Origin of the sequence: Pseudomarimonas arenosa (assembly GCF_014841215.1) — a bacterium.
Taxonomy (GTDB): domain Bacteria; phylum Pseudomonadota; class Gammaproteobacteria; order Xanthomonadales; family Xanthomonadaceae; genus Pseudomarimonas; species Pseudomarimonas arenosa.
Map to the genome: position 1 here is coordinate 1 of NZ_JACYTR010000007.1, position 56,590 is coordinate 56,590.

52 protein-coding genes and 1 rRNA gene (1 of these 53 cut by a window edge) are annotated in these 56,590 nt (G+C 62.8%); 20 read left to right on the forward strand and 33 right to left on the reverse strand.

Annotated features, from left to right (window positions below; translation table 11 throughout):
- Positions 1–120 (reverse strand): 16S ribosomal RNA (locus IFO71_RS05025); the annotation flags it as partial.
- 468 nt (positions 121–588) lie between these two features.
- On the opposite strand from IFO71_RS05025, the gene IFO71_RS05030 reads away from it, so the two are divergent.
- Both IFO71_RS05030 and IFO71_RS05035 read left to right on the forward strand, forming a co-directional pair.
- A complete protein-coding gene (locus IFO71_RS05030; RefSeq protein WP_192028451.1) occupies positions 589–1,074 on the forward strand; it encodes a DUF192 domain-containing protein in 486 nt (161 codons plus the stop codon).
- A 51-nt stretch (positions 1,075–1,125) separates the two neighbouring features.
- A complete protein-coding gene (locus tag IFO71_RS05035; RefSeq protein WP_225444403.1) occupies positions 1,126–1,935 on the forward strand; it encodes a SirB1 family protein in 810 nt (269 codons plus the stop codon).
- Positions 1,936–1,947: 12 nt separating this feature from the next.
- On the opposite strand, the gene IFO71_RS05040 is transcribed toward IFO71_RS05035, so the two are convergent.
- A complete protein-coding gene (locus IFO71_RS05040; RefSeq protein ID WP_192028453.1) occupies positions 1,948–2,142 on the reverse strand; it encodes a rubredoxin in 195 nt (64 codons plus the stop codon).
- A gap of 61 nt (positions 2,143–2,203) precedes the next feature.
- On the opposite strand from IFO71_RS05040, the gene thiE reads away from it, so the two are divergent.
- Genes thiE through IFO71_RS05055 form a run of 3 tightly spaced genes read left to right on the forward strand, consistent with a single transcriptional unit; the run spans position 2,204 to position 5,001 of the window.
- Positions 2,204–2,842 (forward strand): thiamine phosphate synthase, encoded by a 639-nt coding sequence (thiE, locus tag IFO71_RS05045; protein ID WP_192028454.1) that lies wholly within the window; start codon positions 2,204–2,206, stop codon positions 2,840–2,842.
- A 33-nt stretch (positions 2,843–2,875) separates the two neighbouring features.
- Positions 2,876–4,159, forward strand: coding sequence for a glutamate-1-semialdehyde 2,1-aminomutase (hemL, locus tag IFO71_RS05050; RefSeq protein WP_192028455.1), 1,284 nt, complete (start codon positions 2,876–2,878; stop codon positions 4,157–4,159).
- Positions 4,159–5,001, forward strand: a complete 843-nt coding sequence (locus IFO71_RS05055; RefSeq protein ID WP_192028456.1) for an ion transporter — start codon at positions 4,159–4,161, stop codon at positions 4,999–5,001. Before hemL ends, IFO71_RS05055 begins: the two co-directional genes overlap by 1 nt.
- 6 nt (positions 5,002–5,007) lie before the next feature.
- Here the strand turns inward: IFO71_RS05055 and IFO71_RS05060 are convergent, their stop codons facing one another.
- Both IFO71_RS05060 and IFO71_RS05065 read right to left on the reverse strand, forming a co-directional pair.
- On the reverse strand, positions 5,008–5,427 hold the full coding sequence (locus IFO71_RS05060; RefSeq protein ID WP_192028457.1) for a VOC family protein: 420 nt from the start codon (positions 5,425–5,427) through the stop codon (positions 5,008–5,010).
- A complete protein-coding gene (locus IFO71_RS05065; RefSeq protein WP_192028458.1) occupies positions 5,424–6,257 on the reverse strand; it encodes an SDR family oxidoreductase in 834 nt (277 codons plus the stop codon). The genes IFO71_RS05060 and IFO71_RS05065 overlap by 4 nt, the downstream gene beginning before the upstream one ends.
- A 135-nt stretch (positions 6,258–6,392) precedes the next feature.
- On the opposite strand from IFO71_RS05065, the gene IFO71_RS05070 reads away from it, so the two are divergent.
- Entirely contained in the window at positions 6,393–8,318 is a 1,926-nt protein-coding gene (locus tag IFO71_RS05070; protein WP_192028459.1) for a DedA family protein, read from the forward strand.
- On the opposite strand, the gene IFO71_RS05075 is transcribed toward IFO71_RS05070, so the two are convergent.
- Positions 8,305–8,886, reverse strand: a complete 582-nt coding sequence (locus IFO71_RS05075; RefSeq protein ID WP_192028460.1) for an LON peptidase substrate-binding domain-containing protein — start codon at positions 8,884–8,886, stop codon at positions 8,305–8,307. The genes IFO71_RS05070 and IFO71_RS05075 overlap by 14 nt on opposite strands.
- Positions 8,887–9,036: 150 nt before the next feature.
- On the opposite strand from IFO71_RS05075, the gene IFO71_RS05080 reads away from it, so the two are divergent.
- The gene (locus IFO71_RS05080) at positions 9,037–9,462 is read left to right on the forward strand and encodes a hypothetical protein (protein WP_192028461.1); all 426 of its coding nucleotides are present in this window, start codon (positions 9,037–9,039) and stop codon (positions 9,460–9,462) included.
- A 5-nt stretch (positions 9,463–9,467) separates the two neighbouring features.
- Here the strand turns inward: IFO71_RS05080 and mpl are convergent, their stop codons facing one another.
- From mpl to IFO71_RS05095, 3 genes are read right to left on the reverse strand one after another with little or no spacing between them, the layout of a single operon-like run.
- Positions 9,468–10,835, reverse strand: a complete 1,368-nt coding sequence (gene mpl / locus IFO71_RS05085; RefSeq protein ID WP_192028462.1) for a UDP-N-acetylmuramate:L-alanyl-gamma-D-glutamyl-meso-diaminopimelate ligase — start codon at positions 10,833–10,835, stop codon at positions 9,468–9,470.
- A complete protein-coding gene (locus tag IFO71_RS05090) occupies positions 10,832–11,368 on the reverse strand; it encodes a hypothetical protein (protein WP_192028463.1) in 537 nt (178 codons plus the stop codon). Before IFO71_RS05090 ends, mpl begins: the two co-directional genes overlap by 4 nt.
- A gap of 36 nt (positions 11,369–11,404) precedes the next feature.
- Entirely contained in the window at positions 11,405–11,980 is a 576-nt protein-coding gene (locus tag IFO71_RS05095; protein WP_192028464.1) for an adenylate kinase, read from the reverse strand.
- A gap of 156 nt (positions 11,981–12,136) precedes the next feature.
- Here IFO71_RS05095 and IFO71_RS05100 point away from each other — a divergent pair, with 156 nt between their 5' ends.
- Positions 12,137–13,390: a 6-phosphofructokinase gene (locus IFO71_RS05100; protein WP_192028465.1), complete on the forward strand. Its 1,254-nt coding sequence runs from the start codon at positions 12,137–12,139 to the stop codon at positions 13,388–13,390.
- Here IFO71_RS05100 and IFO71_RS05105 read toward each other — a convergent pair.
- Positions 13,362–14,504 carry an acyltransferase family protein gene (locus tag IFO71_RS05105; protein ID WP_192028466.1) on the reverse strand — a complete coding sequence of 381 codons (1,143 nt, stop codon included), beginning with the start codon at positions 14,502–14,504 and terminating at the stop codon, positions 13,362–13,364. The genes IFO71_RS05100 and IFO71_RS05105 overlap by 29 nt on opposite strands.
- Positions 14,505–14,669: 165 nt before the next feature.
- Between IFO71_RS05105 and IFO71_RS05110 the strand changes: the two genes are divergently transcribed.
- From IFO71_RS05110 to IFO71_RS05120, 3 genes are all read left to right on the forward strand, one after another.
- Entirely contained in the window at positions 14,670–16,682 is a 2,013-nt protein-coding gene (locus tag IFO71_RS05110) for a sodium-translocating pyrophosphatase (RefSeq protein WP_192028467.1), read from the forward strand.
- Positions 16,683–16,856: 174 nt separating this feature from the next.
- On the forward strand, positions 16,857–17,405 hold the full coding sequence (gene ppa, locus IFO71_RS05115; protein WP_192028468.1) for an inorganic diphosphatase: 549 nt from the start codon (positions 16,857–16,859) through the stop codon (positions 17,403–17,405).
- Between the two features lie 255 nt (positions 17,406–17,660).
- Positions 17,661–18,761 (forward strand): HDOD domain-containing protein, encoded by a 1,101-nt coding sequence (locus IFO71_RS05120; RefSeq protein ID WP_332309318.1) that lies wholly within the window; start codon positions 17,661–17,663, stop codon positions 18,759–18,761.
- A gap of 135 nt (positions 18,762–18,896) precedes the next feature.
- Here IFO71_RS05120 and trpE read toward each other — a convergent pair whose 3' ends face one another.
- The 7 genes from trpE to IFO71_RS05155 all read right to left on the reverse strand — a co-directional run bounded on the left by trpE (position 18,897) and on the right by IFO71_RS05155 (position 27,357).
- Positions 18,897–20,369, reverse strand: coding sequence for an anthranilate synthase component I (gene trpE / locus IFO71_RS05125; protein ID WP_192028470.1), 1,473 nt, complete (start codon positions 20,367–20,369; stop codon positions 18,897–18,899).
- A gap of 73 nt (positions 20,370–20,442) precedes the next feature.
- Positions 20,443–21,183: a proteasome-type protease gene (locus tag IFO71_RS05130; protein ID WP_192028471.1), complete on the reverse strand. Its 741-nt coding sequence runs from the start codon at positions 21,181–21,183 to the stop codon at positions 20,443–20,445.
- A gap of 162 nt (positions 21,184–21,345) precedes the next feature.
- Positions 21,346–22,185 (reverse strand): transglutaminase family protein, encoded by an 840-nt coding sequence (locus tag IFO71_RS05135; RefSeq protein ID WP_192028472.1) that lies wholly within the window; start codon positions 22,183–22,185, stop codon positions 21,346–21,348.
- Between the two features lie 5 nt (positions 22,186–22,190).
- Positions 22,191–23,132 (reverse strand): alpha-E domain-containing protein, encoded by a 942-nt coding sequence (locus IFO71_RS05140; protein ID WP_192028473.1) that lies wholly within the window; start codon positions 23,130–23,132, stop codon positions 22,191–22,193.
- 2 nt (positions 23,133–23,134) lie between these two features.
- A complete protein-coding gene (locus IFO71_RS05145) occupies positions 23,135–24,538 on the reverse strand; it encodes a circularly permuted type 2 ATP-grasp protein (protein ID WP_225444404.1) in 1,404 nt (467 codons plus the stop codon).
- A gap of 80 nt (positions 24,539–24,618) precedes the next feature.
- Positions 24,619–26,172: a cryptochrome/photolyase family protein gene (locus tag IFO71_RS05150; protein ID WP_332309319.1), complete on the reverse strand. Its 1,554-nt coding sequence runs from the start codon at positions 26,170–26,172 to the stop codon at positions 24,619–24,621.
- A 75-nt stretch (positions 26,173–26,247) separates the two neighbouring features.
- Complete coding sequence (locus IFO71_RS05155) at positions 26,248–27,357, reverse strand: TPM domain-containing protein (protein WP_192028474.1); 1,110 nt, start codon at positions 27,355–27,357, stop codon at positions 26,248–26,250.
- Positions 27,358–27,447: 90 nt separating this feature from the next.
- Between IFO71_RS05155 and IFO71_RS05160 the strand changes: the two genes are divergently transcribed.
- Positions 27,448–28,251, forward strand: a complete 804-nt coding sequence (locus IFO71_RS05160; protein WP_192028475.1) for a fructosamine kinase family protein — start codon at positions 27,448–27,450, stop codon at positions 28,249–28,251.
- A 51-nt stretch (positions 28,252–28,302) separates the two neighbouring features.
- Here IFO71_RS05160 and IFO71_RS05165 read toward each other — a convergent pair whose 3' ends face one another.
- The 4 genes from IFO71_RS05165 to IFO71_RS05180 form a co-directional block, all read right to left on the reverse strand.
- Positions 28,303–28,842, reverse strand: a complete 540-nt coding sequence (locus IFO71_RS05165) for a hypothetical protein (protein ID WP_192028476.1) — start codon at positions 28,840–28,842, stop codon at positions 28,303–28,305.
- 102 nt (positions 28,843–28,944) lie between these two features.
- A complete protein-coding gene (locus IFO71_RS05170) occupies positions 28,945–30,966 on the reverse strand; it encodes an ATP-binding protein (RefSeq protein ID WP_192028477.1) in 2,022 nt (673 codons plus the stop codon).
- A gap of 21 nt (positions 30,967–30,987) precedes the next feature.
- Complete coding sequence (pdsR, locus tag IFO71_RS05175; protein WP_192028478.1) at positions 30,988–31,677, reverse strand: proteobacterial dedicated sortase system response regulator; 690 nt, start codon at positions 31,675–31,677, stop codon at positions 30,988–30,990.
- A 58-nt stretch (positions 31,678–31,735) separates the two neighbouring features.
- Entirely contained in the window at positions 31,736–32,038 is a 303-nt protein-coding gene (locus tag IFO71_RS05180; RefSeq protein ID WP_192028479.1) for a flagellar basal body protein, read from the reverse strand.
- Between the two features lie 179 nt (positions 32,039–32,217).
- On the opposite strand from IFO71_RS05180, the gene IFO71_RS05185 reads away from it, so the two are divergent.
- From IFO71_RS05185 to IFO71_RS05195, 3 genes are all read left to right on the forward strand, one after another.
- Positions 32,218–34,293 carry a marine proteobacterial sortase target protein gene (locus IFO71_RS05185; RefSeq protein ID WP_192028480.1) on the forward strand — a complete coding sequence of 692 codons (2,076 nt, stop codon included), beginning with the start codon at positions 32,218–32,220 and terminating at the stop codon, positions 34,291–34,293.
- Positions 34,294–34,394: 101 nt separating this feature from the next.
- A complete protein-coding gene (locus tag IFO71_RS05190; protein WP_192028481.1) occupies positions 34,395–34,604 on the forward strand; it encodes a hypothetical protein in 210 nt (69 codons plus the stop codon).
- Entirely contained in the window at positions 34,601–35,251 is a 651-nt protein-coding gene (locus IFO71_RS05195) for a class GN sortase (protein WP_192028482.1), read from the forward strand. The genes IFO71_RS05190 and IFO71_RS05195 overlap by 4 nt, the downstream gene beginning before the upstream one ends.
- Here the strand turns inward: IFO71_RS05195 and rpe are convergent.
- From rpe to IFO71_RS05210, 3 genes are read right to left on the reverse strand one after another with little or no spacing between them, the layout of a single operon-like run.
- Positions 35,194–35,871 carry a ribulose-phosphate 3-epimerase gene (rpe, locus tag IFO71_RS05200; RefSeq protein ID WP_192028483.1) on the reverse strand — a complete coding sequence of 226 codons (678 nt, stop codon included), beginning with the start codon at positions 35,869–35,871 and terminating at the stop codon, positions 35,194–35,196. The two genes, IFO71_RS05195 and rpe, sit on opposite strands and share 58 nt — an antisense overlap.
- A 47-nt stretch (positions 35,872–35,918) precedes the next feature.
- Positions 35,919–36,269 carry a J domain-containing protein gene (locus IFO71_RS05205; protein WP_192028484.1) on the reverse strand — a complete coding sequence of 117 codons (351 nt, stop codon included), beginning with the start codon at positions 36,267–36,269 and terminating at the stop codon, positions 35,919–35,921.
- Positions 36,266–36,604 carry a c-type cytochrome gene (locus IFO71_RS05210; RefSeq protein ID WP_192028485.1) on the reverse strand — a complete coding sequence of 113 codons (339 nt, stop codon included), beginning with the start codon at positions 36,602–36,604 and terminating at the stop codon, positions 36,266–36,268. Before IFO71_RS05210 ends, IFO71_RS05205 begins: the two co-directional genes overlap by 4 nt.
- 152 nt (positions 36,605–36,756) lie before the next feature.
- Here IFO71_RS05210 and IFO71_RS05215 point away from each other — a divergent pair, with 152 nt between their 5' ends.
- Positions 36,757–37,653 (forward strand): phosphoribosylaminoimidazolesuccinocarboxamide synthase, encoded by an 897-nt coding sequence (locus IFO71_RS05215; protein ID WP_192028601.1) that lies wholly within the window; start codon positions 36,757–36,759, stop codon positions 37,651–37,653.
- 175 nt (positions 37,654–37,828) lie between these two features.
- The gene (locus IFO71_RS05220) at positions 37,829–38,698 is read left to right on the forward strand and encodes a DMT family transporter (RefSeq protein WP_192028486.1); all 870 of its coding nucleotides are present in this window, start codon (positions 37,829–37,831) and stop codon (positions 38,696–38,698) included.
- 171 nt (positions 38,699–38,869) lie between these two features.
- Here IFO71_RS05220 and IFO71_RS05225 read toward each other — a convergent pair whose 3' ends face one another.
- The 6 genes from IFO71_RS05225 to IFO71_RS05250 form a co-directional block, all read right to left on the reverse strand.
- Entirely contained in the window at positions 38,870–41,437 is a 2,568-nt protein-coding gene (locus IFO71_RS05225) for an efflux RND transporter permease subunit (RefSeq protein WP_192028487.1), read from the reverse strand.
- 65 nt (positions 41,438–41,502) lie between these two features.
- The gene (locus IFO71_RS05230; RefSeq protein WP_192028488.1) at positions 41,503–42,624 is read right to left on the reverse strand and encodes a WD40/YVTN/BNR-like repeat-containing protein; all 1,122 of its coding nucleotides are present in this window, start codon (positions 42,622–42,624) and stop codon (positions 41,503–41,505) included.
- A gap of 136 nt (positions 42,625–42,760) precedes the next feature.
- Entirely contained in the window at positions 42,761–44,119 is a 1,359-nt protein-coding gene (locus IFO71_RS05235) for a DUF1329 domain-containing protein (protein ID WP_225444405.1), read from the reverse strand.
- 79 nt (positions 44,120–44,198) lie between these two features.
- Positions 44,199–45,560: a DUF1329 domain-containing protein gene (locus tag IFO71_RS05240; protein WP_225444406.1), complete on the reverse strand. Its 1,362-nt coding sequence runs from the start codon at positions 45,558–45,560 to the stop codon at positions 44,199–44,201.
- A 38-nt stretch (positions 45,561–45,598) separates the two neighbouring features.
- Positions 45,599–47,557 (reverse strand): DUF1302 domain-containing protein, encoded by a 1,959-nt coding sequence (locus IFO71_RS05245; protein WP_192028490.1) that lies wholly within the window; start codon positions 47,555–47,557, stop codon positions 45,599–45,601.
- A 14-nt stretch (positions 47,558–47,571) separates the two neighbouring features.
- A complete protein-coding gene (locus IFO71_RS05250) occupies positions 47,572–49,782 on the reverse strand; it encodes an Ig-like domain-containing protein (protein ID WP_192028491.1) in 2,211 nt (736 codons plus the stop codon).
- Positions 49,783–50,046: 264 nt separating this feature from the next.
- On the opposite strand from IFO71_RS05250, the gene IFO71_RS05255 reads away from it, so the two are divergent.
- The 3 genes from IFO71_RS05255 to IFO71_RS05265 are packed head-to-tail and all read left to right on the forward strand — an operon-like array spanning position 50,047 to position 53,766.
- Positions 50,047–51,087, forward strand: a complete 1,041-nt coding sequence (locus IFO71_RS05255; RefSeq protein ID WP_225444407.1) for a phosphotransferase family protein — start codon at positions 50,047–50,049, stop codon at positions 51,085–51,087.
- Positions 51,088–51,120: 33 nt separating this feature from the next.
- Positions 51,121–52,347 (forward strand): acyl-CoA dehydrogenase family protein, encoded by a 1,227-nt coding sequence (locus IFO71_RS05260; protein ID WP_192028493.1) that lies wholly within the window; start codon positions 51,121–51,123, stop codon positions 52,345–52,347.
- 24 nt (positions 52,348–52,371) lie between these two features.
- Positions 52,372–53,766 carry an SLC13 family permease gene (locus IFO71_RS05265; protein WP_192028494.1) on the forward strand — a complete coding sequence of 465 codons (1,395 nt, stop codon included), beginning with the start codon at positions 52,372–52,374 and terminating at the stop codon, positions 53,764–53,766.
- A 110-nt stretch (positions 53,767–53,876) separates the two neighbouring features.
- On the opposite strand, the gene IFO71_RS05270 is transcribed toward IFO71_RS05265, so the two are convergent.
- The 4 genes in view from IFO71_RS05270 to IFO71_RS05285 are tightly spaced (at most 48 nt apart) and all read right to left on the reverse strand, a layout consistent with a single transcriptional unit that may run on beyond the window.
- On the reverse strand, positions 53,877–54,365 hold the full coding sequence (locus IFO71_RS05270) for a DUF1579 domain-containing protein (protein WP_192028495.1): 489 nt from the start codon (positions 54,363–54,365) through the stop codon (positions 53,877–53,879).
- A 48-nt stretch (positions 54,366–54,413) separates the two neighbouring features.
- On the reverse strand, positions 54,414–56,108 hold the full coding sequence (locus tag IFO71_RS05275; protein WP_192028496.1) for a Na(+)/H(+) antiporter subunit D: 1,695 nt from the start codon (positions 56,106–56,108) through the stop codon (positions 54,414–54,416).
- Positions 56,101–56,388, reverse strand: a complete 288-nt coding sequence (locus tag IFO71_RS05280; protein ID WP_192028497.1) for a hypothetical protein — start codon at positions 56,386–56,388, stop codon at positions 56,101–56,103. The genes IFO71_RS05275 and IFO71_RS05280 overlap by 8 nt, the downstream gene beginning before the upstream one ends.
- Before the next feature lie 11 nt (positions 56,389–56,399).
- Positions 56,400–56,590 carry the 3' portion of a proton-conducting transporter transmembrane domain-containing protein gene (locus IFO71_RS05285; RefSeq protein WP_192028498.1) on the reverse strand. It continues 1,276 nt past the right edge of the window, so 191 of the gene's 1,467 nt are visible here — the last part of the coding sequence; its start codon lies beyond the right edge, outside the window — the gene reads right to left on this strand; the stop codon is at positions 56,400–56,402.

Consider the following 56,590-nt stretch of genomic DNA (forward strand, 5'->3'; position numbering starts at 1 on the left):
TTCCTCACCCGTCCGCCACTCGCCACCCATGGAGCAAGCTCCACTGTGCTGCCGTTCGACTTGCATGTGTTAGGCATGCCGCCAGCGTTCAATCTGAGCCAGGATCAAACTCTTCAGTTAAAACTTACAAGAACCCGAAGGCTCTTTATTCATTTAGCACTGCAGAAGTCCGACCCAAGCGTCGCTGACTACTAAAATCAATTGACTCTTAGGTGTCCAACCCGAAGGTTGAACTCACTCAGCCCGAAGGCTAAGTCTTGGACGTTCTGCAAGATGGACTTCTCACCCATCCGCAGACGCCCGCACAAGTCACCTGCGCACACTGTCAAAGATCTCGCGAATTCGGCCTCAGCGCCTCTTCGCTTTCCGTCGAACGTTTCGTCCAACCGAGCCGCACATCTTACACCGTTTTCCAAGTCCGTCAACATCTTTTTTCGAACTTTTCTTCCCGGCCCGTAGACAGCGACGCGTCTGCGGGGGGCGAATTATGCATAGTTCGATAGCGGTTGTGAATAGGGTGAGCGCGATAAGATTCGCTGTCGATTTCAGGATTTGTTCATGCGTCCTCCAACACAGAGGCATCAAGCAATGAAAGCACTTAGCATAGTGTTTGGTTTTGCCATCACGGCCACGGCAAGCGCATCCACGGCGGGTGACGCGCTGCCCAAAGCGGTTATCGGCTTGGGAGGCGCACACTTCAAAGTGGAGCTGGCGCTCGACGATGCCAGCAGAATGCGCGGGCTCATGTTTCGCGAGTCGATGTCTGAGGACCATGGCATGCTGTTCGTGTTCGATCGCGCAGAGCCTCAGGCCTTTTGGATGCGCAACACGCGCATTCCGCTCGACATCATCTATTTTGGTGCTGATGCGCGGGTCGTCTCCATCAGTGCCGACACTCCGCCATGCAAGACCTCGCAATGCCCGTCTTACCCGAGCGCAGGAGCGGCGCGTTTCGTGGTCGAGTTGAATGCCGGCACTAGCTCGCGCCTGGCACTGACCAAAGGCAGTGCCTTGTGTATAGTCGGGGAAAGCAAGTTCGCAATCCCGTCCTGTGCCTCCGGGCGAGCCAATTGAAGACCAGCACCGCGCCCCCATACTGTTCCTATGGAAGATCGAGTGCCCGCCATGAACGCTGCTGCAGAAACGGATGTCGAACTGGTTCCGGCGCTGGTGGATGTGGCGCGCGACGAGTATCCCGATCTGGATGTGAGCGGGCTGCTGTCGCAGGTCCGCGAGCTGGCGCTGCAAGCGGCTGATCGTTGCTCGAATATCGAATCGACCAGCCAGAAGGTTCAAACGCTGAACCAGTTCCTGTTCGTCGAATGTGGATTCAAGGGCAACCACGACGAGTTCTACGATCCGCGCAACTGCTATATCAATGAGGTCATGGAACGCCGACTGGGCATTCCGATTTCTCTGGCCGTGCTGCAATTGGAGTGCGCCCGCGCATGCGACCTCGCCCTGGAGGGCGTGTCATTCCCCGGGCACTTCCTGGTAAGAGTACCGATGGACGGCGGCCTTCTGGTGATGGATCCATTTCACCGCGGCCGGCCGATGGATGTCGATGAGCTTCGCCAGCGGGCTCGTCCGCACATGGGCGACCGCGACATCGATGATCAACAACTGCTTAACCTACTTTCGCCGGCCAGCAACCGCGCCATCGTTGCCAGAATCCTGCGCAATCTGAAAGGCGTCTATACCGAACAGGAAGATTTCGCTCGTGCGCTGCGTTGCGCCGACCGCCTGATCCGCTTCGATGCGAGCCAAGCCGAGGATTGGCGCGATCGCGGCCTGCTTTATCTGCAGCTCGGTGTCGGCCAGCGCGCTGGGGAAGACTTGGCCCGCTATCTGCAGTTGCGCCCGGATGCCGGTGACGCCGATGCGGTGCGGGAGGCCATGATCGACGCCGCCAAGTCCCGGGTTACTCGACACTAGCCGGTCGCGGCATCAACCCACTTCGACCATTTCAAAGTCTTCCTTGCCGACACCGCAATCCGGGCAGGTCCAGGTGTCCGGTACCTCGTCCCAACGCGTGCCGGGAGCAATACCCTCTTCCGGCAAACCATCGCGCTCGTTGTAAATGAAGCCGCATACCACACACATCCAGGTGCGATACTCGGTGGAGACGGCGATGCTGCTCATGGAGATTCCAGACTGGGACAATGGCGCCGGATTTTCCCATCTGTTGACCAGTTAGCCAACCATGGATCGACCCTGCTCCCGAAAGCTGCCCGCCGGGCTGTACGCAATTACGCCGGAACATCTGTTCGGTGAGGCCCTGTATCGAGCCGTCGCTGTGGTGCTGGGCGCCGGCATCACCGTGTTGCAATATCGACCCAAGAGGGTGGGTGCCGACCAGCGGCGTGCCGACGCCGGTCGCTTGGTAGCGCTGTGCCGCGCGCATGGCGTATGCAGCATCATCAATGATGACCCACAGCTGGCCGCCGAGGCCGGGGCCGATGGCGTACATCTGGGCGAGCACGATGGCTCGATCGCTGCAGCGCGCAAACTGTTGGGCCTGCAGTCGATCATCGGCGTCTCCTGTTATGACGAGTGGCATCGAGTTGAGAGCGCCGTCTCTGAAGGCGCCGACTATCTGGCGCTGGGCGCGTTCTTCCCCAGTCGCAGTAAGCAGACGCAGCGTCGAGCGAGCCTGGAATTGCTGCAACGTACGGCGCGCTTTCCGTTGCCTGTCGTGGCGATTGGCGGCATTCGAGAGGACAATGCGGCGCCCTTGATCGCCGCTGGAGCTCACGGCATCGCGGTGATCGATGCTTTGTGGAGCGCGGACGATCCAGCGGCGAGTGCAGCGGCGTTTGCCCGTCTGTTTGCGCCGCGCTGAGCTGATTCACCTTTCATCAATCTGGAATTCAACATGACCGATAGCAATGCCTCCCTGTTCGCGCGCGCGCTGGAACGACTGCCCGGCGGCGTCAATTCGCCGGTTCGCGCATTCAAATCGGTGGGTGGTCAGCCGTTCTTCGCGGCCCGCGCAGAAGGCGCCTATCTGTGGGATGTGGAGGGCAAGCGCTACATCGACTACATCGGCTCCTGGGGACCGATGATTGCCGGACACGCCCATCCCGAGGTGATCAGCGCGGTCCTGGAAACGGCCAAGGCCGGCCTGTCATTCGGCGTTCCGAATGCACTTGAGGTCGACATGGCCGAAACCCTGTGTCGATTGATCCCCAGTTGCGAAGTGGTCCGCATGGTTAACAGCGGTACCGAGGCAACACTTTCCGCCATTCGACTGGCACGCGGCGCTACCGGGCGCAGCAAGATCGTCAAGTTTGAGGGTTGCTACCACGGCCACGGCGACTCCTTTCTGGTCAAGGCCGGCTCAGGTGCACTCACCCTCGGCCTGCCCGACTCGCCCGGAGTGCCCTCTCCTCTGGCCGACCTCACTTTGACCCTGCCGTTCAATGACTTTGATGCCGCGGCTGCGCTGTTCGAGCAGCAGGGCCAGGAGATTGCCGGACTGATCGTTGAGCCGATCGTCGGCAATGCCAACTGCATTCTGCCGGCCGAAGGCTTCCTGCAGCACCTGCGCCAGCTGTGCTCCGAGCACGGTGCGCTGCTGATTTTTGACGAAGTGATGACCGGGTTTCGAGTAGCCCTGGGCGGTGCGCAGCAGCGCTATGGAGTCAGGCCTGATCTCAGCACTTTCGGCAAGATCATCGGCGGTGGTATGCCGGTGGGCGCATACGGCGGTCGAGCGGACCTGATGCGTCAGATCGCACCGGCTGGGCCGATCTATCAGGCGGGTACGCTGTCGGGCAATCCGGTAGCGATGGCGGCGGGTCTGGCCACGCTGCGCCTGATCCAGCGCGACGGGTTCTACGATCAGCTCGAACAGTCGACCCATTATCTGTGCGACGGTCTGGAAGCGGCTGCGAAACAGGCCGGCATTCCGTTCACCACAACACGTAGTTGCGCCATGTTCGGTCTATACTTCTGCGCTGGCCCGATCGGCAGCTATGCCGACGCCAAGGCCAGCGACGCCGACCGCTTCCGCCAGTTCTTTCACGGCATGCTGGAACAGGGTGTGTACTGGGCACCGTCGGCGTTCGAGGCCGCCTTTCTTTCGGCAGCGCACTCGCGAGCCGACCTCGATTTCACCATAGACGCCGCCGCACGTGTTTTCGGCACGCTCGACTGATGAGCAGACACTGGCCGCCCCCTCCGGCTGAGGCGCAGAACAACTGGCGCGAGAAAACCTATCGGGTGATCTTCGGCCACGACACGCCGGCGGGGCGCGGTTTCGACCTGCTGTTGATGTTGGTGATCCTGCTCAGCATCCTGGTCGCGGTGCTGGACAGTGTGCAGGATCTGCATCAGCGTTTCGGCACCCTGCTGTACGCCCTGGAATGGGGCTTCACCGTGGTGTTCACCATCGAGTACGTGCTGCGACTGTTGATCGTGCGACGCCCGATCCGCTATGCCTTGAGCTTCTACGGCATCATCGATCTGTTGGCTGTGCTGCCGACCTATCTGTCCCTGCTGTTGCCGGGCACGCAGTCGCTGCTGGTGATCCGGGTGCTGCGCCTGCTGCGTATCTTCCGCATCCTCAAGCTGGCCGAGTATCTGCGCGAAGCCGGCGTGCTGATCGCGGCGTTGCGTCGCAGCTGGCGCAAGATTTTTGTGTTTCTGTGCGTGATCCTGAGTCTGGTTACCGTATTCGGTGCCTTGATGTACGTGGTCGAAGGCCCGGAGCACGGATTCACCAGCATTCCCACCGCCATGTATTGGGCGGTGGTGACGGTATCGACGGTGGGCTTCGGCGATATCGCGCCGCAGACGACCCTGGGGCGGATGATCACTTCGGTGCTGATCCTGATTGGCTACGGCATCATTGCCGTGCCGACCGGCATCTATACGGCCGAGCTTACCCAGGGCCTACGCCAGCTCGACGCCAGGACTTGCGAGCAATGCCAGCAGCTGGGTCACAGCGCCGATGCGAAACACTGCCGCCGCTGTGGCGCCGCATTGCCGACCGAATAGCGTCGCTCACCACCCGCCGCGGTTGGACATCGATGCCCAGGGTTCCGCTGCGGGTAGTGGGTCACCGCCCTGCAGCAACTCGATCGAAATCTGATCCGGTGAGCGTACGAAGGCCATCCGCCCGTCGCGCGGCGGCCGATTGATCTCAACACCCTGTTTCATCAGGTGACTGCACAGGGCGTAGATGTCATCTACCCGAAAGGCGAGGTGGCCGAAGTTGCGCGCGCTGCCGTAATCCTCTTCGTCCCAGTTGTGGGTCAGCTCGATTTCTGCTTCGGGGTTGTCAGGCGCACCGAGATAGACCAGGGTGAACCGCCCTTGAGGGTACTCCTTGCGCCGCACCTCGCGCAGCCCCAGACCGTCGCAGTAGAAGCGCAGCGAGGCGTCGAGATCGCGTACCCGAACCATGGCATGCAGATACTTCATGACAACGCTTCATCGAGAAACAGATCGGGTATCAGCCGGGCACCAGCCTTTACTGCGTAGCGCTCAAACTCATCGATGCCGGCTTCGCGCAGGACCTCTTCGTCGATCAGGAACTGGCCGTTAAGTCCGCCGCTGGGCCGACACAGGATGGCGTGCGCGGCGTCGGCCATGATGGCCGGAATGCGGCAGCCGGAGAGATCCACACCCGGAATCATGTTCAGCGCATCGGTGGCGATCACCGTGCGCGGCCACAGCGCGTTGACTGCCACACCCTGCGAGCCCAGTTCGGCAGCCAGCCCCAGGGTGACAAAGCTCATCCCCATCTTGGCCAGGGTGTAGCCGACATGCGGTCCCCACCAGCGAGGATCGAGATTGGGCGGTGGTGCCAAGGTAAGGATGTGAGGGTTGCCGGCCTTCAGCAGATGGGGCAGACAGCGTTGCGCACAAAGGAAACTGCCACGCGCGTTGACCTGCTGCATCAGATCGAAGCGTTTGATCGGCGTTTCGGCGATCCCCTTCAACCAGATCGCACTGGCGTTGTTGACCAGGATGTCGATGCCGCCGAAGCGCTCCACGGTGGCGTCGATCGCCGACTGCACCTGATCCTCCTCGCGAATGTCGCAGCGCAAAGGCAGCGCCTGACCTCCGGCGGCTTCAATCTCGGCGGCAGCCGTGTGAATGGTGCCGGGCAACTTCGGGTTGGGCGCGCTGGATTTCGCCGCAATCGCGATATTCGCGCCGTCACGAGCGGCGCGCAAGGCTATCGCCAAGCCAATGCCGCGCGATGCGCCGGTGATGAAGAGAGTCTTGCCAGCCAAGCTAGCGGTCATGTTCTGTTCCTTCGCGAGCGGCCCTACAGCTTAGCGCGAGGTACTCAGCTAAGCTGCACTCCCTTTGGCTTCTACGCTCAACGTGCCGCGCGCTCAATGCCCCTGCCCTGTGCCCTCCACTGAGCTGCTGCCGCCATGCTGTCGGTAGAGTCGGTAGTTGCCTGGGCCACCCAGCACCCGATACTGGCCGGGGGTCTGGTTTTCCTGATCGCCTTTGTCGATGCTCTGCTGATCGTGGGCGCCGTGGTTCCGGCCATTCCCTTGCTGTTTGCGCTGGGTACGCTGATCGGTCTCAACGTACTGGAACCGATCTCCACCTTGACGTTGGCGGCCTTCGGCGCTTTTTGCGGTGATGGGATTTCATACTTGATCGGCCGTCGCTACGGCACACGACTGTCCGGCATCTGGCCGTTTTCGCGCTATCCAGGGTGGCTGGCCTCAGGCCAGGAGGTGTTTGACCGCCACGGCAGCAAGGGCATATTCATCGGCCGCTTCGTCGGCGCGATTCGACCCTTCGTACCGGCCATCGCCGGCATGCTGCGTCTACCGCCGACACGTTACACATTGGCCAGCGCATTGGCCGCATCGGTCTGGTCGGTCGTCTTTATCGCCCCCGGCTGGCTGTTCGGCAGTGTATGGCAGCAATTGGAGGCTGTGGCAGGCCCCTTGCTGATCATCCTGCTTGGTAGCGCTACCGTGCTGCTGGCCGTGGTCTACCTCGGTCAACGCATCTATCGCTGGGCCGCGCCACGCGGAACGCTATGGGTGGAACGTGCGCTGGCCTGGTCGCGAGCGCACCCTCAGTTCGGGCGACTGACCCGCGGACTGGTCGATCCAACGGCGCCGGAATCCACCAGTCTGGTGTTGCTGGCGCTGATTCTGCTGGCGCTGCTGGCGGGCGCTGGAGTATTGCTACTTAACCAGCAATGGCAGCAGGAGTTCGACCCCAGCTTCTGGCGCAGTCTGCGCAGCCCTTGGTCGGATGTCGTCGTGCAACCGATGCTGTCACTGGCCGATCCGCTGTTGCTCGCCGGACTAGTGAGCACCGGGGTGCTGTGGTCGATTTGGCGGCGCTCGACCCAGGGCATCGCACATTGGCTGGCAGCAGCCGCAGTCGGGCTGCTGATCGACGCCTGCAGCGCCGCACTATGGATCGCCGACGAACGCAGCGCCTGGCACTGGCCACTGCCGGCATGTCTGGCCAGCGTGGGGAGTCTCAGCGCCATCATCGTCGCCCGCGAATCTCGGCAGCGCTATGCCGCCCGCCCCTACATGCTCAGCAGTGCCTGGGTGGCTTTGTACGGCTTTGCACTGCTGTATTTCGGCCTGGCCCAATCGAGCCAGACGGTATTTGGCGTGGCCTTGGGCAGCACCTGGGGCATGGCCCTGGGCATCGCCTATCGCCGCCACAGCCTGGCGGCGCCAGGAATTCCGCGCTTCGCCAAGCTGGCCGGCGTGGCCCTGATGGCGCTGTTCGCATTCACTGTGATCAATGAGTGGTCGGCCACTCGTCACCGCCAGCAGCTGGCTACGCATACGCTGGGCATGGATCGGCCCAGCTGGTGGCAGCCAACGGCCGCCGCCTTGCCCAGCGCGACCGGCAAGCCTCACCCCGGCCCCGAACTGCTTTACGCCGGCCCGCTCGAGTCGTTGCAATCTGCCTTGAATGATGGCGGCTGGTACCAGCTCGGCGCTGCAAAATGGAGCGATCCCCTGCAATTGCTGAATGCCGACCTCAAGCCCAGCGACCTGCCGATCATGCCGCTGGCGCGCGATGGCTATGGCGAACTGGCGCGCTGGGAACGCGTCTCCAGCGAAAGCCGGCGGGAAGTGATGCTGCTCTGGCCAAGCCGCTGGACGCTCGATGACGGCAGACCGGTTTTCCGGTTGCAGGTGGTACCGCATCGACTGGCCAGGTTTCGAGGCGGACTGAGAATCTGGTTGCCGGACCCGGCGTCCGAGATCAACACGCAGAAGACACTGGCCTCACTGGCGCCGCCTCTGCAGGCGCTGCAGACCGCCGCAGACTGGCGGCTGCAACCCACGTCTACTCGCGAGTAAGCTTCGGCACCCACTGCAACAGCATGCTAAGTCGCTGATGCGGGCAGGCACATTGCAGAAGCCCCTGCCGCTGATCATTGTCGAGCGGCAGCAATTCGGCCAAGCGATAGCCGACCCAACAGGCGGAGTCGAACAGCCGTGCCGGCGCCTTGGCATGCTTGCCACCGGCCTGCTCCAGGATCTTGTCGAGCAAGGACGCCAACAGACTGTGCTCGGCGCGAAGGGTACTCGGCTCATCTTCGAACAGGTCGACGTCGGCCACCACCATGCCGGTGTCGCGAATACGCACCTGTTTGACATGGAAGCGCTGCACCCCCTCGACCACGATACCGAGAATGCCTTGTGGGTCGACGTTGAAGTCTACGATCTGTGCGGTGGTGCCGAAGCTGGCGGGGGTCGCGGGAACACCTACTTCGTGACCATCAGCGATCTGACAGACACCAAACACGCGGTTGCCCGCGGTGCAATCACGGACCATCGACAGATAGCGGGGCTCGAACACTCTCAGGCGCAGTTCGCCGCCCGGAAACAGCACGGCATGCAAGGGAAAAAGGGGCAACTCCTTCATGCCTCAAGCCTACGCTGTTTGCATCGAGCTGTCCCGCCATAGCTTGCGCCGCAATCCGACAATGCTAGATTGCGCAGGGTCAGCGCCCCCTCGTGGGCCGACGACGCTCCACACCGTTTCTCAGCTCGGCCAAAGGCCTCGATCAGCACCATGCCGCAATTCGCTCCGCACGGAAGCTCGATTTTCGAGTTTGACAATCAGGTTCTGCTGTTGCGCTCGCGCGGCCCGTTCAATGCCGAACATGTGCGCGCGGTGATGGCCGCCTACGAGAGCGCCGCCGAGCGCATGCGCCAGGGCGGGCCATGGGCCACCATCAATGTGATTTTCGAGTCGATGCTACTCACTGCCGATGGCATCGAGGCGATGGGCGAAAGTGCCCAGCGCTCCCGCGAACTCGGGCGTTGCGCGGCAGCCTACGTCGTGCCGCAGGAGGTCGAAGGGCGCAGCATGATCATTTCTGCGCTGCAAAAAGTGTGTGCGGGGGTGCTGCCGATCGCGTTTTTCACTGAACTGGACGATGCCCGCAGCTGGTGCGCTCAACAGATCGCCGGTGCCCAGGCGTCCCAGCCCGACTGAGCGCCTCAGCTCTTGGTGAGCAGCTCGACCAATCGGCGAGACGCCCCATCGAAACTGCCGTTCGACATTAGCACCACAACATCGCCCGAGCGCAGCTCACCGTGCAGCTCACGAACCAGGGTGTCGACATCGGGCAGCGCCTTGCCTTTGCCGCCGAGCTTGCTGATGCAGGCCTCGGCATTCCAGGGCAACTCCGGGCGGCGCAACATGAAGCTAAGATCGGCCGGCGCCAAGGACTCCGGCAAAGCCGCCGCATGCGCGCCCAGGCGCATTGAATTGCTGCGCGGCTCCAGCACCGCGATCAACCGCGCCTTCGGATGACTGGCACGCAATCCTTCAAGCGTGGTGCGAATGGCGGTCGGATGGTGAGCAAAGTCGTCGTAGACGCGGATCCCGTTGCGATCGAGCAGTCGTTCCAAGCGTCGCTTCGGCGGCTTGAAGCCGGCCAGGGCGTCGGCGGCGGCGTGCACGGTCACGCCAGCCGCATGCGCCGCTGCAATCGCCGCCAGCGCGTTCATCACGTTGTGCCGTCCGAGCAGGGACCAGGAAACCTCGATTTCGGCCAAGCCCTGGTAGCGAACGGCAAACCGCGAACCTGACGGATCGAGCAGGCGCCCGCCCCACTCGACCTGCAGACTATCGTCGATGGCAAAGCGCTCGATCGGCGTCCAGCTGCCATAGCTCAGCACGTCGTCGAGCTCGAAATCCTCGGCATTGACGATCAGACGACCATTGCCGGGGACACAGCGAATCAGGTGATGGAACTGCTGCTTGATCGATGTCAGGTCGGGAAAAATGTCGGCGTGGTCGTACTCGAGGTTGTTCAACACCACTACCCGCGGGCGGTAGTGAACGAACTTCGACCGCTTGTCGAAGAACGCGGTGTCGTATTCATCGGCTTCGACCACAAAGCACTCGCCGTCGCCGGTGCGCGCTGACACGGGAAAGTTGCCTGGCACGCCACCAATCAGGAAACCCGGCGCCTTGCCGGCGTGCTCAAGGATCCAGGCCAACAAACTGCTGGTGGTGGTTTTGCCATGAGTGCCGGCCACGGCCAGCACCTGGCGACCGACCAAAACGTTGTCACGCAGCCACTGCGGCCCCGAGACATAGTCGCGACCGCTGTTGAGCACCGCTTCGATGGCCGGGTTGCCGCGCGACAAAGCGTTACCAATCACCACTTGCTGGCACTCGTCGCTGATGAATTGTGGCTGGTAGCCAACGCGCAGTCTGATTCCGATGCTATTGAGCTGATCGGACATCGGTGGGTAGACGTTCTGGTCGGTACCCTCCACCTCGTGACCAGCTTCCCGGGCCAGGGCGGCGATGCCGCCCATAAAGGTGCCGCAGATACCCATAACATGTAGTTTCATTGCGTTCCCGATTGCAGCCAAAGGCTCGCCGATAACTCCAGGATAAACCAGCCGATGGCGAACAAGGCCGCGGCAAACAAGCGCAGGTCCATGGCGTGGCGCAGGATATGCGCTACCGTCATCAGTCGCCAGGCATTGAGTCCAATCTGCACGAAGAACAGCGCCACATGCAGCGCGCTGGGTTGCTCATTCGGCTGCAGCGGGCCGGCCAGATTCCAGATCAGCACCAGGGGCAGCAAGAGCAGACCAAACACCAGGCCAGTGCCAGCCAGCGCAGCCAGGGTTTGCGCGTAGCGCGCCTGATGGCCGGTCAAATTGAGCAGCAGCCAGGGCAACGCCAGCAGGAAGGCCAGCGAGATCAGGACCACCGCCACTGCCTGTTCGCGCTCGGCCAGATAGACCAGCATGGCGTCGATCAGCACCGACAGCAGCACCATGTTTCGCGCCAGCGCAGGCGAATGCGCCACGTCCTGCGGCGCGCGACGCAGGAAGCAGATATTGATCCACGCGGCCCACGGAATCAGGCTGGACACGGCAACCCGGTCGCAGCTGAACGCCGAGGCGACTGACTACGACTTGGCCTGACCACGAGCCGCGCTGAGTACGCGTTCTGCCACTTCGTCGACACTGCCGACGCCGTAGACGCAGGCCAGCTTGCCCTGCGCGCGGTAGTAGTCAATGACGGGCGCGGTCTGATCGGAATACACGCGCAGGCGATTGCGTACCGAGTCGGGGTTGTCGTCGGCGCGGCCTTCGGCCTCGGCACGACCGGCCAGACGCTGAATCAACAACTCGGTGCCCACATCAAGCTGCACCGCCACATCGACCGGCTGCTTGAGCTTGTCGAGCAGGGCGTCAAGCGCATTGGCCTGGGCCAGATTGCGCGGGTAGCCGTCGAGAATGAAGCCGCCCGTGACGTCATCCTTGCCCAACCGCTCTTCCAGCATTCCCAGCACCAGCTCGTCCGAGACCAGCTCACCGCGCTCCATCACCGCCTTGGCTTTCAAACCCAGCGGGGTACCGGCGGCGACCGCAGCACGCAGCAGATCACCGGTGGAAATATGTGGCACCTCAAGGGCCTGCTTGAGCAATGTGGCCTGGGTTCCCTTGCCCGATCCGGGCGCTCCCAAAAGTACGAGTCGCATGTGCTGATGAATTCCGTAACAAGAAACGGGGCGCGCCCAGGCGGAAGCTTTCGCTACACTCGCGATCGGGACACGGATCGTCCAAACGCTAGCGGTCCGGCCCCCGCAAGTCAATTCGCGCCGCGTTCGGCGCTCGGCAGACCAGGAAGATCGATCATGAGCAAGGGAAAACTGCTATACGCGCAGTCGGGCGGCGTCACCGCCGTCATCAACACCACCGCCGCGGCGGTGATCAGCACCGCACGCCAGCACGGCATCAAGGTTTATGCCGCCCGCAATGGCGTGATCGGAGCCCTTCGCGAGGATCTGATCGACACCGCCAAGGAGTCCGCCAGCGCGATTCGCGGCTTGGCCCATACGCCGGGCGGCGCCTTCGGTTCCTGCCGATTCAAGCTCAAATCGCTGGACACGGACCGCGCCCACTACCAACGACTGATCGAGGTCCTGCGGGCACACGATATCCGCTATTTGCTCTACAACGGCGGCAATGATTCCGCCGATACTTCACTGAAGATCTCCCAGGTCAGTCGCGAACTGGGCTACGAACTGGCCTGCATCGGGGTGCCGAAAACAGTCGACAACGATCTCGCGGTCACCGATTGCTGCCCTGGGTTCGGCTCAGTCGCCAAGTACACCGCCACCTCGGTGCTCGAAGCCAGTCTGGATGTCGCCTCGATGGCCGAGTCGTCTACCAAGGTGTTTGTGATGGAGGTGATGGGGCGACATGCCGGGTGGATTGCCGCCTCCGCTGGACTCGCGCAGCGCGGCGAGGACGACCCACCGCATATCATCCTGTTCCCGGAGATCGCCTTCGACCAAGCCAAGTTCCTGGCCAAGGTCAAAGCCACGGTCGCCAAGGTCGGCTGGTGCACGGTGGTGGTCTCCGAAGGCCTGCATCACGCCGATGGTCGATTCGTAGCCGAGGCTGGCAGCAAGGACGCCTTTGGCCACAGCCAACTCGGCGGGGTCGGGCCGGCAATCGCTGCCCTGGTCAAGGACGAGTTGAAAATGAAGGTGCATTGGGCGGTGCCGGACTATCTGCAGCGCTCGGCACGTCATCTGGCTTCGCAGACCGACCACGACCACGCCTGGGCCGTGGGCGAACAGGCGGTGCATTACGCCCTGGCCGGCAAACACGGCGTGATGCCGGTCATTCGCCGAACCAGCGACGCCCCGTATCGCTGGAAGATCGAGGCGGCGCCGCTGACCAAGGTCGCCAATGCCGAGAAGAAAATGCCGAAGAACTATCTGCGGCGCGACGGCTACGGCATTACCCAGGCCTGTCGGCGTTACCTGGAACCACTGATCCGCGGCGAAGCCGCGCCGCCGTACGGCAAGGATGGCCTACCGTCCTACGTGAAGCTGAAGAACCTGCCCGTGCCTAAGAAACTGCCGGCGTACTCGCTGTAGTGGTGGTGGCCTGCTCGGCTCGGCGTGCGCGGCGGCCGAGAAAGGGCCGCTCGATCAGCCGATACGACAACCATGACAGCAGCAGAACCGGCGGCAGGCTCAGCGCCACGCCGCCCCAGGCCGGCCAGTCGGCCGGCCAGCCCTGGCGCTGCCAGCTGAGCACCGGGTAATGCCAAAGGTACAGGCTGTAGCTGATCATGCCCAGCCAACCCAGGACCCGGCCGGACAAGCGCTGGACCAGCCAGCTGCGAGGAGCTGCCAGGGCGCCGAGAATGCATAAGGCGAAGCCCAGACCGACGCCGGTGTAGTGGCCGTAGACCCAGGGCGCTTGCGCCTGACTGACGAAATCGCCGCGCGAGGCGGCGCCCCAGCACATCAGCAGAACCACGAGCAGCCCAGCCCACAGCCACCCGCGGCCGCGCGTCCGCAGGTTCAGGTAACACCAGGCCGCGGCCATGCCAAGCAGGAACTGATCCAGACGCCCCGGCAACTGGATGATCCAGCGGTACAACGGCACACCGTCGGCGCCCCACCAGTGCAGAGCTGCCACGCACAGCCAGCGAAAGGCAATCACCGCCAGCACCCCCACCAACACCGTGATCAGCACGCTGCGCCGACCGCGAAACGGCAAGGCCAGCAAGGGCAGCAGGATGTAGAAGTCCCACTCCACCGGCAGTGACCAATAGACCGGATTGATCGCCGAATCGTTCTGCCACAGGTTGAAGCTCAGGCTGAAATGCCCGAGCAAGACGCCGCTACCGATTTCCGGACCGCCAGACCACACCGCCAGCGCCAACAACACCAGCAGTTGCGCCCAGTAGGCCGGCAACACGCGTCGCGCGCGGTTGCGCCAGAAGCGCCGCAGATCGACCGACTCGCCGCGCTGGCGCGCGGTAAGAAAGGGCATGCCAAGCAGGAAACCGGACAGCACAAAGAACAAGTCGACGCCAAAATAGCCACAGGCCAGCAGCGGCGTGAGATCGACCCCGACCGGAGAGATCCGTGGTCCGCCGGCAAACTGCCAGGCGTGGTAGAGCAACACCCAAGCCGCGGCGACGCCGCGCAGGCCAGTAATCGCTGGCAGATAGTCCTGTTCCGGCCGCGCAGCCAGCATCGATCGCTCTCCTGTTCGGCGCCGCAAGATCGCCGGGCCGGCATTGTGCCGCATTGTTCAATCGGACGACCGGTGCTGCAGCGCAACACGAACAGTCCCGTTCTGTGGCTATACTCGCCGGCGGCCGCTTACTTAGCGGCCATTCATTTTCGAGCGGAGGACGCAATGCTGGAGCAATACGGACTGGTGATGGCCATCGTCGGCGCGGCACTGGCGATTGTCTATGGAGCAATGTCGATACGCTGGATTCTGGCGCAGCCAGCGGGCAACGAACGGATGCAGCAGATTGCGGGCGCGATCCAACAGGGCGCGCGCGCCTATCTGAATCGCCAGTACGGCACGATCGCGATCGCCGGAGCGATCCTGTTCGTGGTGCTGGGCTTTGCCCTCGACTGGTACTCAGCGATCGGCTTTGTAATCGGCGCCATCCTGTCGGGCGCGGCCGGATACATCGGCATGAACATTTCGGTACGGGCCAATGTGCGAACGGCAGAAGCAGCGCGCAGCGGTATCGACAAGGCCTTGGCCGTCGCCTTCAAGGGCGGTGCAATCACCGGCATGCTGGTGGTCGGCCTAGGTCTGCTGGGCGTGGCCGGCTACTACGGCATCCTGCTCGAAATGGGACTGAGCAAGGACAAGGCCCTGCACGCGCTGATCGGCCTCGCCTTCGGCTCCTCGCTGATCTCGATCTTCGCCCGTCTGGGCGGCGGCATCTTCACCAAGGGCGCTGACGTCGGTGCCGATCTGGTCGGCAAGGTCGAAGCGGGCATTCCCGAGGATGACCCGCGCAACCCGGCGGTGATCGCTGACAACGTCGGCGACAACGTCGGTGACTGCGCCGGCATGGCCGCTGACCTGTTTGAGACCTATGCGGTCACCGTGATTGCAACCATGCTGCTGGGTGGCCTGATGGCCAGCAGCCTTGGCGGCAATCCAGTGCTCTATCCGCTGGTCTTGGGCGGCGCCTCGATTGTGGCTTCGATTATCGGCACCTTCTTCGTCAAGACCTCCGACGGCGGCTCGATCATGGGCGCACTGTACAAGGGCGTGATCGTTTCCGGCGTGATCGCCGCGGCACTGTTCTATCCGATCACCACCGGGCTGATGGCCGACAACGCGATGAGTCTCTACTGGTGCGCGCTGATCGGCCTGGTGCTGACCGGGGTGATCATCTTCATCACCGAGTACTACACCGGCACCGAGTTTGCGCCGGTACGCCATGTGGCGCATGCCTCGACTACCGGTCATGCCACCAACATCATCGCCGGCCTCGGGGTGTCGATGAAGTCGACTGCCTGGCCGGTACTGGCGGTCTGCGCGGCGATCTGGGGCTGCCATGAGTTGGCTGGCCTGTACGGCATCGCCATCGCTGCCACCTCGATGTTGTCGATGGCCGGCATGGTGGTGGCCCTGGATGCCTACGGGCCGATTACCGACAACGCCGGCGGCATCGCCGAAATGGCCGAGCTGCCGCCGGAAGTGCGCGCGGTCACCGATCCGCTGGATGCCGTGGGCAATACCACCAAGGCAGTCACCAAGGGGTATGCGATCGGTTCGGCCGGGCTCGCTGCCCTGGTGCTGTTTGCCGACTACACCCACAACCTGGAAGCGGTCGGTAAATCGGTCACCTTCGACCTTTCCAACCACATGGTGATCATCGGCCTGTTCATCGGCGGCCTGATCCCCTATCTGTTTGGCGCGATGGCGATGGAAGCGGTGGGCCGCGCCGCCGGCTCGGTGGTGGAAGAAGTGCGCCGTCAGTTCCGCGAGATCAAGGGCATCATGGAAGGCACCCACACGCCGGATTACTCGCTGGCGGTGGACATGCTGACCAAGGCGGCGATCAAGGAAATGATCATCCCCTCCCTGCTGCCGGTCGGTGTGCCGGTGCTGGTCGGCCTGTTGCTCGGCCCGCAGGCCCTCGGCGGCCTGCTGATCGGCACCATCGTCACCGGCCTGTTCGTGGCCATTTCGATGACCACCGGCGGCGGTGCCTGGGATAACGCCAAGAAGTACATCGAAGATGGCAATCACGGCGGCAAGGGCGGCGAGGCTCACAAGGCTTCGGTGACCGGCGACACCGTCGGTGATCCGTACAAGGACACCGCCGGCCCGGCGGTGAACCCGCTGATCAAGATCATCAACATCGTCGCCTTGCTGATGGTGCCGCTGCTGTAAGGATCTGCACTCGCAACCAGGACAAACCCCGCTGCGGCGGGGTTTGTCGTTTCTGAACCGGGCAATGCCTATCGACCAGCGTTGGAGTGCACCCTCTAGCGCCTTCCAGTATCCTTCGCGCCCCTCGGCGCCGGCTTGGCGCCCCGCCTTGCCTGTCTGACTTAGGAGCGCAACATGGGCCTCGACCTCGTCCCCACCGGCCGCGACGTGCCGAACGAAATCAATGTCGTCATTGAAATTCCCAAGGATGCCGAACCGGTCAAGTACGAAGTGGACAAGGGCACCGGCGCGATCTTCGTCGATCGTATCCTGTCGACCCCGATGCGCTATCCCTGCAACTACGGCTATGTGCCGCACACCCTGTGTGGCGACGGCGATCCGGTTGATGTCCTGGTGATTCTGCCGCTACCGCTGATTCCCGGCTCGGTGATCCGCTGCCGTCCAGTCGGCGTGCTGAAGATGACCGACGAAGCCGGTTCGGATGAGAAGCTGCTGGCGGTGCCGGTTCCGAAGATCTTCGCTGGCTACACCCATATCGAAGACATCGGCCATGTGTCCGGGCATTGGCTGGAGCGTATCGGCCATTTCTTTGAGCACTACAAGGATCTGGAAAAAGGCAAATGGGTGAAGCTGGATGGCTGGGGCGGCGCAGCCGAGGCCAAGGAAATCATCCGTGAGTCGATCGAGCGCTTCGAAGCTTCACCGGAGAAGCCCAATTTCTAAGCCGCCCAGGCCGGAAAGACCAGCGCATCTCGACAGGGCCGGCATTGCCGGCCCTGTGCTTTTTCCCGACCGCTGCCGCTGCCCCACCGCGGCACGAAAGCGCGGGAAAGGGCGTGACCCTTCACCCACTTCGCGCTAGTCTTGAACTTGCCCGCTCTGCCGCCGCATGGCCGCAGAGCGATGCCCCAAAGGCGGCGGAGGAAGCAGCCGCACGGCGGGGCGGGGAATCGTCGAGCACAGACCGGAGGGGTTGACGTGATCGTATTGATCGTTGGGCGCGATGCCAGCCAAAGTGAAGGCGTGGAATCGGCACTGAGTGATCTCGGTGTTGACTGGAAGATCAAGTTTGTCGCCGACGCCAGCGCGGCCTTGAGCTATGCCCAGGCCAATCCGATCGAAGTGGTGGTGGCGGAAATGCGTCCGATCGGCATGGAAGGCACGGCCCTTTTGGATCGGGTCAAAAGTCATCACCCGGAAGCGGCACGCATCATGCTGCTCGACGAGACCGAGGAATCCCAGGCCATGCGCGCGCTTTCCAGCGCTCACCGCCTCCTTAACAAGCCGCTGCGCGCCGAAGAGCTACTGGAAGCCGTCGAAGGCATCAGCGAACTGCACGAGATCCTCAATTCGCCGGAGTTGAAAGCCGCGGTCGGCAAGCTCGACAAGCTGCCGCCACCGCCGAAGCTGTACCTGGCCCTGACCCGGGCGCTGGATGACCCGAACGTTTCGCCAGCCTCATTGGCCACCCTGATTCAGCAGGACCCGGCGATGGCGGCCAAGGTGCTGCGCCTGTGCAACTCGGCCTATTTCTCCGGCGGTCGCACCATCACCGACATCCGCACCGCCGTGATTCGCCTCGGCCAACAGATTCTGCGCCGCATGGTGCTGGCCACCGAGGTGTTTGCCGATTCCACCAACAGCAAGGTGGACCGAGATGCCATGCGGCGCCGCGCCCTGCTCAGCTCACAGCTGGCGAGCAAGCTGCTGGCTGGAAGCAGCTCCGAGCTGGCTGGTACGGCGGCCTTGCTGGCCGAAGTCGGGATGTTGCTGCCCGGTGTGAAAATCCTCAACAAGGATGGCGAACTGGAAGGCGAAGGCCCGCACTACGCCGAGGCCGGCGCCTACATTCTGGGCATGTGGGGCTTGCCGATGCCGATCGTCGAAGCAGTCGCCAACCACCAGCAACCCGGTCGCTCGAATGCACGTGGCTTCTGGGTGCCCGGCGCGGTGCATGTGGCACGGGCACTGATTGCCCAGCAGCCGCTGGACGAGAACTATCTCAGTCAGGTCGGCATGGCCGACAAGCTGCCGGCCTGGCAGAAGCTGGCTGAAGATCTGCTCGGCGCAGAGGAATAGACATACGCCGGTGCGGCGAACCGCACCCCGTACCTGTCGTTATGGCTATCGCTCCAACATAGGGTGTGCTTTCGCAGCATTCAGCGCGGTGGTAGAAGCGACGCGCCCTACGCCTGTCGGCGCAGCAGACCGTACCTACAACCCACCGGCCGCCTGCGCCACGGCGCGGAACAGTGCCCGCCCCTTGTTCATGGTTTCGTCCCATTCCTTGGCCGGGTCGCTGTCGTACACGATGCCGGCCCCGGCCTGCACGTAGAGCCGGCCATCCTGAATCACTGCGGTGCGGATGGCGATGGCGGTGTCGGCGTCGCCGTGCCAGCCGACATAGCCAATGGCTCCGGCGTAGATATTGCGCTTGACCGGCTCCAGATCGCGAATGATCTCCAGCGCGCGAATCTTGGGCGCACCGCTCACCGTTCCCGCGGGAAAGGTAGCTTTCAGCACATCGGCGTAGTTCAGTCCTTCGCGCAATGAACCATCGACTTCACTGACGATGTGCATGACATGGCTATAACGCTCGATAACAAATTGCTCGGATAGCCGCACCGTACCCGCCTGGGCCACCCGGCCGACGTCATTACGGCCCAAATCGATCAGCATCAGGTGCTCGGCACGCTCTTTCGGGTCGGCCAGCAGTTCGACCTCCAGGGCCTGATCTTCCTCCGGCGAAGCGCCACGCGGGCGGGTGCCGGCGATCGGGCGCACGGTGACCTTGCCCTGCTGCAGGCGAACCAGGATCTCCGGCGATGAGCCCACCACCTGGGTTCGGCCGACATCAAGAAAGTACATGTAGGGCGAGGGATTGAGGGCGCGCAAGGCACGGTACACATCCACCGGCCGCGCCTGGAACGGCACCGACATGCGCTGGCTCAACACCACCTGAAAGATATCGCCGGCGCGAATGTATTCCTTCGATTGCTCCACTGCCTGGATAAAGCCCTCGCGGGTAAAGCCTGACTTGAAGTCCTGCTCGTCGAGCAAGTCAGGCTTCAACACATCGGGATACGCGGTGCCTGCGTGACGCAAGCGGTACACCAGGGCATCAAGCCGGCGCTGCGCCTTGACCCAGGCCTGCGGCTCCGCAGGGTCGGCATGCACCACCAGGTACAAGCGGCCCTTGAGGTTGTCGAATACCGCCACCTCCTCGCTCAGCATCAGCAGGATGTCGGGCGTGCCGAGTTCATCGGGCTTGTCAGTTTCGCCAAGGCGCGGCTCAATCATCGACACGCATTCGAAGCCGAACCAACCCACCAGGCCTCCAGTGAACTCCGGCAGACCCTCCAGCTTCGGCACCCGAAAGCCGGCCCGCAGCCGCTCGACCTCGCCCAGTGGATCAGCCACCTCACGCTGTTCCACCACCTCACCGAAATCACTCACCCGCAAACGATGACCGCTGAACGCATAGGTACGCCTGCAAGGCAGGCCAATGATTGAATAGCGCCCCCAGTTCTCGCCGCCTTCCACCGACTCGAGCAGATAGGTGTGTGGGGCATCGGCGAATTTCAGATACACCGACAACGGGGTGTCGAGATCCGACAGCACCTCGCGCACCACCGGCACGCGATTGAATCCTTGGTCGGCGTAGCGGGCAAAGCTCTCAGTGTTCATGGGTCGGCGATCAATCAGCGGCCCCGCAGTATGCCAGCCTCAGAATGGGCTGACATGACCCGAGCGCCTGTGCTTACAACGGATACGGCGGGTTCGGCAGCGTGCGATAGGCCTGACGCAGCGCATCCGACCAACTGGCACGCAGCTGACTGAAGTATTCATCGTTCTCGCCGATTCGCCAGCAGCGGCTGAGGTCGAGGCTGTCTTTGGGATAGACCATCAGGTCCAGCGGCAGCCCAACGCCCAGGTTGGAACGCAGGGTCGAATCCATCGAAATCAGGCCCAGCTTGACCCCGTCGAGCAGCGAGGTATCCGGTGATACGGCGCGATCGAGAATCGGCTTGCCGTATTTGTGTTCGCCGATCTGCAGGAATGGCGTATCGCGGGTGGCGGCGATGAAATTGCCGGCCGAGTAGACCTGGAACAGACGCATCGTGCGGTCCTTCAGCTGCCCGCCAAGCAGCACGGAGACATCGAAGCTCACCCCCTGGTCCTGCATCGCCTCGCCGTGGGTGCGGTAAACCCGGCGCACGGCTTCTCCGACCAGGGAAGCGGCGGCGAACATCGAAGGCACGCTGTAGATGGTCTCCTGCTCGCCGCTTTCGGGATGCTTCAATCCATCCTGGATCAGATTCATCACCGCCTGCGACACGGCAAGATTGCCGGCCGTCATCGCCACGATGGCGCGTTCGCCGGCGCGCTGAAACACATACTGCTTGCCGAAGCAGGAGATGTTGTCCATGCCCGCATTGGTGCGGGTATCGGCCAGCATGACCAATCCCTGATCCAGATACAGGCCCACGCAATAGGTCATCGCTCAGCGCTCAAGAAGGCTCGGCACAAGCTTAGCAGCCGTTACCTGGTCTGAGTTGCAGCGTTGTCGTTTGACAGGCCGCAGCAGCGGCTCGCTGGGCTGTGCGTGCCGCAGGCCGCGGAGTTGGTTGTCGCACGCCGGCCTCGACAGGCTCGACTGCCGCTATTGCTGAACTGGCTGCGATTGGGTCCGAGCCGGATCGGCCGACACCTGGGCCACGCTGACATTGACCTCCAGCGACTCCACCGTACCGCCCTGGCGCAGACCGCGGATCGGCGCCGCATCGCGGGCATCGCGGCCCACCGCCACCCGGACGTAGGACTCGGTGGGACAGATCCGATTGGCCGGATCAAACCCGACCCAGCCCAGATCGTCGATGTAAAGCTCGCTCCAGGCATGCGAGGCTGGCGACACTGAATCGCCATCGATCCACAGATAGCCGGAGACATAGCGCGCCGGCCGCTGCAGAATGCGCGCGCAGGCGATCATCACGTGGGCGTGGTCCTGGCACACGCCATAACCGTGCGCCAGCGCCTCCGACGCGTCGGTCTCAGAATGAGTCTCTTCGGTCTTGAACTCCACCGCCTCGCGTACCACGCGCATCAACTGGTGCGCCTGCTCCAGCCCGCGATGCCGACGACAACGCTCGGCCAGCTCACGCAAGGCCTGATCGGGCTGGGTCAGCACCGACGGGGCGCAGTAGAACAGTGGATCCAGCAGTTCTTCGCTGCCCTGGATCACGCCGTGACGGTCCTCGGTGATGACCTGCCCCACCACGCCGACACACAGCTCATCGAGCGGGCCATCGGCACTATAGGTGGCTTCGGCGTTGCCAAATCCATCGCGACTGCGGGGGCGCAGACCGCGCCCTCCGACCATCACCTGCCAGTCGAGCACCTGCTGACCGGCCACCGGCGCCGGCCATAGCCGCATGGCTTGCACGATACGTCGCGCTGGCGTTTGGTAGCGATACACCGTGTTGTGATGGATACGTAGTCGCATGAGGATCAGCCCCCGAACAAGTGGGAACGGGCGATCTCGCCGCCAAGCTCGGCAGTGCGATCGACGATATCAGATAAGTACTCGTGCAGCCCCTGCTCCATCACCGTTTCGATCGATCCGTAGCGCAGCTGCACGTGAAGACCATGAGCTGCCTGCTTGGCTTCGGCCACGCGCTTCGGATCCTGCCCTTCGATTCGGTCCAGATGCTCGGTGATGCGTTGATAGCAGAACAAGAGTGAGCGCGGGAACTCCGGGCGCAAGATCAGCAGTTCGGCCACCTGCGGCGGCTGCACCTTGCCCTGAAACAGCACGCGATAGGCGCGCCGCGCCGCCACCACACGCAGTATCGCCAGCCACTGGTAGTAGTCGACCACGCCGCCGACGTCCTCAACCCGGGGCAGGCGGACGTGGTACTTCACATCGAGCAGACGCGCGGTATTGTCGGCGCGCTCCAGAAACTGCCCCAGGCGGGCAAAGTGAAAGCCATCCATCCTTAACATGGTGTTGGCGTATACACCCTGAAACAGGCCGACCCGGGCCTTGACCCATTCAAGGAATTCGATTGCCGAATCTTGTTCGAGGCCACGCTTGAAATCGCGCAGTTCAAGCCAGGTGCCATTGACCGCCTCCCACATCTCACGCGTCAACGCGGTTCGCACTGCGCGAGCGTTGCGACGCGCGGTCTCTATACAGCTGACGATCGACGAGGTATTAGCCGGATCAAAGGCCAGATAGTCGACCACGCTGGCCTCATTGGCCTGGCGCTCGGGAAAGAAGCTGTCTTTCGCACCTGCAGCGACGATTGCCGATTGCCACTCGCTGTCGCTATCGGCATCCGGACGCACGGCGCTCATATGACCGGCGACCTGCAGCAGCCGGGCGAGGTAGTCGGCGCGCTCCATGTAACGCGACAGCCAGAACAGGTTCTCTGCAATTCGCGCAAGCATGATCAGCCCTCCAGCACCCAGGTGTCCTTGGTGCCTCCGCCCTGCGACGAGTTCACCACCAGACTGCCCTCTTTCAGTGCCACCCGAGTCAGCCCACCGGGCACGATGCGGATCTGGTCGCCACTGAGGACGAACGGTCGTAGATCGACATGACGCGGCGCCAAGCCCGACTCGACGTAACAAGGCACGGTCGACAGCGCCAGCGTCGGCTGGGCAATGTAGTCCTGCGGCCTGGCCTTCAGGACCCGTGCAAACTCCTGGCGCTCGGCCTGGCTGGCATGCGGACCCACCAGCATGCCGTAGCCGCCGGATCCGTGAACCGCTTTAACTACAAGTTCATCCAGATGCTCCAGCACATAGGCCAGCTCATCGGGCTTCTTACAGTCGTGGGTCGGCACATTCTGCAGCAGGGGTTCCTCGCCCAAATAGAAGCGCACCATCTCCGGCACATAGATGTACACCGCCTTGTCATCGGCAATGCCGGCACCGATCGCGTTGCACAGGGTCAGATTGCCGGCACAGCTGGCATAGTGCAGACCCGGCACGCCGAGCATGGATTCGGGCTTGAACACCAGCGGATCGAGATAGTCATCGTCGATGCGCCGATACAACACATCGATTCGTTCAAGACCCCGGGTGGTGCGCATGTAGCAGATATCGTCCTGCACCAGCAGGTCCTGCCCCTCGACCAGACCAATGCCCATCTCATCGGCCAGGAAGGCATGCTCGTAGTAGGCGCTGTTGTAGATGCCCGGCGTCAGCAGAGCCATCTTTGGCTCGCCCTCGCAGTTGCGCGGCGCCACTGAACGCAGGGTTTCCAGCAATTCGTCCGGATAATGCGCCACTGGCGCCACCCGCGCCTTGCGAAAAATCTCCGGGAACAGACGCAGCATCACCTCGCGATTTTCCAGCATGTAGGACACGCCCGACGGAGTACGGCAGTTGTCCTCCAACACGTAGTACTCATCAGGCCCGGTGCGCACCATATCGACGCCGGCGATATGGGTGTACACATTGTGCGGCAGATCCTGCCCCACCATTTCTGGGCGAAACTGCGGGTTATGCAGGATCAGCTCCTTGGGAACCTTGCCGGCACGCAGGATCTCCTGCCCGTGATAGATATCGTGGATAAAGGCGTTCAGCGCCCGAACGCGCTGTTCCAGACCACGTTTCAGGCGCTGCCATTCGGCCTGCGCCAGCACCCGCGGCACCAGATCAAAGGGAATCAAGCGCTCCGGATCGCCACCCTCGGTGTATACCGCAAAGGTAATGCCGATGCGGCGAAACAGCACCTCGGCTTCAGCCCGCTTGTGGTGCAACTGGTCGGCCGGCAAAGCCTTTAGCCAGGCGTCGATCAAGGCATACGGGGGGCGAATCGCCTCACCCAGTCCCATTTCGTCGAACATGGGGGTCTCCGCGCGTCGCTGAGACACCAGCCTGCCCAGGTTTGCTACCCTGGGTCAAGCGCAACAGCGAATCCGCGTCGTCAACACGGCTCGCGCGCGCCCTCAGCGAGCCGCCTTCGCCAACGCTCGGCTTGCTCGCGAATCGCCTGCAGTTGCGCCTGTTTTCCGCTCAGCGCGCGCCATTGCAATGCGGTGCGCGGATGTTGGGCGAAGCGCTGCTGGTGTCGATCAAGAAAATCCCAGTACAGCGTGGTGAACGGGCAGGCCTTCTCACCGACCGCCAAGGCGGGATCGAAGCGGCAGTGCTGACAATAGTTCGACATGCGTTTGACATAGGCGCCACTGGCGACATAGGGCTTGCTGACCATGTGGCCGCCATCGGCGTATTGACTCATGCCCAGCACATTGGGCAATTCCACCCATTCCACCGCATCGACGTATACCGCCAGAAACCAGCGATGGATCGCCTCTGGCCGCACGCCGAGCAACAGTGCGAAGTTGCCCAACACCATCAGCCTTTGAATATGGTGTGCGTATCCATAACTCATCGTTTGGCCAACACACTCGCTCAGACAGTGCATGTCGGTGTCGCCACCCCAGTACAGCCACGGCAGCGGCTGCCCGTGCGCCAGAATGTTCTGTTCAGCGAACTGCGGCATGCGCAGCCAGTACACGCCGCGCACAAACTCACGCCAACCCAGCACCTGACGCACAAAGCCTTCAACCGCCTCAATCGGCGCCTGCCTCGACTGCAGTGCATCGACGGCCGCCTCGATCACCCGCCGCGGATGAATCAGCTTCAGATTCAACGCCGCTGACAACCGCGCATGGTAGAGCCAGGGCTCTCCGCTCCACATGGCGTCCTGATACTGGCCGAAGGCCGGCAGACGCTGCTCGATGAAATCCTCGAGTGCCTGCTCGGCCTGGGCCGGTGTCAGCGGCCAATCGAACGCTTCCAAGGATCCTGGATGGTGCGGAAAGTGCCGTTCCACCGCCTGCAATACCTCGCGAGTCGGGGCGTCGGGCTGGAAGGCACACGGCGCCGGCAGCATGCCCGGGCCCTGGCGAGCAAAACTGCCGCGATTCCTTGCATCGAAGTTCCAGGCGCCGCCAACCGGTTGGCCCTGCTCATCGAGCAAGATCCGGTAGCGTTTGCGCATGTAGTGATAGAAGTGCTCCATACGCAGCTGTTTGCGGCCACGCGCCCAGTCGGCAAACTCATCCGGCTGGCAAAGAAAATGCCGATCGGGGTAGTCGATCCAGCGTGCACCGGCCTGTTCGGCCGCGGCCCTCAACGCCGCGCAAAGGCGCCACTCGCCGGGCTGCACGCAGCACACTTGCTGCGCCGCCAGCCGACTGACTGATGCGTTAAGGGCCTGCGACAGGGTTTCATGTGGGTGCTCACCGAGGCGTAGATACTCCAGCGGCCAGCCGCGTTGTCGCAAGACCACAGAGAAATGCCGCATTGCGGCCAGAAAGATCGCGATGCGCGCCTTGTGCGAAGGCACATGCTGAGCCTCGCTCGACACTTCGGCCATCCACAGGCAGTCCTGCGCCGGATCGAAGTCATCGAACAGGGCGCTGTCCAGATCGAGTTGATCGCCCAGCACCACGCATAAGCGGCGAATGGCCACGGCTTGATGCTCCCTTGCACCGGTAGACAGCCTAGCCGAGGCACTGTCGGGCCGATGTCGAGGCCGGCGAGTCGCCTACCAACGACCGCTGGCGCCGCGACCGGAGGAGCGGCCTCCGCCGCCACTGCGGCCGCCCAAGCGCGAGCTGCTGCTGGATGGTGGTGGCAGCCGAGCCAGCACCCGGGTGCTTTGCTGATGATGACCGCAGTGCTGGCAATGCTCGTCAATCTGCATCAGCCCGGTGCTGTGCCGAGTGGCCGCTTGCAAGGTAGTTTGCTTCGATTGCTTGGTGATGCCATGGCATTGCGGGCAGCGGCTGTAGGAGGTGAACCAGGCACCGTAGCGGCGCTTTTGCACCTCCTGGCAGCGGGCGCAGTGCCAGACGTCGTAGTCGACGCTGCGCAGGCGTTCTTCGGCTTGCTCGACCTCGCTGAGCCGCAGATCGTCCTCCGCCTCATCCAGCAGTTCCATCGGATGATGGCAGCGCTGACAGCGCGGCGGACGGCGACGCAACCACCAGCGCGACAGCGCCAGGCCGATCAGACCCAACACGCCGGTTGCGCCTCCGGCCGCCACCCACCAGGACTTGTTCGCAGTACGGTTGGGTAGCGGCAGATCGGAGGGCCGCGGCGACGGGGCCGCAGCGTCGTCACGCTCATACTCCACCCGCGGTTCCAGCAAGGGCTGCGTTGGCACTGGCGGCTGAACCGCCGGCTGGACGCCGAGAATATCGACCGCGACGCGCTGCGCCGCCACCACAACAGCGGCGCCAACCTGACCCTGACGCAGGCGTGGAATCATCTGCGATTGCATGATGCGCTCGGCCGCCGCGACCCGGGCGTCGTCATCGACGCCGTCACCCAGGATAATCTCGGCGGCGCGATCGTCCAGGGCCAGATAGATCAGCACGCCGCGATGACTGGTCGCCGTGCCGAGCTGCCAGTGATTGAACACTCCGGTGGCGTAGGCGCGGTGGTCGGACATGCCGCTGCGCGACTGCAGCAATACCGCCAGTTCGGCGCCTTCGGCCTCGGCCCGCGCGGCCGCGCGCTCGATTTCACGCAGATCGGCGGCTGTCAGCACGCCAAGCTTGTCGGTCACCGCGCCGGTTTGCGTGGGCAGGCTGTCAAGCGCCGACGCCGCGCCTGCCTGCAGCAGGACCAGGGTGATCAAGAATGCGCGCAATGCTGCAGACTCCTTCAGGGTGGATGCGCTGTATCGACTCAGGCCTGCCCAGATTGTGACGCATCGGACACGCTGGCCTATGATGCCGCGATGCAGGCCACTACCTGGGCGGAGCTGGCCGGACTGGGCGATGGTCTTCATCGTCTGCGCTGGCAGGGCCAGCCGGCCATCCTGAAACGGCGTCAACAGGCGCCGGAGGATTTCTTTGCCGCCGAGCGGCGCGGCCTGGCACTGCTGGCCAGCGCGCAGGCCTTGCCGACGCCGACCGTGCTCGCGCTCGGCGCTGATGCCATTCTGTTGCAGGATCTTGGTCGCGGACGAGCGACGGCGGGCGACTGGCGAACCGCCGGGCGCCGCCTGGCGATCCAACACCGTCAGCATGCCGATCGCTTTGGCTGGCAATTCAACGGCTGGTGCGGGGACAGCCCGCAATCAAATCAGCTGGACACCGATGGCCATCGGTTCTTTGCCGATCAGCGCCTGTTGCCACAGCTGCAACGGGCGACTTCAGCCGGTCGATTGCAGCGCGGCGATGTCGCTGCCATCGAGCGGATTACGAGCAGTCTGCCGCAATGGATTCCGCTCCAACCCGCAAGCCTGCTGCACGGCGACCTTTGGCTGGGCAATCTGCATGCCTCGGCCAACGGCGAACTGGCGTTGATCGACGGCGGCGCTGCGCACTACGGCTGGGCTGAAGCAGAGCTGGCCATGCTCTGCCTGTTCGGCGAGCCCCCGGCCGACTTCTTCGCCAGTTATCAGGAGCAGGCCGGCATCGATCACCGTTGGCGTCAGCGCGCACCGCTGTACAACCTGTATCACCTGCTGAACCACCTGAATCTATTCGGTGTCGGCTATCTCCGCGCGGTGCGCGAGGTGCTGGTGCGATTTGCATGAACCGGCCCGATCTGCTCGTCATTCCGGGCCCCGGCCCCCTCCCTATGAACCTCAGTGGCGCAGCGGAATCTGCAGCGAGTCGAGAAAGCGCACGGCGTACAGATCCTGGTTGTACGACGCGTCTGCGGGCAACACCGCGCGGGCGTAGATCAGGAACGGTGGGTTCCAGAAAACTCTGCCAATCAGTTTGTGCCGTCCGTCCGGCAGGGCCGCCAGCACTTCGCGACTGCGCCAGCGCTTGCTGCTCTTTCCGCGCTCCTCGGTAAGTCGCGCCTGGACCTGAGCGAGCATTCCATCCCGCCCGAGGTCGAAGGCACGCTCCGAGCCGGCCGGGCCAAACTGCTTCGAGAGCGGATCGGGCAGCTTCTCGACACCCACCCGATACTGAACTTCGTCGAAACTACTGGTATAGGCCACTATCTCAACCGGGCCGAATTCGGTCTGCTCCTCCTTGTACTCGCGCCACGGATTGCTCGGCATCTGCGCGGTGAATTCTCCGCCAGGAGGAGAAAACGCAACCAGCTCAGGTTTCTTGTTGCATGCCGCCAGCAATACAACCAAGCCCAGTGCCGCCAAGACGCCTTGTTTCATGGTGCGATCCCATTGCAGCGCCAACGCCGCGTCGAGAGGACCCGTCGCTTGGTCAGCCAAAGGAGGCTAATGCTAATCGATCCAAGGCCCGATCCGGGCTAGCTAGCGCTCGATTCTTCGCCGCGGCATGCCGTTCAGGCGCAGGCTGAACTCGACGCCCGAACCGTCGGCCAGATCGGACGCTTCGGCATGTCCCGCGTGCAGTTCGGCTACCAGCTTGACAATGAACAGACCGAGCCCCAGGTGTGCCGCGCCGCCCTGTCGCTCATGGCTGCGCACGCTTACCAGGGACTCAAACAGGCGATAGCGGGCGGCTTCGGGCAGGCGTGGGCCGCTGTTGGCCAGAGCGACAACTACACCCTGAGCTGCAGGCCACAGGCTGAGTCGCACCCAGCCGTCGGCCGGGCAAAAACTGCGCGCATTGTCGATCAGCTTGTCCAATGCCTGAACCAGCAGTTCCGGCGAGCAGTGCAGGCGCAGCGGCGTGGATGGCAGATCCAGTCGCAGCTCGCGCGGCGCCAGCAGCGGTCGGTAGCTCTCGGCGCACTGGCCGAGCATGGCCACCAGATCGACGTCTTCGCCCTCGGCATTGGCGATCGCCTGTTCCACCCGGGTCGCCTCGCTCATGCCACGGACGATGCCGCTCAATCGCTCGATACCGCCCAGGGCGCGCTCGACACAGCTGTGACTGGCACTGTCCAGGCCGGCGGGATCGATGTTTTCCAAGGCACCGCGAACTACCGCAATCGGCGTATTCAACTCGTGCGAGAGCTTGCCCGCCAGACCGCGCAAGTAGGCCTGGTGGGCACCTACTTCGTTCAGCAGCCTGGCGAAACTGCGCGACAAGTCGCCGACCTCGTCGGCCACCGAGCTGGGCAGAAACTGATCGACTTCGCCTTCCGCAGAAATCGCCCGTTCAGTGGCCTCGTTCAGGGCGCGAATGCGACGACTCAGGCGACCGGCATACCAGAGCAGGACAGCAATCGCCGCCAACATGGCCAGCAGACTGGTCATCACCAGCTGACTCAGCGCCTGATCAGACAGCTCCAGATTCTGATGCTCGCGCTGTAGCACCAATGCACCACGCAATTCGCCGTTAAGGGCCAGCGGCACCGCGGCCGAGGCCAGCAGTCGCGGAGCTTCGGCATCGCGTCGCCAGGCCGCCGCCGGCTTGCCGGACAGCGCCTGCCAGACTTCTTCAGACTCGATTCGCCGCGCCTCGGCTCGATCGCCGGCCTCGAATGCCGGCTGGTCATACAGCATGGCCTGCCACAACTGCTGTTTCCACCAGGGCAGGGCCGACTCATCATCGCGCTCGGCGTTCGGCGCACCGGCCCGGGCATACACCCAGCCATCGACATCGATCAGCCGTGCGCGCATCTCCGGGCTCAGCCGCCGCGCCAGCCATTGTTCGGCACGCTCGGATTCGCTCCATACCGGCCAGGTCAGCTGCGGTGGATCAATGCCGGTACCCAGCCATTGTGGCGCGCGACCGTCGGCCGCATCCTGCCATTGCAGGCCCAGCGTCTGCAGCGGCCATCCGGTTGGCAGCAGAATCTCCACGTCCAGCTCGGTGTCATTGCGCCGCCGCCACTCGCCTGACAGGCGCAAGGGTGCCGGCCCGCCGTCCAGTGCCGTGCTGAGCAGGGCACCGTTGCGCGCATTGGCCAGACGCAGCTCGACCAGGCCGTTCGGCCCCTCCAGGGCCAGGCGAAGATGATCGGACTGCGCGGCCCGCGCCCAATGGGCATCGGCCGGCTGTGGACTGGCATCGCGCACCTGAACACGCAGATACAGCGAATCACCGAGCTGACCGAGCGTCGCCGTCAATTGCGAGCCTGCGGCAGCGGCAAAGCGCTGCGGCTCCACCGCCGGCCATTCGCTGAACTCGCCGTCGAGTCGCGGCATTCGCGCAAGCGAATGGGCAAACCAATGCACGCCACCCGGCGCCAGCAGCGAGCGGCTACGCTCCAGGTTGCGCGCCAGCAGATCGGCCGAAGCAAGCAGATTCTGCGCCTGCCCCTGGCGCAACAAGGCATCCATCTGTTTCAACAGCTGCCAGCCGGCCCAGGGCAGCAGCAACAGGGTGAGCGAGACCAGGGCGAGCTGAGTACGCAGCCTCATGTCAGTGGTCGAAACCTGTCGTTATGGGCGCCAGCGATAGCCTGCACCGTGCACGGTGTCGATTTCGTCGAACTTGTCGTCCAGCGCTTCGAACTTGCGCCGAATGCGCTTGATGTGACTGGTGATGGTGGCATCGTCGACCACCACTTCGGCCTCGCGCATCAACTGATCGCGCGAGCGCACATGGCCTGGGTGCCGGACCAGCGCGTGCACCATCCAGAACTCGGTCAAGGTCAGCGGCACCTCTTCGGCGTTCCAGGTCACTCGCATTCGCTCAAGCTCAAGGCGCAGCGCGCGCAGGCTGATCACCGATTCCTTCTTTACCGGCTCACGCAGCGCTTCCAGGCGCCGAAACAGGGCCGCCACTCGCGCAGTCAACTGCGGCAGGCTGATCGACTTGCTAAGGTAGTCGTCGGCACCCAGGCGAAGACCGGAGATGACATCCAGGTCGGAATCACGGGCGGTGAGGAACAGGATCGGCAAGCCGGCCGAGCGCGCGCGCAGATGACGACACAGCTCAAACCCGCCCTCCACCTCATCGCCCAGGCCGACATCGATGATCACCAGGTCAGGCAGGCGCAGAGCAAAGGCCTGGGTGGCCGACTCGCGGTCAGCAAATCCCACGGCCTCGTAGCCGTAGCGACGCAGGGCTTCGAGGTAGTTGGTGCGCAGATCGGGTTCGTCTTCGACGATGGCAACGGTTCGGCTCATGCGCGCAGCATAGGCAGCGCACGCCTGAATCGGCAAGCATGGGTCAGATCGGTGCCGGTCAGGCGCGGATATCGAGCAGACTGCCGATCAGCTGGTCTTCAGTGCGCAGGGATTGGACATTGGCGAGGAAGGCTTGTTTGGCCTGCAATTGCTCGACCACATCTTCGATGAACAGGCCACTGCTGGGTTGCTCGCTGCGCACCACGGAAAATGTCACGCCGCCACCCGGCGCCGCCTGAGCGCGGACTTCCTGCCGCTGGAAGCCCTCGGTGGCGGCATTGGCCAGATTGTGCGCGGAAACCTCCAGCCTTCGCTGGGCGAAGGCCAGACCGGATAGCGCGTTTTGGCTGATTGAAGTCATCTTGCTCAGGATATCGGCCGCTTGACCCGATCCTGAAGTGCCAAGCCATCCGGTGCTGTGAAGCACCTCGCGTTTTGCCCGATTTTCGCCCGATTTGATCGTCTTGTTGCCGCATTGCGGCCGCGCTGTAGTCGCTCGACGCCTTTCTACTGGAGCTGCCCCCCACCGCGGAGCGTTCCATGTCCAAGCCCAGTTCGAACTCACCCAACCCGCCCAGCTTTGGCCGCGGGGCACGCCTGACCCAGCGTCCGCGCATGCTGGCCTGCCGGCGTCTGCGCCAACGCTGGGCGGCCTTGCTCACGGTGTTGCTCAGCCTATCCGCCAGCGCGTCGATGGCCGCCGAGTTCGGCTGGGCAGTACGCAACGGCAGCGATCAGTGGCTGCCTCAGCTGGCGATGGACACCACCGTGCGAATCCAGGTGACCGGTCTGATCGCCAAGGTCAGCCTCACTCAGCACTACCAGAATGGCAGCCAGGCCTGGCAACAAGGTCGCTACCTGCTGCCCCTGCCCAGCGATGCCGCGGTCAGCGATCTGCGCATCCGCGTCGGCGACAGACTGATCGAGGGCGAGATCCAGGAGAAACAACAGGCCGCAGCCACCTACCAACAAGCAGCCAGTCTGGGCCAGCGGGCCGCCCTGATTGAGCAGGCGCGCTCCAATCTGTTCCAGACTCAGGTGGCCAATATCGCTCCCGGCGAAGCACTGCAGATCGAAATCGACTTCTGGCAGCCGGTCAGCTACCGCGACCGCGAATTCTCCCTGGCACTACCCTTCACTTTAACGCCACGTTACGGCGACAAGCAGTGGCCTGACCCGGACAGCCCCGCTGATATCGGCGAGCCGAAGACAACCGACATCGTCCTGCAGCCAACGGTCAGCCTGCACGCCTCGGTGGACCCTGGAGTGGAGATCGCGCGAGTGCATAGCGATACGCATGCGATCAGCGTCGACCTTCAGGACGGCCGCTTCGAGGTTGCGCTGGCCAATCTGGTTGAGGCCAGCGATCGCGATTTCGAACTGCGCTGGACGCCGGCACCGTATGCCACGCCGCAGCGCGCCCTTTTCACTGAGCAGATCGACGACACCACTTACGTCATGCTGCTGGTGCTGCCGCCAACCCTGCCGACGAGCAGCGTGCCACGCGAGCTGTTGCTGGTGCTGGACCAATCGGGATCAATGCAGGGCAGCTCGATGCAACAGGCGCAGGCAGCACTGGATTTTGCGCTGAGCGCGCTACGCCCCGACGACAAGTTCAACCTGCTGGCCTTCAATGACCGCACCGAAGCGCTGTTTCAGCAATCGGTCGATGCGGCACCGGCGCACGTCGCCCTGGCCCGCCATTGGCTGGCCGGCCTCAGTGCCAATGGTGGCACCGAAATGGCCCCGGCTCTGCACAAGGCACTAACCATGCCGACCACGCATGGCTATCTGCGTCAGGTCGTGCTGGTCACCGACGCCGCGATCGGCAATGAGCAGGCCCTGCTCAAGATGCTCGAAAGCGAACGCGGGGAAGCTCGACTGTTCACCGTGGGTATCGGCTCGGCGCCGAACGAATACTTCGTGCGCAAGGCCGCCGAACTCGGTCAAGGTAGCTTTGAGATGGTGCGCGATCTCAGCGCCGTGCAGCCGCGCATGCAGGCCTTGCTGACCCGAATCAATTCGCCCCTGATGCAGGACCTGCGGATCGAATGGCCGGCGGCGGTCGATGCCTTCCCCAGTCAGATTCCCGATCTGTACGCCGGCGAGCCTCTGCAGCTGCTGGCCGCTCTGCCCAATCACGACAGCGGCATGTGGGCCGGCGAGCATATCCGGGTGAGCGGCATCGGCAACGCTACCAAGTGGAACGACCAGTTAACGCTGGAAGCCAAGCGCTATGTGCAGCCGATGGGCGTTGCACGCCTGTGGGCACGGGCCAAGCTGGAAGCGCTGCAAGACCAGATGCGCCACGGCGCCGACCCAGCCGCCATTCGGCAACAGAGCCTGGCCCTGGCCTTGGCACACCGCATCGTCGGCCGCTACACCAGCCTGGTGGCAGTCGAACGCCAGCCGACACGACCACAGGCGGAGTCCCTGGCCAGCACCAGGATTCAGAATGCCGCCCCCGCCGACGGCCTGTCGATGGCACAGGGCAGCACCCCGGCGCGCAGCCTGTTCAGCCTGGCCCTGGTCCTGGGACTGGTCGGCGCAGCGCTGTGGCGCTCGGCGCGTCCAGAACCCACCTCACCTCGCCGCCAGCCCGGCCGTGCTGATTGAACCGAACGCACGGGACTTGAAGCTGAACAGGATGTTCAATCTTCAAGTTGCCGAATCACTAACACATCCCTTGACCACACCCCACGCAGCGGAGCACTGTCATGATCCTGCAAGTCGAATCGCGCAACCCTCGTCCGATGGACGGCGCCGAAGCCGAACGCCGTCACCTGAGTCTGCTGAACTGCCTGAAACGGATGGGTTTCTATGATCCGGTCGCGCTGATCGCGGCCGCAGGCGATGGTGCAGTCCCACTGCGCGAGTCACAGTTCGTCGATGTTGGACCGCGTACGCCGCCGAGTTCACCACGATGAAGCGCTCGGTGCTTGCCGCCGGAGCCTTGCTGCTGACCGCCTTGGGTCTGGCCGCTCAAGCGAGCTGGCTGCACGCCAAGGCATGGCTGGCGCAGGAAATGCTCGAGCAGGCCTGGCAGGACAGCTTGGCGCAAGGCGGGTCACAGCGCCCCTGGCCGTGGGCCGATACCCATCCAGTGGCGAAGCTGCATGTTCCGGGCCTGGGTATTGAACAGATCGTGCTTGCTGGCGACAGCGGCCGGGTGATGGCCTTCGGGCCGGGCTGGGCCCCGGCCAGCGCCGAGCCCAGCGACAGACTCGGCAGCAAGGTCATCTCCGGCCATCGCGACACCCATTTCGCCTGGTTGGCTGAGCTGACATCTGGCGATCTGATCGAACTGGAATCACTGGACCAAGGTCGCCCGCAGCGACGCCTGTATTGGATCAGCGACCTGCGAGTGGCAGACAGCCGGGTCGAGCGACTGACCATCGATGATGCGCAGGATCGATTGGTTCTGGTCACCTGCTGGCCGTTCAACGCCATGACCAGCGGTGGACCCATGCGTTATGTGGTCACGGCAATTCCGCTGGAACGCAGCGAGCCGGCCGATCAGACCGCGCGCACGCGGGCCACTTCGGCGCGCATGCGCGAAATCACCTCGGCGTAGTCCGGCGCATTGAAGATGGCCGAGCCGGCGACAAAGGTATCGGCGCCGGCGGCAGCGATCTCGGCGATATTGTCGGCCTTGACGCCACCGTCGATTTCCAGTCGGATCGATCGGCCACTGCGATCGATCTTTTCGCGCACCGCGCGCAGTTTGCTCAGCGCCGAGGGAATGAAGGCCTGCCCTCCGAAGCCCGGGTTGACCGACATCAGCAGCACCAGATCAAGTTCTTCCAGCACATAGTCCAGCACCTCGATCGGCGTGGCCGGATTCAACACCAGACCGGCCTGGCAACCGGCGGACTTGATCAGTTGCACAGTGCGGTGCACATGTTCGGAGGCCTCAGGATGAAAACTGATCAGGGTGGCACCGGCCTTGGCGAAGTCCGGCACGATGCGATCGACCGGCTTGACCATCAGATGCACATCGATCGGCGCCGTGACGCCATGCTTGCGCAGGGCCTCGCACACTAGCGGACCGATGGTGAGGTTGGGGACATAGTGATTGTCCATCACATCGAAATGCACCCAGTCGGCGCCCGCTGCCAGCACGGCATCGACCTCTTCACCGAGACGGGCAAAGTTGGCCGACAGGATCGACGGCGCAATGATGCAATCGGACATGGATCTCTCCTCAGTGAAACGATAAGTGAATGTGCACCATCAACTTGTTAGCGCGGACGCCGCTGCAAACGTTCGTAGGCCTGATTGATGGCACGCGAACGCTGCTCAGCGATGGCCTTGATCTCGCTTGCCGCACCAGCAACCTTGTCCGGGTGGTACTCGGAGATCAGCTTGCGGTAGGCACGTTCGATCTCGGCATCACTGGCCCCGGGTTGCAGACCCAGCACTTCGTAGGCGTTGTCGACCGCATTGCCGCCCTGGCGGCCTTGCTCACTCCTGCTCTGCAGCCAGCCGGCATCCAGGGCGTGGCCGAGCAGCCCGCCGATGACGGCGCCGATCGGGTGACGCATCAGCATCCAGCCGAGGATGGCGCCGAACAGTTTTCCGTAGATTCTCATGGGGCCTGGGTGTCTCCTGGAGTGCGCGGCAATCTGCCGTAATAGTCGGCCAGCTGCTTGATGTCTTGTTCCGACAAGGGCCCCATCATCGCCTGCATCGCCGCATGCTGCCGTTCGCCGCGCTGGTACTGCTGCATGGCACTGATCAGATATTCGCGGTTCTGTCCGGCCAGATGGGGATGAGCGGGGAGCGAGGAAATGCCCTCGGTGCCGTGGCAGGACACGCACATGCCGAGTTTGGCCGGGGCTGCCGCAGCGGCCTGTGCGGTGGGCGGGAGTTCACTGCTGCAGCCAGTCGCCAGTAGGACGAGGCCAGATGCTATCAATCGAGTCATGGGCGAATTGTAGTCGGGCGGAGCCGGCCCAAGGGCAATCCGCCCTGATGCCTGGTCTGGTTGTCGCTGAACATGCCGACGAGGAGCACTTTGCCTGCAGCGCGTACACCGCTTCGTGCGAAAATGCCGGCTTTGCTTCTGACGGGCCTCTTATGAGCAGCGTGGTGTTCCAATCCTCACTCCCTGGCCTTGAGTGTCTGCACCGCGGCAAGGTGCGGGATGTCTACGCGATCGGCGACGACCGCCTGTTGATGGTAGCCAGCGACCGGCTATCGGCCTTTGATGTGATCTTGCCGGATCCTATTCCCGGCAAGGGCGAGATGCTGTGCCAGATCTCCAACTTCTGGTTTGCCAAGACCGCCCACCTGGTGCCCAACCATCTGACCGGCGACAGCGTGGCCTCGGTGCTACCGCCCGGAGTGTCCCTGCAGGACTATGGCAGGCGCTCGGTAGTGACCAAGCGCCTGCGGCCGCTGCCGGTGGAGGCCATCGCCCGCGGCTATCTGATCGGCTCGGGCTGGAAGGATTACCAAGCCAGCGGCCGACTCTGTGGCATCGAGTTGCCAGTCGGACTGCAGCAAGCTTCGAAATTGCAGCAACCGATCTTCACCCCCTCGACCAAGGCGGCCGTCGGCGACCATGATGAGAATGTCAGCTTCGATACCATCGTGGCTGCGATCGGGGCTGAGCTGGCCGAACAGGTGCGCGACCTGACCCTGGCGATCTATCGCTATGCTGCGGACTACGCTCTTGAGCGCGGCATCATCATTGCCGATACCAAACTCGAGTTCGGCCTCGATGGGTCGGGCAAACTGCATGTGATGGACGAAATGCTGACGCCGGATTCATCGCGCTTCTGGCCGGCCGATCAATATCGCGAGGGAATCAGTCCGCCGAGCTATGACAAGCAGTTCGTCCGCGACTACCTGGAGACTCTGGACTGGAACAAGCAGGCGCCAGGGCCGTCGATTCCGGGCGATATCATTGAGGGCACGCGTCAGCGCTACGCTGAAGCGCTGTGGAAGTTGGCCGAGATCAAGCTCGACTAAGCCACAGATGCCGGGCCCGATGTCACGCTGATCTGAACCTCGGGCCGACTCAGCCGACCACGGCAATGCAGCGGATCAAGCGGCCAATTGAACCGCCCCCGCGCATCACGATGGTCGCCTCACTGAAAGGGATCTTGCACTGAACACTCGGCTTCCGCCGTCGCACTTTCTGCTGGTGTTTCTGATCTGCGCGGCCTGGGGCGGCAATTTTCTGATGTCGGCGCTGGCCCTGCAGGAGCTACCGGCACTGTTGTTCACCGCGCTGCGCCTGGCCAGCGTCGGCCTGCTCTTGCTGCCCTGGCTGCGCTGGCCCAAAGGCCTGCCGGTGTGGCGACTGGTAGCGGTATGCCTGTGTAATGGCGCACTGCACTTTGGGCTTTCCTTTTGGGCCCTGCGTCTGGCTGGCAATCTGTCGTCGCCGGCCATCGTGATGCAGACCTATGTCCCATTGACGGTGTTGCTCAGCATCCTGATGCTCGGGGAACGGGTTGGCTGGCGCACCAGTTTGGGCATGCTGGTCAGCTTTGCCGGGGTTTTGGTGCTGGGCTTTGATCCACTGGTGCTGCAAGCGCCGGCCTCGCTGATTCTGATGCTGGTCTCGGCGTTTTTCTTGGCGCTGGGCACCGTGCTGATGCGCGGATTGACCGGCCTGCATCCATTGGGTCTGCAGGCGTTCAGCGCCTGGATCGGGCTGCCCTTCCTGTTGCTGGCCGGTCTATTGATCGAAGGCGATTGGCGGGCACCTCTGGAAACGGCGTCCTGGAAGGCCTGGGCGGGCGTGTTGTATTCCACCCTGGCCGCGTCGGTGCTGGGCCATAGCCTTTTCTTCTGGCTGGTACAACGCCATCCGGTGTCGCAGATCACGCCCTACTTGCTATTGGCACCGTTGGTAGCGGTGGCCCTGGGGGTGATGTTCTGGGGCGATGTACTGGGTCCGCGCCTGCTCGTCGGCGGCGGCATGGTGCTCGGTGGCGTGCTGGCAATTGGACTGCGAGCGGCCAAGCGCGGGCGCAGGCTGGAGAGTCCGGGCAGCGGTGGCAGCTGATCTGGCTGGGGCACGGGCGAGCGAGAACGGCGCAATCAAGCCGCATCACCAAGCATCGGCCTGTCATGCGTAGTCATTCGATCGCCGTGCGCTTGATTCGCGGCGTCTGCTGACGCCCAAAACCACAACAGCCACCGAAGTGGCCGTTGTGGTTCTGCTGGATTGATCAGCCTAGAACTTGTGGGTTCCGCTCAGATCCGGTTCCCAGGTGTCCTTCTCAAAGGGACGCAGCAGCAGGCGACACAGGGCCGGCAGGAAGATGATCGCCGCCACCATGTTGACCACGAACATGAAGGTCAGCATCAGGCCCATGTCGGCCTGGAACTTCAGTGCCGACCAGATCCAAGTGGCGACGCCCACCGCCAGGGTCAATGCAGTGTAGAAGATGGCGATGCCGGTAGTCTTCAGGGCGATGAAGTAGGACTCGCGCAAGGTGTGACCATCCTTCATCGCTTCGCGCATGCGGGCAAAGATGTAGATGGCGTAGTCGACGCCCATACCCACACCCAGGGCCACCACGGTCAGGGTGTTGACCTTCATGCCGATTTCCAGATGCACCATCAGTGAGTGGCCGAGCTCGGTGACCAGCAACAAGGGCATCATCACCGCCGTGGCGGCCAGTGGATTGTGGAAGCTGATCAGGCACATCACGAACACCGCCGCATACAGCATCATCAGCATCAGATGTTCCACTTCACGCACAGTCTCGTTGATTGCCGCCATCACGCCGACATTGCCGGTGGCAAGGCGGAAGTTCACTTGATCCTTGATCTCATCCCACTCCGCGGCCAGCTTTTCCTGTTCCGGGGTCGGCGTGATCGCGTCCAGGGCGGCCTGCGCCGCGACTGCCTTGTCGGCCAGTGACAGACGCAGATTCACACCTTCATGCCAGGCGTCGTTGTCGGCGCGGAATTTCTTTACCGCATTAACCACACGATCGATCGTCTCGGCCTTGTGATCGGCCAGGAACACCATGATCGGCATCGCCGAGCAATCTGAGTTCAACAGACCCGAGTCGGTCTCAAAGCCTTGTGTTGCCAGGCGCAGGCTGTCGGAATCGTGTGGCAGCACACGCCACTTGATCGAACCCTCGTTCCAGCCGGCGTACACCACCTTGGCGATTTGCGGCAAGGTGATGACCTGTTGCACACCGTCGATGTTCTCCAGATGCCAAGCGAAACGATCGGTTAAGCGCATGGCGCGATCGCTGAGCGTGCAGGCATCGGGCCTGGCCTCGACCACAACGTTGAGGATGTCGACACCCAGGGCAAACTTGCCGGTGATCATCAACGCATCCTGGTTGTAGCGCGCCTCCGGCCACAACTCGGCCACGCCGGCCTGAGCATCACCGATCATCACCTGATCACCGCGCTGCTCAGCGAACCACCAGCCGGTGACACCGATCGCCACCACCACGGTGGCAACCGCCGGCCGTGCGATATTGGACAACAGGGCCCAGATGCGATCGAAGCGGGTCAGCTGGCGCAGGCGGAATTCGCGCTTGCGCTCCATGTTCTTCAGCTTGGTAAAACTGAGCAGGATCGGCAGCAGGACAAGATTGGTAATCAGGGTGAGGCCGACACCGACGGTGGCGGTAATCGCCAGCTCACGCACCATCTGAATGTCGATGATCATGATCGCAGCGAAGCCCAGGCAGCTGGTGACCAGGGCCACCGAGCCCGGCACCACCAGCAGACGCAGCGCACGCTTGGCTGCTTCGACCGAGTCAACGCCCTCGCGCGTGCGCAATTCCTCGACCGTGCCGTCCTCCATGCCGCCGAAGAAAATTTCGCCACGGAAGCGATTGATCATCTGTTCGCCGTGACTGACCGCGATGGCAAAGATCAGGAACGGCGTCAGCATGTTCATCGGGTCGATGCCGAATCCCATCAGGCGCAATGCGCCTAGCATCCACACCACCGCCACCATTGCCGCAAACACTGTCAGGCTGGCGAGCTTGAACGAGGTCGAATAGATGAACAGCAGGAACCAGGTCAGAGCGATGGTGATGAAGAAGAACCAGATCACCGAGCGCGCACCATCGGCCACGTCGCCGACCATCTTGGCGAAACCGATGATGTGCACGCTGAACTTGTCATTTTCGTACTTGGCGCGCAGGGCTTCGAGCTCGGCGGCAACCTCTTGATAGTCGAGTTTCTTGCGCGCGTCTTCCGGAATCAGATCAGCCGAGATCATCGCGCCGGAGTAGTCCTTGGCGACCAGACGACCGACGATATTGGCCTTGACGATGTTGGCGCGGATCGTGTCCCAGTCGTCCTGAGTGGCCTCGAAACCCGGCAGGCTCGGGGTGAAGGTGTCGGGAATGACATTGCCACCCGCAAAGCCATCTTCAACCACTTCGACGAAGCGCACATTGGGCGTGAACAGTGACCGCACACGGGCGTCATCCGAGGCCTCGATAGCCATCACGTCCTTGGTCATCGACTCCAGCGTGCTGAAGAACTCGGTGTCGAACATGTCGCCGTCTTTGGCCACCAGGGCGACCAGCACCCGGTTGGCGCCGCCGAAATCCTTCTCGTAGTCGATGAAGGTCTGCATGTATTCATGCTTCAGCGGGATCTGCTTCTTGAACCCGGCGTCGACCTTCAACTCGCTGGCATACGCGATCATGGCACCGGTGATGGCGGCGAGTATCACCAGCATCACCGGCCGCGCACCGAATACCAGCTTCTCGATCATCGTCGCGAAAGCGCCCGGCTGCGAACTCGATCCATGCATGACGTTGAATCCTTATTTAAGTCGGAGTCGTTGCTTGTTGGTTGTTGGTTGCGGCGCCTTGCTCGTCAGGAACCCGCCGGCTTCACTTCGTATTGGCCAATACCTTTTTCGCCGGTGACCAGAAAGGTGCGCATGCCGCGTGGCAACACCGAGGCCAGCACCGGGGTCTCGCGTTCCTCATTGACGAACACTCCGGTGACCAGATCGGCTTGTGCACTCTCGCGGCTGATCACCACGCCATTGGCCCCGACCACAACGAAGCCGCCATTCTGCAACGCCGCGCCGCCCATCAGGCTGAGCTCGGTGTCGGTGTCCAGCGTCTCCCAGGTATCGCCTCCATCGGTCGTCTCCAGGATATGGCCGCGCAGCCCAAAGGCGACGAAGTGCTGATCGCCCAAGGCCAACAGGCCGAACATGGAACCGCCATAGGGCAGCTGAATGCGCTCCCAGGTGTCGCCGCCGTCGCGAGAGCGAAACGCTGCGCCACGCTCGCCGACCATCAGCATCAAACCCGAAGGCGCCCGAGCGATGGCGTTCAAGTGCGGATTCTCTTCCTCTTCCAGCACCAGATCATCCTCGGTGAAGGTCCAATCCTCCTCCTCGGCCAGTTCGTCGGTCTCGTCCATCGCCTCTTCTTCACCGGTACCGCCGACGCTGACTCGACGCCAGTTCTGCCCACCGTCCTCGGTCTTCAACAGCAGGCTGTAGGCGCCGATGGCAAAGCCTTCAAGCTCACTGACGAAGAACACATCAAGCAGGGGTGCGCCCTGACGCGGATCCCACTCCTCATCGGGATCGATTTCGCGTTTCGGATCACTGCGCTGGACGGTCCAGGACATGCCGCCATCGGCACTGTGCAGGATCATTCCATCGTGGCCCACTGCCCAGACGTTGTCTCCTTGAGCGGCGACCGCGGTCAGGGTGGCGCGGGTCGGCACGCCCTCGACCTGACGCCAATCGGTGCGCGACTCGCTGACCAGGATCTGGCCGCGCTCACCGACCATCACTCCGCGTGAGGCGGCCTCGGTGATATCCAGGACCAGAGAACGCTGACCGACCAGGGGCAGCATCTCAGCCACCTGGACTTTTTCGCCGTCGTCGGCGGCGACGGCCAGAGGCATCACCAACGATTGAGCGACAACGGCAGTCAGCAACACCCAGCCGTGCTTGGACAGAATCCGATTCATGCTTTTCCCCTGGTTCCGATGCTCGACCCATGCGGGTCACGGATGCAACTCAGCCTAGCGCGTCTTGTCCAAAACGCAAACAGCCGCGTGGGGCTCACGCGGCTGCTTGCTCACACCTTCACACAACGATGCCTAATCAGCGCACGCCGCGTTTACGCAATGCCTGCGGCGAGAAGTTTTCCGGATTGGTCTGGAACGAGAAGTCGTACATCGGTTCCTGATTATCGAGACCGGTAGCAATGTAACGCCCGGACTGCAGGTCGTGATGATTCTCCATCGTCGACCAGAACACCGGTACTTCGTAGAAATTGATCGACGGCGCTTCGGAATAGCGCCACATACGCCCCTGACCGTCGTAGTGATCAATCACCAGGATCTGCCAGCTGTCCTCGTCGAGGTAGAAGGTGCGGCGCGAGTTGATATGGCGCTTGCCCTTCTTCAGCTTGGCCTCCACCACCCAGACGCGATGCAGTTCGTAGCGCAGCAGATCGGGGTTGATATGCCCCGGCTTGAGCAGGTCCTCGACCTTGGTCTGATCGCTGTGCGCCTTGTACGAGTTGTACGGCACGTACATCTCTTTCTTGCCGACCAGTTCCCAGTCGAAACGGTCCATGGCACCGTTGAACATGTCGGTCATGTCATTGGTGCGCAGACCGTCCGATGCGGTGCCGGGATTGTCGTAGGCGACATTCGGCGCGCGGCGGACGCGACGCTGACCCGGGTTGTAGATCCAGGCCTGACGCGGTTGCTTGATCTGATTCAGTGACTCGTGCACCAGCAACACCTGACCGGCCAGACGTGCCGGGCTTTCGACCACCTGATAGAAGTAAACCAGGATGTTGTTGGTGTCCTTGATGGTGTTGCCGGGCTTGTAGTAAAGCCCCAGCAGTTCTTCGCGAATGCGCACCAGGTTGTACTGTCCAGAGGCTGTCGGCGCGGCCTGATTGGCCCAGCGCGCTGCGGCAACACCTTTGTACTTCAGCTTGTGATTCCAGATCGCCTCGTAGCCATTCTGCGGAATCGGGAACGGCAAGCCCTCGGCCGCATCGGTCACGCCATCGCCGTTCGCTTCAAGCTTTGCGGTGGTGGCATTCTTGATGGTGTATTCGTAGGTACGCTTGGGAAACGAGGCCGAACGCCGAGTCGGATAGACGTTCATCTTGAAGGTCGGGTACTTGGCGAACATCGCCTTCTGACCCTCTGTGAGCTTGTCTGCGTGCTGCTTGTAATTTTGCGGCGTGATCGACAGCGACGAGCGGTCAGCAGCAAAAGGATCGCGATGATGCTCGCCAACCTTGTAACCCTGCGGCGGCGTGGTGATGCCGCCAGTCCAGGCCGGAATCGTGCCCGCTGCGTTGCCGGCCTTTTCCGCCCCGACCGGAGTCAGTTCGTTGCCCAATCGTTTTGCCTGATCCGCCGACACTGCGGCGAAAGCGGAGCTTCCAAACGCCAGCCCTGCGATCAGGGCCAGCGACTTCATCTGAGTGGCTTGCATTGATTCCCTACCTTAGATGTTTCGGCGAAGCGAAGCGACCGCCGCAGCGGTCGCTTCTGGTAAAGCCCGGGCCTGCAGATTAACGCACGCCAGTGATGCGCAACGACTGCGGCGAGAAGTTGGCTGGATCGGAGTCATAACTGAAGTCAGTGATGTCCTCCTGGTTATCCAGGCCTGACACCAGATAACGGCCGGATTGCAGGTCGTTGTGAATCTCCAGCGTGGCCCAGAAGGTCGGCACTTCGTAGTAGTTGATCGACGGTGCTTCAGAGACACGCCACAGACGCCCCTGACCATCGTAGTGATCGATCATCAGGATCTGCCAGCCATCCTCGTCGACATAGAAGGTGCGCCGCGGATTGATATGACGCTTGCCTGGCTTCAGGGTCGCCTCGACCACCCACATGCGGTGCAACTCGTAGCGCTGCAGATCGGGATTGACGTGACCTTGCTTGAGGATGTCGTCGGTCTTGGTGTCCTTCGAATGCAGCTTGTAGGAGTTGTACGGAACGTACATTTCCTTCTTGCCGACCAGTTTCCACTCAAAACGATCGAAGGCGCCGTTGAACATATCGGCCATGTCGTTGGTACGCAGACCATCAGCCGCGGTACCCGGATTGTCGTAGGCCACATTCGGTGCGCGGCGCACGCGACGCTGGCCCGGGTTGTAGATCCAGGCCTGACGCGGCTGGGCGATCTGATTCAAGGACTCGTGAACCAATAGCACCTGTCCAGCCAGACGCGGTGGCGACTCCACCGACTGGAAAAAGTAGAACAGGATGTTATTGATGCTCTCGATGGTGCTGCCCGGCTTGTAGTACAGGCCTAGAATCTCCTCGCGCAACCGCACCATGTTGAAATCACCCGACGCTGTCAAAGCCGCCTGATTGTTCCAACGCGCAATACCGACGCCCTTGTACTTCAGCTTGTGATTCCACATCACCTCATAGGCGTTCTGCGGAATCGGGAATGGCATACCCTCGGCTGCGCCTTCCACACCGTCGCCGTCGGCAATCACCTTGGCGGTGGTGGCATTCTTGATCGTGTAGTCGTAGATGCGCTGTGGAAACGATGCCGAGCGCCGAGTCGGGTAAACCGGCATCTTGTAGCTCGGATACTTGGCAAACATCGCTTGCTGCCCGGCGCTGAGCTTGGCGGCAAACTGCTTGTAGTTCTGCGCCGTGATGGTATTGACCGGCTTGTCAGCGGCATACGGGTCAGGGTGATGATCGCCCTTCTTGTAGCCGGCAGGCGGCTTGGTGATGCCGCCCTCCCACGCCGGAATGCTGCCATCGGCGTTTCCAGCCTTCTCCGCGCCGACCGGGGTCAATTCCTTTCCGAGTTTGGCCGCTTCGGCCGCGCTGACCGCGGCCTCCGCTGCGCCTGCCGATACCGCCAGGCCAATTGCCACACTCAAGCACCACAGGTTTCTAGCTTGCATTCCAGCCTCCTTGAGCATTCGCTCGAGCTTGGTGTGGATCAGAAAGCGTACTTCACAGCGATGCCGGCGAAATCGCGATCGGCGATTTGATTGAAGGTACCTGCACCGAAGAATGCAGTGTAGGACAGATCAACCGACCACTGGTTCAGGTACAAAGCCTCAACGCCGAGGGTCAGCGACTTTCGATCCTCCAGGAAGTTGCCACCCGGCCCCGGGGTGATGCCGTTGACGTCGTGATTGAAGGCCAATCGCGGTGACAGATTGACGGCACTGCCGAACACATTGTTGTAATCGGCACGCGCCGCCAGTCGATAGCCCCAGCTGAACGAAGTCGGGAACCCGTCGCGCAGCGTGACCGGATTGCGCAAAGCGCCGGTGACGATGTCGAAACCACCGCCAGTGTCGGTGCCCTCACCTTCGTAGCGCAATACGCTCTGATCAGGCAGATCCCATACCTTGGTAGCACCGATTTCACCGACCACGGCAATCTGTTCTGCGCCCAGCCAGTTGCCGGGGCCGATCAGCTTGGTGAAGGTCGATTGAATCTGGCTGACTTCGTGGCGATCCCAACCCTGGATGTACTCGCCCGGGCCGTACTCGCCCAGCTGACTGATGAACCGGTTGGCCGGCGCCTGGATCAGCGGATTCAGCGGCGACAGGCCGGCAAACAGCAGCTCGACGTCATCGATCTGCAGCGGCATGTTGTCGCGGTAGCTCATTTCGCCCTGGAAGGCCCAGCCGCCCGGCAGGGTGGTATTCCAGCTCACACCAAACAGATTGATGTCTTCCGGATACTCAACCAGGTAGCGACCGCTGTTGGAACTGCTTGAGGTGACCGAAATGCCCGACAGCACCGGTAGGCGGCTGTGGTAACGCAGGTAGTAGAAGCCAAACTCGGTATCGAAGAACTCCGAGGCGTAGTAACGCAAGGCCATACCGTACTGACCGCTGTCCGAGGCATTGCGATTTTCCGCGCGCGGGAACGAGCCGCTACAGCCAGCACCGATCAGCTGCAACGCCGTGGTGGCACCGTACGCCGCCGATAGCTCGGCGAAACGGTCGCTGCTGGCAAAGCCAGCCGTGCCATTGAAACAGGTGGAGAAGTACAGACCTGGGTCATTGACCGGCTGCGGCACGGTGCCGAAGCCCAGCATCACGTATTGACCGCCCGGCGAAGCGAAATCGTTCGAGCTGAAGTAGGTACCCGAGGCATCGACTTCGATTTCTTCGAACTCCAGCAGCCAGGCCGCTTCCAGCGACAGGCTGTCGGTCAGGCTGAACGAGGCCCAGACCGAGTCCAGCGGCAGGAAGGCCTCTTTCAGCTCGGCACCGGCGACGCGCAACGCCGACAGATCGACGGCGTTGATCACATTGATGCCGTTCTGGATGAAGGTGCTCTCACCCCAGCTGATCACCTGACGACCAACACGAACGGTGGCGGTGCCAGTTTCGCCGTAGCTGAAGTTATGGAACACGAAGGCGTCCAGCATGCGGAAGCGATCGCCGATCAGGTCACGCGCTTCCGGGGTCAGATCGTCGCGATCGGTGTTTTCGAAATCGTAGAAATAGGTGGCTCGGGCAAAGGCGCCGCCATCGGTCCAGTTCAGCGCCATTTCGCTGGTGATCTTGAACGCGTTGGAGATCACATCGCCCTTGTCGTACTTCAGATTGCCGTCGTCGCGGTTGACCGAAAAGCGACCTTGCGCGGCGATCTGCAGCGCTTGCGCTTCCGGAAAGCGGTTCTGCGCTTGCAGGGCGGCAATCTGTGCCACCAACCTTGGCTCAAAAAACGCCTTACCGAGCAAGTCATCGTCCGGATCTTGCATGCGGAAGGTGGCACCCAGCGACACCGTGGTGTCGATATTGCCGGTGATCGGGCCTGCTTCGAACTCGAAGGCCTGGGCGGCCGGCGCCAGCAGAACGCTGGCAATGGCCAGCGCCAGAGGTGCACGCAGCACGCGCGAGGTACGGCTTGACGTCTGAATCATGAGGTTCATGGGGTCTCCTCGCCTTACTGCGTACGAATCACAGAGGAATCTTGCACCACCACCTGGCGACCGCCGGTGACGATGAAGCTCGACATCTGCACCTGCATTTCCGTGGTCACATTGAGGAAACCGATCGGATCAGGCGGCGGATTGGCGGCGGAGCGCCCCGGTGAAAGCAGCGAGCCGTGCTCGCCCTGGGTGAAGCGCACTGCACCGCGGACACCGCCCGGCACATCGAAGGTGTTGCCGAAGATCGAGCCCAGATTCATGGCGCGAATCAGTGGCTCGGTACCCGACAGCGGCGCGCCCGGCACCGAGTTCGGAATCACGCGATCGGAGACAAAGCTGTCGCCACCCACCACTTCATGCACCAGCACGCTGTTCTGCGCCGATACGAAACCGTAGTTGATCGGGTCGCCAGAGTCGGTGACCTGCTGCGCGGCACCCATGAACTGGTCATAGGGCGGCGTGTTCGGCTGTAAGCCGGCGGCCGCTGCCAGGCCGGCGCGGATGCGCGGACCAAAGGTGGCCGAGCCATCGAGCAAGCGGGCAATGCCGCCGCCCGGTACCGAGAACATGCCGACGCTGACGTTCGGCTCCAGTGCGACGAACGGGATACCGACGATCGAACCCAGCGATTGACCGACGAAGCGGATCTGCGAGCCGTCAAAATCAGGCGCGCTGTCGGCATTGATGTCGATCGCCGGAATGGTGGCCGCGACCACGAACAGATCAGCGATCGCTTGACGGATGTTGTCGCGCGAGGTCAGCAGGGAGGCCAGATTGATGGTGTGGGTACCGGAAGCATCGGGAATCTGATCCGGCCCTGGCGCGCCAGTGCTGTTGTTGACGTAGTCCACATCAAACGTGCGCTCGCGCACGCCGGCGGCAAACAGCGGCGCCGTCAGCGGATTGTTCGGGTTGATGTAGAAGGCCGACACCGCCGAGAAATCCGAGTTGCCCGGTGAAACGCCGTGCAGCGGCTGATCGATCGAGATCACCGCGATGCCCTGCGCGGCCAGGGTGGCAGAAATGGCCAGCGCGTCGGTACGGTTGCGGGTGATGCCGTGCTGGAACATTACGATCGGCCAGCCTGCCGCCGGCTTGGTACGGCCGGACGCCGCGTTCGGCACCGTCATCAGCACCGGCACCTGCACCGTGGCATTGGCCACCGGGAACGGGTTGTAGACGGTGACATTGGTCGAGCGAGGATCCAGGCCAAGCGCGTTGAACGGCGGCACATAGGCACCGGGAGCGGCTTTCCAGAAACCGTTCAGCGGCGCGGTCGGATTCGAAGCGGAAGGCGGCACTTGGTAATACGGCAGCGCGATGAAGCCGACGTAGATGTCAGCGATCGGCGGCAAGCCGGCGGCCGATGTGTTCAGTCCGGTGGGCACGATCATGTTCGGCGCGGCCTGCACACGGCTGCGTACTGCCTGCAGCACCGGCGTGATGCTCTGCGTGGTCATCACCCAGGACGACACCACGTCATCCGGGCTGATGCCCTGGGAAGCAGCGGCGGCCAACTGGAAGTTGGTCAGCACGCGCAGCGGCTCCAGCCCGCAGGCGGTGGAATTGGGCAGCAGCGGATCGGTACTCTGCTGGTTGACGCACAACGGCGAGCTGCGCTTGGTGAGGAAGTACGCCTGGTCAGGGGTCACATCGTTTCCGCGGGCATCGGTGATGCCATTGGTGATGATCGCCATGTAAGAGGTCAGCTGCTTAAGCGGCGCGGTCGGCACGATGGCCACCGTCTTGCCGGTGCTGTCGCTGGGCGCCACCGCGGTGACGAACTGACTGCCTGGGGTAAGTTCGCGGACCACACTGGTCACTACACCCCCAGGCTGATTCAGGGTGACCTCGAAGATCCGTACGCTCTGACCCGGCACGATGCTGCTGGGCTGCGGCGCATCGCTGAACGCCATGCTCCAGGGTGCGGTGGTGCTCCAGCCATCAAGGGCGCTGATCGCCACCAGCGGATCGCCAAAGTTGGCCGGATTGGTCACCGGCGGGTTCAGGGTGAGATCAGTGGTACCGGACAACAACAGATTGTTCGGCAGCGGCACCGCACCGGTGGCCGGATTATAGATCGCCGTGATCACGCCATTGACCGGCGTGCCATTGTTGTTATTGGCGGGTGGCGTATCCACCGCGCGCGGGCTGTTACTGGAACTGCTGCACGCCGCGAGCAACAGCGACGAGAGCGCGAGTACTAAAGGCAGTCGAGCCTGCATGAGCGTTTCCTCATCGGAAATCTGGGTGGATTGGCCGCCCTATCATAGGGACCCGCTGCAAACGAATGCAACGATGTCTTAACCAATGGTCGTTTGATTCGCACTTTGCTGCGGTGCAACACGTTTCACCGCCCTCACCGATCCACCGCCGCAGCATTGGTTGCCGGCGCAACCATGTGTTTCGAGCCCATGCCGGCATGCTGGGTCAGGGGCACGAGCTGTGGCACTCTGCGTGCTCATTCACCTCGACCGGAACCCAGACGCATGTCGGAGCGCAGCGAATCGCCCTTTGATCTCGACGCCTTGAGCGCCTGGCTCGGCCAAGCGGTGACGGGCTTCGCTGGCCCGATCACGCTGCAGAAATTCAAGGGTGGCCAGTCCAACCCCACTTATGCGCTGGACACGCCGAACAAACGCTATGTGTTGCGCAGCAAGCCAGGTCCAGTTGCCAAGCTGCTGCCATCGGCACACGCCATCGAACGCGAGTTTCGCGTGCTCGATGCACTGGCCGACAGCGAGGTGCCGGTGCCAAAGGTGCTGGCCCTGTGCCAGGACGAAGGAGTGATCGGGCGCATGTTCTACCTGATGGAACGCGTCGACGGGCGAATTTTCTGGGACGCCGCCCTACCCGAACTGGACGCCGCCGCGCGCGGGCCGATCTACGCCGCCATGAATGACACCATCGCCGCCTTGCATCGGGTGGTGCCGGAACAGATCGGCCTGGCCGACTATGGCGCGGCCGGCAATTACTTCGAGCGACAGATTCATCGCTGGAGCAAGCAGTATCGCGCTTCGGAAACGCAAACCATCGAGGCCATGGAGCAGCTCATCGAATGGCTGCCCGGCGCCATGCCCGCCGATGAGGAGGCGCGCATCGTACATGGCGATTTTCGCATCGATAACCTGGTGTTTCACCCCAGTGAGCCGCGAGTGATCGCCGTACTCGACTGGGAATTGTCGACCCTGGGCCACCCACTGGCCGACTTCGCCTACCACTGCCTTGCCTGGTTCACCCCACCGGGCATCATGCGCGGTATTGCCGGCCTGCCGATCGCCAACCTCGGGCTGCCGAGCCTCGAGTCTTACATCGCCGACTACTGTCAGAAGACCGGCCGCCAGGCAGGCATCCCTGATCTCAATTTCTATCTGGCCTACAACCTGTTTCGCCTGGCCGGCATCGCCCAGGGCATCGCCAAGCGCGCCGAACAAGGCACCGCCAGCAGCGCGAAGGCGCTGGAGACCGGCGCTCTGGCGCGGCCGGTGGCAGAGCTTGGCTGGCGCATCGCCCAGGGCCACATGCACTGAACCTGCTCCTTCATACACTTCGAGATTTGCCGCATGGACTTCGCACTCTCCGCCCGCAGCCAGACGCTGCAGCAAGCACTGCTTGCCTTCTTTGACCAGCACATCTATCCGAACGAGCGACGCTTCGAACATGAGGTGGCAGAAAATACCGCCCGCGGCCAGCGTTGGACGCCAACCCGCCTGATCGAAGAGCTCAAGCCCAAGGCCAAGGCCGCCGGGCTTTGGAACCTGTTCTTGCCCGATAGCGAACACGGCGCCGGCCTGAGCAATCTGGACTATGCGCCGCTGGCCGAAATCATGGGTCGCGTGCTGTGGTCGCCGGAGGTGTTCAACTGCTCGGCGCCCGACACTGGCAATATGGAAGTACTGGCCCGCTACGGCACGCCGGCCCAGCAAGCGCAGTGGCTCACGCCACTGCTTAACGGCGAGATACGCTCTGCCTTTGCAATGACCGAACCCGATGTCGCCTCCAGCGATGCCACCAATATCGACCTGTTGATGCGTCGCGACGGCGATCACTATCTGCTCGATGGCCGCAAGTGGTGGATATCGGGGGCCGGCGATCCGCGCTGCCGACTGTACATCGTGGTGGCACGCTCGAATCCGGAGTCGCCGCGCCATGCACAGCACTCCCTGCTGCTGGTGCCAGCCGACAGCCAAGGCCTTGAAGTGGTCAGGCCGCTGCCGGTATTCGGCTATGACGACGCCCCTCATGGGCATTGCGAGCTGCGCTTCGATCAGGTGCGCGTACCGGTCGATCATCTCCTGCTCGGCGAGGGGCGTGGTTTCGAGATGATGCAGGGGCGTCTGGGACCGGGCCGCATTCACCACTGCATGCGCCTGATCGGCCTGGCCGAACGCGCTTTCGAGCTGATGTGCCAGCGACTTAACAGTCGGGTTGCCTTTGGCAAGGCACTGGAAAAGCAGAGCATCTGGCACGAGCGGATTGCCGAGGCGCGATGCCAGATCGATCAGGCCCGGCTGCTCACCTTCCAAGCGGCCTGGAAAATGGACGTTGCCGGCAACAAGGCGGCCAAGGCCGATATCGGCATGATCAAGATTGTGGCGCCGAGTGTCGCCTGCCAGGTGGTCGACTGGGCCATGCAGGCCTGGGGCGCCGCCGGCCTTAGCGACATCACGCCCCTACCGCAGATGTACATGGCGGCGCGCTCGTTGCGAATCGCCGACGGCCCCGACGAAGTGCATCGCAATGCGCTGGCCAAGCTTGAATTGGCGCGTTTCCCAGCGGCCACCGCATAACTGAGCGAGGGCTGAGCTGAGTCCATGGAAGAACTCGACGAAAGCCAGGCGCGCTCGCCTTGGAGACTGCTGAGTGGCCCGCTGCTCGGATTGATCGGCTGGGCTTGGGCAAGCCACACCGGACATAGCAGCGCGATTGCCTTCACCTTGGGCCTTACCCTATGGGTAGCCGCCTGGTGGGTGACCGCGGCGATTCCGCATGCGTTCACTTCACTACTGCCGCTGGCCCTGCTTCCGCTAAGCGGTGTGATAAGTTCGAAACAGGCTGCCGAAGCCTATGGAAACCCGTTGATCCTGCTATTGGCAGGTGGCTTCATGATGGCCAGCGCGCTGCAGAAGAATGGCGCGCATCGGCGTATGGCCCTGGGCATGGTGCACCTGTTTGGCGGTGGTAGCGGACGCCGACTGGTCTGGGGCTTTGCCATCGCCACTGGCCTGACCTCGATGTGGATTTCTAACACCGCCACTACCCTGATGATGATTCCGGTGGCGCTGGCCGTGCTGGAGGAATACCCGGATCGCCGTCTGGCCGTGCCCTTGCTGTTGGCCATTGCCTATGCCGCCAGCCTGGGCGGGCTCGGCACACCTGTCGGTTCGCCACCCAACCTGGTGTTCATGCAGGTTTATGCACAGACCACCGAGCGTGCGCTGGGATTCAGCGATTGGCTATGGTTTGGCCTGCCCACCGTCGCCGTGCTGCTGCCGGCCCTGGCCTGGTGGATGGCGCGGCCTCTGGCCGACACGCCGGCCGCCACCTTGCCCGCCCTGGGGCCATGGACCTCGGCGGAACGCCGTGTTCTGACGGTGTTCGCCCTGGTCGCGCTGGCCTGGGTGACGCGCAGCGAACCATTTGGCGGCTGGAGCGAATGGCTAAGGCTGCCGACTGCCAACGACGCCAGCGTGGCCCTGCTCGGCACCGTGGTGATGGCACTGATCCCCAGCGGCCAGGGCGGGCCTTTGCTCGACTGGAAAACCGCCCAACGCATTCCCTGGGGCGCGTTGATCCTGTTCGGCGGCGGCATTGCCCTGGCCACCGCGTTCGAGACCTCCGGCCTGTCTGCTCTGATTGCCACTTCGCTACAGGGTTTGCTGAGCTGGCCGTTGCTGCTGCAGATCGCCCTGATCGTCGCCTGCGTCATCCTGCTGTCGGAGATCGCCTCCAATACCGCCACCGCGGTGCTGCTGATGCCGCTGCTGGCCGCCGCTGCGGTGGCTGCGCAGATCGATCCGGCTCTGCTGATGGTGCCAGCGGTCTTGGCCGCGAGTTGCGGCTTCATGCTGCCGGTGGCAACAGCGCCAAATGCCATCGTGTTCGCCTCACCGCAGATTGAAGCGCGCGACATGCTGCGTCACGGCGCCGTGCTCGATCTGTTCTGCGTGCTGGCGATTAGCGGCGTGTGCTATCTGCTGCTGGGTTAAGCGCAGCGGGCGAGTGACCATCAGGTGGCTGAAGAACTTCCATTCGGGAGCCTTACAGCACAACCGGTCGCGGCACAGCCGCGCCAGCTTTGCCAAGACGCCGAGACCGTCTACCGATGGGGCTGAAACTCCATGTACCAGTTGGTTTCCCAGCTGGCGCCAGCGTCATTGGAGAATGCCTGCTCCCAGCGCGGATTCTGGCCAGGCAACGCCGACCAGGTGAAGCGAACCTTGATTGCCTGCCCATCGATCTGGTCATCGGCCAGAAAAACACCGACGCCATTGGCGAATCGACCCACTACCGGGGTGTCGAGCTGGGTCGGGTTTCTGCCATCAAGCCACCAGATCGACCACGAGCCGGTCTTGGCACAGAACGACCGCATCGCCACCGCGCGAAATGCCCCATCGGGGAAATGAAGAACGTTGTCCTCAAGATTGCCGAAGCCGCCGAGGATCTTCCTGGTCGACGATAAGCCATCGAACTCGAGCCAGTCGTCACAGCCGGAAAATCGCTGCTTCAGGCTCCTGTGTTTGACCCGCCAGTCGCCAATGATGAAATCAAAATCGCCGGGAGCAGCGGGGTCGAGTGTCAAGAGCATGATAGGTCCCGGATCGAAGCAAAAGTCGCTGCCAACTTAACACATTACTCAATCTATCTGCCAGAAATACAACACCAGGCAGCCAAGCATCAGCAGCAGCATCCACAGCGCCATATAGCCGGTGGGCCAGGTTTGCGCCATTCGACCGCTGGGCAAGTGATGTTGGACGACGATGTCGCCGACCCATTGCCGCAGGCGCCGGGTCACCCGCTCGGCGGGCTGTGCTGCTGCGCGATAAGCCCGACCGGCCGCTGCCAGGCCGGCTGGCGCCAGGCGCCGATACAGCCAGTCGGTGTCCAGGGTGATGGTCTGTGAGCGCTGCAACCAAGGCAACAGCAGAAAGAAGGCCAGAGCGGAGATCAGCAACAGCTGCGTTTGAGTCAGCAGGTGAGCGGCCGTGTAGGGCAGATACTCGACCGGATGAGGCAACATGTCATACAGCGGATCGGGATACACACCGATGCCGATACAGAGAATGGCAAGAATTGCCATCGCCCCCTGCATGTGCCAGGGCGCCTCAGACGGCCGCAGTCCGGAATCCTTGTGGAAAAACACGAACCAGGGAAACTTCAGACCCGAGTGCAGGACCACGCCGGCCGAAGCGGCCACCAGTAGCATCCAGACCCAAACAAGGTGTTGTTCGGCAGCGGCCTGCAACACCATCGATTTTGAAACAAACCCCGAAGTCAACGGTGCGGCTAGAGACGCCAGCGCTCCGATCAGGCCAAATGCGGCCGTTCGCGGCATCGAGTGAAACAAGCCGCCGAGGTCGGAGAGGTTCCTGCGGGCCACCGCATGCAGCACCGCACCGGCGGACATCAGCAGCAATCCCTTGTAGACGATGTGGACGAAAGCCAGCGCCGCCGCGCCATTCAGGGCCATCGGGGTACCCACACCGATGGCCGCCACCATGAAGCCGACCTGGTTGACGATCGAATAGGCCAGCACACGTCGCATATCGTTTTCCAGCAGCGCGTAGACGACGCCGTAGAACACCATGAACAGGCCGATATAGATCAGCAGCTCTTCGCCGGCAAAGCCGCGCATCAGCACATACACGGCCGTCTTGGTTGTAAAGGCCGAGAGAAACACGGTGCCACTGTAGGTTGCCTCGGGATAGGCATCCGGCAACCAGGCCGAAAACGGCGGCGCACCGGCGTTGATCAGGAAGCCGGCCAGAATCAACCAATGCGACACGCTATCAAGTGACATCGAGACAAAGGCGATGTTGCCGGTGTCCTGCACGTGCCCGGCAATGCCGGCCAACAGCAGCACCCCGCCCAGCAGATGCATCATCAGATAGCGTTGCGTGGCGCGTCGAGCCGCTTCGCCCGGCTGACTCCATAACACCAGGGTTGATCCAATCGCCATCATTTCCCAGGCGATGAACAGACTGAACAGGTCGCCAGCCAGAACCGCCCCAACCGCCGAGCCGGCGTAGACAAACGCCGCCGGCAATTCCAGCCGGCTGGGCTGACGCAGCGCAAACAAGGCGCCTACCGCCGCCATCAAAGTGAACACGGTGGCAAACAAGCGCGAAAGGCTATCGACCCGCAACGGCTCGACGCGAAGCCCCAGGTAGTCGAAGCGCCACAGAGTTCCCTCTGGCAACTGCCAGATCATCCACAGCGCGAACACGGGAATGACCAGGGCCAAGGCATCGCGCAGCAAGCTGCGATTCAAGGCCAGCATCAGGCCGCCAAAGATCAGCATCAGCCCAGGGTGAGCAAACGCTTCAATCATCGCCCTGCTCCCGGCCGCTCGGATCGTCAGTCCGATAGTAGCGATCGTTGCGGGCGAGCCACAGCGCCAACAGCCTGGCCATGCCGACCATCGCGGCACAGGCCAGAAAGCCATACCAGGCGTTGAATCCGAACCAGGACTCAAGCTCGAAGTGCGGATGCAACTCGATCAACCATTCAGCCGCCACGGACAGCACCGCCAGCAGCACCAGGCCGCGCCACAGCAAACGCCGGTTGGCCGGCCGATCCAGCCGATGGGACGTGCGATCCGCGGTCGTCATGTCTTCACTCATTACCCAACCACCAACTTCGCCAATTGCAGGGCCAGATCGGGCATCAGGAACAACAGCACCGTAGCGCCGGCACTGAGCCCCATGGCGATCAACATCGGCCAGGGAGCTTCTTCGCCTTGGCCATCGACTGGCGCGCGGAAGAAAGCGCGATAGACGATCGGCAACAGATAGGCTGCGCCCAGCAAGGTAC

What these genes read in the sequence shown, in the direction of transcription:
- IFO71_RS05030 (WP_192028451.1), top strand. Translation starts at nt 589, where the DNA reads ATGAAAGCACTTAGCATAGTGTTTGGTTTTGCCATCACGGCCACGGCA.
- IFO71_RS05035 (WP_225444403.1), top strand. Translation starts at nt 1,126, where the DNA reads ATGAACGCTGCTGCAGAAACGGATGTCGAACTGGTTCCGGCGCTGGTG.
- IFO71_RS05040 (WP_192028453.1), bottom strand. Translation starts at nt 2,142, where the DNA reads ATGAGCAGCATCGCCGTCTCCACCGAGTATCGCACCTGGATGTGTGTG.
- thiE (WP_192028454.1), top strand. Translation starts at nt 2,204, where the DNA reads ATGGATCGACCCTGCTCCCGAAAGCTGCCCGCCGGGCTGTACGCAATT.
- hemL (WP_192028455.1), top strand. Translation starts at nt 2,876, where the DNA reads ATGACCGATAGCAATGCCTCCCTGTTCGCGCGCGCGCTGGAACGACTG.
- IFO71_RS05055 (WP_192028456.1), top strand. Translation starts at nt 4,159, where the DNA reads ATGAGCAGACACTGGCCGCCCCCTCCGGCTGAGGCGCAGAACAACTGG.
- IFO71_RS05060 (WP_192028457.1), bottom strand. Translation starts at nt 5,427, where the DNA reads ATGAAGTATCTGCATGCCATGGTTCGGGTACGCGATCTCGACGCCTCG.
- IFO71_RS05065 (WP_192028458.1), bottom strand. Translation starts at nt 6,257, where the DNA reads ATGACCGCTAGCTTGGCTGGCAAGACTCTCTTCATCACCGGCGCATCG.
- IFO71_RS05070 (WP_192028459.1), top strand. Translation starts at nt 6,393, where the DNA reads ATGCTGTCGGTAGAGTCGGTAGTTGCCTGGGCCACCCAGCACCCGATA.
- IFO71_RS05075 (WP_192028460.1), bottom strand. Translation starts at nt 8,886, where the DNA reads ATGAAGGAGTTGCCCCTTTTTCCCTTGCATGCCGTGCTGTTTCCGGGC.
- IFO71_RS05080 (WP_192028461.1), top strand. Translation starts at nt 9,037, where the DNA reads ATGCCGCAATTCGCTCCGCACGGAAGCTCGATTTTCGAGTTTGACAAT.
- mpl (WP_192028462.1), bottom strand. Translation starts at nt 10,835, where the DNA reads ATGAAACTACATGTTATGGGTATCTGCGGCACCTTTATGGGCGGCATC.
- IFO71_RS05095 (WP_192028464.1), bottom strand. Translation starts at nt 11,980, where the DNA reads ATGCGACTCGTACTTTTGGGAGCGCCCGGATCGGGCAAGGGAACCCAG.
- IFO71_RS05100 (WP_192028465.1), top strand. Translation starts at nt 12,137, where the DNA reads ATGAGCAAGGGAAAACTGCTATACGCGCAGTCGGGCGGCGTCACCGCC.
- IFO71_RS05105 (WP_192028466.1), bottom strand. Translation starts at nt 14,504, where the DNA reads ATGCTGGCTGCGCGGCCGGAACAGGACTATCTGCCAGCGATTACTGGC.
- IFO71_RS05110 (WP_192028467.1), top strand. Translation starts at nt 14,670, where the DNA reads ATGCTGGAGCAATACGGACTGGTGATGGCCATCGTCGGCGCGGCACTG.
- ppa (WP_192028468.1), top strand. Translation starts at nt 16,857, where the DNA reads ATGGGCCTCGACCTCGTCCCCACCGGCCGCGACGTGCCGAACGAAATC.
- trpE (WP_192028470.1), bottom strand. Translation starts at nt 20,369, where the DNA reads ATGAACACTGAGAGCTTTGCCCGCTACGCCGACCAAGGATTCAATCGC.
- IFO71_RS05130 (WP_192028471.1), bottom strand. Translation starts at nt 21,183, where the DNA reads ATGACCTATTGCGTGGGCCTGTATCTGGATCAGGGATTGGTCATGCTG.
- IFO71_RS05135 (WP_192028472.1), bottom strand. Translation starts at nt 22,185, where the DNA reads ATGCGACTACGTATCCATCACAACACGGTGTATCGCTACCAAACGCCA.
- IFO71_RS05140 (WP_192028473.1), bottom strand. Translation starts at nt 23,132, where the DNA reads ATGCTTGCGCGAATTGCAGAGAACCTGTTCTGGCTGTCGCGTTACATG.
- IFO71_RS05145 (WP_225444404.1), bottom strand. Translation starts at nt 24,538, where the DNA reads ATGTTCGACGAAATGGGACTGGGTGAGGCGATTCGCCCCCCGTATGCC.
- IFO71_RS05160 (WP_192028475.1), top strand. Translation starts at nt 27,448, where the DNA reads ATGCAGGCCACTACCTGGGCGGAGCTGGCCGGACTGGGCGATGGTCTT.
- IFO71_RS05165 (WP_192028476.1), bottom strand. Translation starts at nt 28,842, where the DNA reads ATGAAACAAGGCGTCTTGGCGGCACTGGGCTTGGTTGTATTGCTGGCG.
- IFO71_RS05170 (WP_192028477.1), bottom strand. Translation starts at nt 30,966, where the DNA reads ATGAGGCTGCGTACTCAGCTCGCCCTGGTCTCGCTCACCCTGTTGCTG.
- pdsR (WP_192028478.1), bottom strand. Translation starts at nt 31,677, where the DNA reads ATGAGCCGAACCGTTGCCATCGTCGAAGACGAACCCGATCTGCGCACC.
- IFO71_RS05180 (WP_192028479.1), bottom strand. Translation starts at nt 32,038, where the DNA reads ATGACTTCAATCAGCCAAAACGCGCTATCCGGTCTGGCCTTCGCCCAG.
- IFO71_RS05185 (WP_192028480.1), top strand. Translation starts at nt 32,218, where the DNA reads ATGTCCAAGCCCAGTTCGAACTCACCCAACCCGCCCAGCTTTGGCCGC.
- IFO71_RS05190 (WP_192028481.1), top strand. Translation starts at nt 34,395, where the DNA reads ATGATCCTGCAAGTCGAATCGCGCAACCCTCGTCCGATGGACGGCGCC.
- IFO71_RS05195 (WP_192028482.1), top strand. Translation starts at nt 34,601, where the DNA reads ATGAAGCGCTCGGTGCTTGCCGCCGGAGCCTTGCTGCTGACCGCCTTG.
- rpe (WP_192028483.1), bottom strand. Translation starts at nt 35,871, where the DNA reads ATGTCCGATTGCATCATTGCGCCGTCGATCCTGTCGGCCAACTTTGCC.
- IFO71_RS05205 (WP_192028484.1), bottom strand. Translation starts at nt 36,269, where the DNA reads ATGAGAATCTACGGAAAACTGTTCGGCGCCATCCTCGGCTGGATGCTG.
- IFO71_RS05210 (WP_192028485.1), bottom strand. Translation starts at nt 36,604, where the DNA reads ATGACTCGATTGATAGCATCTGGCCTCGTCCTACTGGCGACTGGCTGC.
- IFO71_RS05215 (WP_192028601.1), top strand. Translation starts at nt 36,757, where the DNA reads ATGAGCAGCGTGGTGTTCCAATCCTCACTCCCTGGCCTTGAGTGTCTG.
- IFO71_RS05225 (WP_192028487.1), bottom strand. Translation starts at nt 41,437, where the DNA reads ATGCATGGATCGAGTTCGCAGCCGGGCGCTTTCGCGACGATGATCGAG.
- IFO71_RS05230 (WP_192028488.1), bottom strand. Translation starts at nt 42,624, where the DNA reads ATGAATCGGATTCTGTCCAAGCACGGCTGGGTGTTGCTGACTGCCGTT.
- IFO71_RS05235 (WP_225444405.1), bottom strand. Translation starts at nt 44,119, where the DNA reads ATGCAAGCCACTCAGATGAAGTCGCTGGCCCTGATCGCAGGGCTGGCG.
- IFO71_RS05240 (WP_225444406.1), bottom strand. Translation starts at nt 45,560, where the DNA reads ATGCAAGCTAGAAACCTGTGGTGCTTGAGTGTGGCAATTGGCCTGGCG.
- IFO71_RS05245 (WP_192028490.1), bottom strand. Translation starts at nt 47,557, where the DNA reads ATGAACCTCATGATTCAGACGTCAAGCCGTACCTCGCGCGTGCTGCGT.
- IFO71_RS05250 (WP_192028491.1), bottom strand. Translation starts at nt 49,782, where the DNA reads ATGCAGGCTCGACTGCCTTTAGTACTCGCGCTCTCGTCGCTGTTGCTC.
- IFO71_RS05255 (WP_225444407.1), top strand. Translation starts at nt 50,047, where the DNA reads ATGTCGGAGCGCAGCGAATCGCCCTTTGATCTCGACGCCTTGAGCGCC.
- IFO71_RS05260 (WP_192028493.1), top strand. Translation starts at nt 51,121, where the DNA reads ATGGACTTCGCACTCTCCGCCCGCAGCCAGACGCTGCAGCAAGCACTG.
- IFO71_RS05265 (WP_192028494.1), top strand. Translation starts at nt 52,372, where the DNA reads ATGGAAGAACTCGACGAAAGCCAGGCGCGCTCGCCTTGGAGACTGCTG.
- IFO71_RS05270 (WP_192028495.1), bottom strand. Translation starts at nt 54,365, where the DNA reads ATGCTCTTGACACTCGACCCCGCTGCTCCCGGCGATTTTGATTTCATC.
- IFO71_RS05275 (WP_192028496.1), bottom strand. Translation starts at nt 56,108, where the DNA reads ATGATTGAAGCGTTTGCTCACCCTGGGCTGATGCTGATCTTTGGCGGC.
- IFO71_RS05280 (WP_192028497.1), bottom strand. Translation starts at nt 56,388, where the DNA reads ATGACGACCGCGGATCGCACGTCCCATCGGCTGGATCGGCCGGCCAAC.